We start from the raw sequence: 57,319 nt of genomic DNA on the forward strand, positions 1-57,319 counted from the left end.
CACCACCAGGCGCCTGAGCCGCAGGAGCCGCACCCGGGTAAGCGGCGTCTTCGGCCCCCGCGGGCCGCTCAGGGCCCGCCTCATCCACACCACCAGGCGCCTGAGCCGCAGGAGCCGCACCCGGGTAAGCGGCGTCTTCGGCCCCCGCGGGCCGCTCAGGGCCCGCCTCATCCACACCACCAGGTACCTGAGCCGCAGGAGCCGCACCCGGAACCGCGGGGTCCACAGCCCCCGCCGGCCGCTCAGGGCCCGCGTCGGCCGCCGGGCCGGCTGCCCCGTGCGGGGCGGGCAGATGCCAGTCGCCGTCGTCCGCGGCGCCCCCGGCATCAGGTCGGGGGCGGCTCCACCACTTGGCCTTTGTGGGCTTGCCCTCGTCCATGTCCCGCCGCTCTCCCGCCACCTGGCCCTCGGCACCGCGCCGAGGACTTCCGCGCGCGCTCCGGGTCCGGTCCGGGACCGGTCCTCACGCGCGCCGTCTCACCTGGATTCAACCAGGTTCGGCACCCCGGGCGCAGGGGGCGTCAGCGGACCGAGAACGACCGGGAGGGCAGAGCCGGCGCGGACGCCGATGCCGATGCCGATGCCGATGCCGAAGCGGATGCTGAGGCAGGCGCGTAGGCCGACGCCGTGGCGGGACCGGTCGGCGGCGCGTCCGGGCCGGACGTCTCCGCGACCACATGCGGCTCCAGGGCCACGGCGACCAGGGGGGACGGCAGAACCGGTCGTATCAGCGGCGACATCCGGGCCGCCCCGGAGAGCAACGGGGTCGCGAAGGGGTAGCTCGCACTGTCCGCGTGCCCCCCGCCCGGCAGCAGCGGCGCGCTCGCCCGGACCGACGCGACCGGCGCCGTCAGCGCACCGCCGCCCTGGCCGAGCAGCGGCGACAGTGACCGGCGGCGCTGCGCCTCAGGGGTGGACGCGGCGCCGGCGGCCTGGCTGCGCAGCGGCGTGACGTTGCTGCCGGAGGGGCCGCCGCGGGTGTCGGAGGTGTCCAGCGGGGCGCCCGCCGTGACGCCGCCGAGGGCGATCGCGGCCAGCGACACCGCTCCGGCCGCGGCGAACGCGAAGCGGCGCCCGCGTGAGGCCCGGTCGCTGTCGTGCCGGTCGGGGCGGCCCACTTCGTGGATGCGGAAGCCGCGCTGCTCGCCGGGGAGGACGGCGGCGTGCGCGTCCGAGGGCGCGTACGCGAAGGGCTCGGGCGCTACGGCGAAGACGCCGCCGCCGAGTCCGGGCCCGCCCCCGAGCCGGGGTCCGCTGCCGAAGGCCCGGCCGGTGCCGAAGCCCGCTCCCCCGAACGGTGGTGCACCACCGTCGCCGTCACCTCCGGCGGGCAGGCCCTGGAGGCGCGCGAGGAAACTCTCCGAGGGCGGCGGCGGGGCTGCCTCGGCGAAGACGCTCTTGAGGCGGCGCTGCGCGTCGGCCTCCACCTTGCACTTGGGACAGGTCGCCAGGTGCGCGAGGACGCGCTCCCGGGCGTCATGGTCCAGCTCGCCGTCGACCAGGGCGGCCAGCCGGTCTCCCAGGTGCTGGTCGGTCGCGGTCTGCCGGCGCTCGGCGGGGTTGATACGTGATCCACTCACGCGGTCGCGCCCCCTCCTCCAAGGACGGGGAACCCCCCCGTACTGGCGAGCGTGCGCCGCTCGGCGCGGGCCTCGGGCGAACGGTGCTGCAACGCCTTGCGCAGCTGTGAGCGGCCACGGTGGATGCGGCTGCGGACCGTGCCCAGCTTCACGCCCAGGGTCGCCGCGATCTCCTCGTACGACAGGCCCTCGATGTCGCAGAGCACGACGGCGGCACGGAACTCGGGCGCGAGGGTGTCCAGCGCCTGCTGGACGTCGGCGTCGAAGTGCGCGTCGTTCAGCACCTGCTGCGGCGACGGCTCGCGGCTGGGCAGCCGCTCGGCGGCGTCGTCCCCGAGGGCGTCGAAGCGGATGCGCTGCTTGCGGCGGACCATGTCCAGGAAGAGGTTCGTGGTGATGCGGTGCAGCCAGCCCTCGAAGGTGCCGGGCGTGTACGTCGACAGCGAGCGGAAGACACGGACGAAGACCTCCTGCGTGAGGTCCTCGGCATCGTGCTGATTGCCCGTCAGGCGGTAGGCGAGGCGGTAGACGCGGCCGCTGTGCGTGCTGACGATCTCCTCCCAGGTGGGCGGAGTCCACGCCTGGGATTCCGCGTCAGCGGCAAAGGTCGCGGTCTGCTGCGCGGAGTCAACGGTGCGGAATCGGTCAGCGGTGTCGGTCACGGATTTCGGCTCACCCGACGACCTGAGAAGGCGCCGCAGCACCCCGCCCCGATCCACGGGCGCAGCCGCACCTCCCCTGTCAGCTCTGGTGGTGTCCAGTGGAGCCCCTACCATAGCCACCTCGCCCGTTAGCTCCGGATAAGCGTTTTTACTCAGATTTGCCGGTCGGCTCTCAGCCGTCCGCTCCGTCGCCGTCACTGTCACGCTGACCCCCGCTTCCACCCGCGCTCTCCCCCTGCCTCTCTAAACGCCCGGTCCCATCTGCGAGTTCCCGGCGCCAACGGATAAAGTCACGCGCAGGCAACCGCGGGGACAGGAGAGGGCCATTACCGGCAACCGGCAGACGAGCTGGGCGTTCGCCGACGCCTTTGTCGCCGAGGACGACGCTGTGCGCTGGGCCCGGGACCGGGCCCGCGAGGCAGGGTTGCGCTCGGTGTCCCCCGGCGCGGGCGCCGCGCTGCGGTTGCTCGCCGCCGCGGTCGGGGCCAAGGCCGTCGCCGAGATCGGGACCGGCACCGGGGTGTCCGGAATCCATCTGTTGCACGGGATGCGCCCCGACGGGGTCCTGACCACGGTCGATCCCGAGCCGGAGCAGCAGCAGTTCGCCCGGCAGGCGTTCCGGGCGGCGGGCTTCGCGAGCAACCGCGCCCGGTTCATCCCCGGCCGCGCCCTGGACGTGCTGCCCCGGCTCGCGGACAGCGGGTACGACCTGGTCTTCTGCGACGGCGACCGGATGGAGAGCCTCGACTACCTCGCTGAATCGTTGCGGCTGCTGCGCCCGGGCGGCCTGGTCTGCTTCGAGGGCGTCTTCGCCGACGGGCGGACCGTGGACTCGGGGCCGCAGCCGGTCGAGGTGGTGCGGCTGCGCGAGCTGCTGCGGGCGGTGCGGGAGAGCCCGGAGCTGCTGCCGACGCTGCTGCCGGTCGGCGACGGGCTGCTCTGCGCCGTCAAGCGCTGACGGGGCCGCTCCCCCGTGGCCCGGACCTGTGCACGTACGTCTGCCCCGGCACCGAATGTGTGCCGGGGCAGACGAAAAGGTAGGGTCGCTTCCGCGTCAGCAGACCTTCTTCAGGGCGTCGCCGAGGGCATCGGCCTCGTCCGGCGTCAGCTCGACCACGAGCCGACCGCCGCCTTCGAGCGGAACGCGCATGACGATGCCCCGCCCCTCCTTTGTCACCTCGAGCGGGCCGTCACCCGTCCGCGGCTTCATGGCCGCCATGCTCGTTCCCCTTCCTGAAACCAGCTCATCGTCATCAGCCGACGGCCCTCTGGACGGGCACACGTCACCGGCATCGAACACATTGCTTCCAGGCCATTATCCCGCATCGCGGGACCCGATGACCAACATCGGTCGGCATCGCTTGCGCAACGCGCTTGAGCAAAACCACTCAATTCGGGGAGGTGACTGCGATACTGCGCCGCCCGCGGCCGACTTCCGATGCGGAATTGTTTGACGCAGGTCACATACCGGAGGCGCTCCGGACGCCGTGATCTCCGTCATGCTGAGCACGGACGCTGAGCAAACGCATAGGAGGAGTCCCATGGCCGACACCGTGCTCTACGAGGTGAACGACGGGCTCGCGACGATCACGCTGAACCGCCCCGAGGCGATGAACGCGATGAACACCGAGGCCAAGGTCGCCCTCCGCGACGCCGCGCAGGCCGCCGCCGCCGACGAGTCGGTGCGAGCCGTGCTGCTGACCGCGGCCGGGGACCGCGCGTTCTGCGTCGGGCAGGACCTCAAGGAGCACGTCGGGACGCTGGTGGCGGACCGGAAGGCCGGCTCGGGGCAGACCATGAGCACCGTGCACGAGCACTACAACCCGATCGTGCGGGCGCTGACCGGGATGAAGAAGCCCCTGGTGGCCGCGGTGAACGGCGTGGCGGCTGGGGCGGGCCTCGGCTTCGCCCTCTGCGCCGACTACCGGATCGTGGCGGACACGGCGTCCTTCAACACCTCGTTCGCCGGGGTCGCCCTCACCGCGGACTCCGGGGTCTCCTGGACGCTGCCCCGGCTCATCGGCCCGGGGCGCGCGCTCGACCTGCTGCTCTTCCCGCGGACCATCTCCGCCCAGGAGGCGTTCGAGCTCGGTGCGGTGCACCGCATCGTGCCCGCCGACGAACTCGCGGAGACCGCCCGCAAGCTGGCGCTCATGCTCGCCACGGGACCGACCGTCGCCTACGCCGCGCTGAAGGAGTCCGTCGCCTACGCCGCGGACCACTCCCTGGACGAGGCGCTGGAGAAGGAGGACGAGCTCCAGTCGCGGGCCGGCGCCTCCGAGGACCACGCCATCGCGGTACAGGCCTTCATCGCCAAGGAGAAGCCCGAGTACCTGGGGCGCTGAGCGGGGCTCAGGCCGACGCCCGGGCCACGCAGTCCCGCAGGTGGTCGTCGACCAGGCCGCACGCCTGCATCAGCGCGTACGCCGTCGTGGGCCCGACGAAGCGCAGGCCGCGCTTCTTGAGGGCCTTGGACAGCGCCGTGGACTCCTCGGTGATCGCCGGTACGTCGCTCAGGGTCCTGGGCGCCGGCCGGTCCGCGGCGTCGGGGGCGTGCGACCAGATCAGCGCGTCGAGCTCGCCGGGGGACCAGTCGGCGAGCACGCGCGCGTTGGCGAGCGTGGCGTCGACCTTGGCGCGGTTGCGGATGATGCCGGGGTCGGCGAGGAGCCGCTCGCGGTCGGCGTCCGTGAAGGCGGCCACGTCCGCGATCTTGAAGTGGGCGAACGCGGCACGGAAGGTCTCGCGGCGCCGCAGGATCGTGATCCAGGACAGGCCGGACTGGAAGGCCTCCAGGGACAGCCGCTCGAAGAGCGCGTCGTCGCCGTGGACCGGGCGGCCCCACTCCCCGTCGTGGTACGCGACGTAGTCCGGGGTGGACAGGCCCCAGGGGCAGCGCAGCCTGCCGTCCGGGCCGGGGACGGCTCCGCCCAGGGGCGTGCTCACCGGAAGTCCTCCCCCGGCTCGGCCCCGTACCCGCCGGGCGGCGCGTACCCCCGGTCGGACGCGTGGTCGACGGGACCACGGGCGCGCGCGTGTGCCGTGGCCAGGGCCGACTCCAGCTCCGCGATGCGCGCGTCGCGCTCGGCCAGCTCCGCCCCGAGCCGGTTCAGCGCGTCGTCGACCTCCGCCATGCGGTAGCCGCGCACGGCCGTGGGCAGGCGCAGCTCCTCGACGTCCCCGCGGGCGACCGGGCGGTCCTGGGGCAGCGGTTCCGCGTAGAACTGGGCCGGCTCGTCCCGCAGGGCGCCGCCGTCACCGCCGCCGAGGACCGCGAGCGTCACCGCCGCGACCACCACGACGAGCGCGGCGACCAGAAACAAGAACATGACCATCGCTGCCGTCCCCTGGGCTCTACCGGGCCGGTACCTGCGTACACGGGCGTCCCGAAACCGTCCGACACCGATCGTGCCATGCCGCACCGACAGTTAAGGTCGCAGGCGACCGTTGAAGTGGGATCCAGAGGAGAGTCACAGGGATGCTCAGCCTTGGCGGGCGCGAGTTCGGCGCGCACGAGCCGGTGATCATGGCGATCGTGAACCGGACCCCGGACTCCTTCTACGACCAGGGCGCCACCTTCCAGGACGAGCCCGCGCTGGCCCGGGTCGAGCAGGCGGTGGCCGAGGGCGCCGCGATCGTCGACATCGGCGGCGTGAAGGCCGGCCCCGGCGAGGAGGTCGACGCCGAGGAGGAGGCGCGGCGGACCGTCGGGTTCGTCGCCGAGGTACGGCGCCGCTTCCCGTCCGTGATCATCAGCGTGGACACCTGGCGGCACGAGGTCGGCGAGGCCGTCTGCGAGGCGGGCGCCGATCTGCTGAACGACGCGTGGGGCGGGGTCGACCCCAGGCTCGCCGAGGTCGCGGCCCGCCACCGGGTGGGCATCGTCTGCACGCACGCGGGCGGCGCCGAGCCGCGTACGCGCCCGCACCGGGCCACGTACGACGACGTGATGGCGGACATCCTGGACGTGACGGTCTCCTACGCCGAGCGGGCCGTCGCGCTCGGGGTGCCGCGCGAGTCCGTGCTGATCGACCCGGGGCACGACTTCGGGAAGAACACGCGGCACTCCCTGGAGGCGACGCGGCGGCTGCCGGAGATGGTGGCGACCGGCTGGCCGGTGCTCGTCTCGCTCTCCAACAAGGACTTCGTCGGCGAGACGCTCGACCGGCCCGTCAAGGAGCGGGTGATCGGGACGCTGGCGACCACGGCGGTCTCGGCGTGGCTCGGGGCGCAGGTCTACCGGGTGCACGAGGTCGCCGAGACCCGGCAGGTCCTCGACATGGTCGCGTCCATCGCGGGCCACCGGCCCCCGGCGGTCGCCCGCCGGGGACTGGCCTGAGCCGTCAGTTCCCGGTCTCCTTGGTGACCAGGGAGATCGCCTCCTCCACGTCGTCCGTGACGTGGAACAGGAGCAGGTCGACCTCGCTCGCCTTGCCCTGCGCGATGACCGTGTTCTTCAGCCAGTCGACCAGGCCGCTCCAGTACTGCGTACCGAAGAGGACGATCGGGAAGCGGGTCACCTTCGTGGTCTGCACGAGGGTGAGCGCCTCGAAGAGCTCGTCCAGGGTGCCGAGCCCGCCGGGCAGCACCACGAAGCCCTGGGCGTACTTCACGAACATGGTCTTCCGTACGAAGAAGTAGCGGAAGTTCAGGCCCAGGTCGACGTACTGGTTGAGGCCCTGCTCGAAGGGCAGCTCGATGCCGAGGCCGACCGAGATGCCCTTGGCCTCCACCGCGCCCTGGTTCGCGGCCTGCATGGCGCCGGGCCCGCCGCCGGTGATGACCGCGAAACCGGCCTCCACCAGGGCTCTGCCGATCTCGACGCCGGCCGCGTACTCCGGTGAGTCCACCGGGGTGCGGGCGGAGCCGAACACGCTGATCGCGGGCGGCAGTTCGGCCAGGGTGCCGAAGCCCTCGATGAACTCCGACTGGATGCGCAGGACCCGCCAGGGGTCGGTGTGCACCCAGCCCGAGGGGCCCTCTGTGTCGAGCAGACGCTGGTCACTCGTCCCGGGCTGCACCTGGTCGCGGCGACGGATCACCGGCCCCGTCCGCTGCTCCTTGGGATGCCGCTTGCCCTCCGGGTTGCTCATGGTCCGCTCCCTCCATGCGCAGGTATCGCGCGCTTACGTAGAGCAAGGGTAGGTCTACGCGGGTTACGGACGCGGGACCTCGGAGTATCAGGAAGCGGTGAGCCAGGAGGCGAGCCGCTTCTCCGCCTCCAGGATGAGTGCCGTGTCGACGCGCTCGTCGATCTTGTGGGCGAGGAGCGGGTTGCCGGGGCCGTAGTTCACCGCCGGGACGCCGAGCGCGCTGAAGCGCGACACGTCCGTCCAGCCGAACTTGGGGCGTGCCTCGCCGCCCACGGCGGCCAGGAAGGCGGCCGCGGCGGGGTGGGTGAGGCCGGGCCGGGCGCCGCCCGTGTGGTCGTCCACGACGAACTCGTCGACCGGGCAGTCGGCGAAGAAGTCCCGGACGAACTGCTCGGCCTCGGCCATCGACCGGTCGGGCGCGTAGCGGAAGTTGACCGTGACGGCGCACGCGTCGGGGATGACGTTCGTGGCGACGAAGCCCTCGACGCGGACCGCGTTCAGGCCCTCGTGGAACTCCAGGCCGTCGACGACCGGCTTGCGCGGCTCGTAGGCGGCCAGCTTCTCCAGGATCGGGGCCGCGGCATGGATGGCGTTCTTCCCCATCCACGCGCGCGCGGAGTGGGCGCGCTCGCCCTTCACCTTCAGGATGACGCGCAGCGTGCCCTGGCAGCCGCCCTCGACCAGGGACTCGGTGGGCTCCAGAAGGACCGCGAAGTCGCCCGCCAGCCAGTCCGGGTGGGCCTCGGCCACGTGCCCGAGGCCGTTGAGGTGCGCGGCGACCTCTTCGTTGTCGTAGAAGACGAAGGTGAGGTCGCGGTTGGGTGCCGTGACCGTCTGCGCGATCCGCAGCTGGACGGCGACGCCCGACTTCATGTCGCTCGTCCCGCAGCCCCACAGGGTGCCGTCCGCGTCGAGCCGGGAGGGCACGTTGCCGGCGATCGGGACGGTGTCGAGGTGGCCGGCGAGGACGACCCGCTCGGCGCGGCCCAGGTTCGTGCGCGCCACGACGTTGTTGCCGTACCGGTCGACCGTCAGGTGCGGCAGCGGGCGCAGGGCCGCCTCGACGGCGTCGGCGAGCTCTTTCTCGCTGCCGCTGGGCGAGGGGAAGTCGACCAGCTGAGCGGTGAGCAGAGCGGCGTCCTGCGTGAGGTCGAGTGAGGTGCGGTCCATGCCGCCGACCCTATCGCCCGGGATGTGACGCGTCGGTAACCCCCGGGGCCGCCCTCCAGTACCTTGGACGCGTGTCAGAGCCCTCCTCCCCCGTCCTGCGCGGCCGTCCGGCGCGCGTCGGCGCGGCCGTGGTCGTGCTGCTCGCCGTGGCCGCCTATGTGGCCGTGCAGTACGCCACCGGAGGCCGGCCCGCACCGCGCTGCGTGGTCGTCTCGGCGGCGCACGGACAGGGCGCCGGGGCGCGTTACACGTTCACCGCCGAGCAGGCGGCGAACGCGGCGACCATCTCCGCGGTCGGCACCTCCCGCGGCATGCCCGAGCGCGCCGTCACCATCGCGCTCGCGACCGCGCTCCAGGAGTCGGGGCTGCGCAACATCCACCGTGGCGACCGCGATTCGCTCGGCCTGTTCCAGCAGCGTCCCTCGGAGGGCTGGGGCCGCGCGGAGCAGATCATGGACCCGGTCTACGCGGCGGAGCGCTTCTACGCGCACCTGGACAAGATCCCGGGCTACTCGCGGCTGCCCCTGACGGTGGCCGCGCAGCGCGTGCAGCGCAGCGGGTACCCGCAGGCGTACGCCAAGCACGAGCCGGACGCCACACTGCTGTCCGCGTCGCTGACCGGGCGGGCCCCGGCCACCCTGACCTGCGAGGGCCGCGACGGCGGCGAGCGTGGCGGGAGCGCGGGCCGGGTGCGGGCCGCGCTCGTACGGGACTTCGGGCGGGACGTGGCACCGGCCGCGGGCCGGGACGCCCGCTCCGTGCGGGTGCCGGTGCCCGCATCGGTCGCGTCGGCGCAGGGCGGCGAGGAGCAGCGCGGCTGGGAGCTGGCGCAGTGGGCCGTGGCCAACTCGTCCGCGTTGCGCATCGAACGCGTCTCCTACGCGGGCCGGGAGTGGACCGCGCGGGAGACGGGGAACGGATGGCGGAAGACGCCCGCGGCGGCGGGCGCGGGAAGCGCGGCGGCCGCGGCGCCGTCCGTCGACGAGGTCCGTATCGTCACCGGTCAGTAGTGCGGACGATCACCCGATCGAGGGGTGGCCGCCCTCGCCGGGAGAGTGCCGCCCGGGTCCTCCGGGCGTCGCGCGGCCGGGCCCGCGGCGCCCTTGTCGGCACAGGGACGTAAGGGTTTTTCAGCGGCGCGGGACCGATGGCGTTTGCCCGTTTTTATCCGGAGCTGATTATGCGACGCATTGCCAACCCTTTACGTCACGGACCCGCAACCTTCCTGGGCCCTGGGGCTGTTGTCACGGCGTCCGACCGCCGAACGGCAGCCGGACGACCGAGACTCTCTCCCGTCTAAGGAGCACCATGTCCCTCCCCCTGACCCGCCGGATCGCCCGCGTCGCGCTGCTCGTAGCGGCGGGTGCGGCTCCCGTGGTCGGTGCGGCCGGCTCCGCGAGCGCTGCCGAGCTTCCGGCCACGCCCGACCTCGGTGGTGTGACCGCGCTGGACGGCGCGAACGTGGGCAACACCGTCGACGGCGCGTCCCGCAACGTGAGCGGCCTCGCGGGCGACACCGGCGGCAAGGCCGTCAAGACGGCCGTCCCCGCCGCGGGCAAGACGGTCGGCAAGGCCGCCAAGACCGCCACCCCGGCGGCGCAGAAGGCCGCGGGCGACCTGGCGGGCAGCGCGGGTGACGTGGTCGGCGAGACGGCCGGCACGGCGACGGACGGCGGCCTGCCCACCGACTCGCTCACCAAGAAGGGCCTGCCGGTCGGCGGCGGGCTCCCCACCGACCAGCTGCCGGTCAAGCAGCTGCCGCTCGGCTGAGCGCCGTACGACCGGTGACACGGGGGTGCGGGGAGCGATTCGCCCCCGCACCCCCGTTCTCGCTGCCGGCGGCCCGTCAGGACAGGCGGGCCGCCGCCGCCTTGACGCGCTCGTCCGTCGCGGTCAGCGCGACGCGGACGAACCGCTCGCCCGCCTCGCCGTAGAAGTCGCCCGGCGCCACCAGGATGCCGAGCTCCGCGAGGTGGGCGACGGTCTCCCAGCAGGACTCGTCCCGCGTCGCCCACAGGTACAGGCTCGCCTCGCTGTGCTCGATGCGGAAGCCGTGTCCGGTGAGCGCCTCGCGCAGCAGTTCGCGGCGTGCCGCGTACCGGGCGCGCTGCTCCTGGACGTGGGTCTCGTCGCCGAGCGCCGCGACGACCGCCGCCTGGGTCGGCGCCGAGGTCATCATGCCGCCGTGCTTGCGGATCTGGAGCAGGTCGCCGAGGACGGCGGCGTCCCCGGCGAGGAACGCGGCCCGGTACCCGGCCAGGTTCGAGCGCTTGGAGAGCGAGTGGACCGTGACCAGGCCCTCGTGCGAGCCGCCGTTCACGTCCGGGTGCAGGACCGAGACCGGGTCGGCCTCCCAGCCCAGTTCGATGTAGCACTCGTCGGAGAAGACCAGGATGCCGTGGTCGCGGGCCCAGGCCACGATGCGGGTCAGCTCGTCCTTGGCGAGGACCCGCCCGGTCGGGTTCGACGGGGAGTTGAGCCAGAGCAGCTTGACGCCGGCCGGGTCGAGCTCGGTCGGGTCGTCGTACGCGACGTGCCCGGCGCGGGCCAGCCGGGCGCCCACCTCGTAGGTGGGGTAGGCGAGGCGCGGGTAGGCCACCGTGTCGCCCGGGCCGAGGCCCAGCTGCGTCGGCAGCCAGGCCACCAGCTCCTTGGAGCCGACGACCGGCAGGACGTTCGGGTGGCCGAGACCGCGGGCGCCGAGCCGCCGTTCGCACCAGGAGACGAGCGCGTCGCGCAGTTCGGGGGTGCCCCACACCGTCGGGTAACCGGGCGAGTCCGCGGCATCCGTCAGCGCCTTCTGGACCAGCCCGGGCACCGGGTCGACCGGCGTGCCGACGGAGAGGTCGACGAGGCCGTCCGGATGCGCCGCGGCCGTCTTCTTGTACGGCTCCAGCTTGTCCCAGGGGAAGGTGGGGAGGCGGTCGACGGGGGCGGGGACTGCGGACACCTGGTCAGCTCACTTCTCTTGCGTAGGACCCTCGTGCGGTTCTCGTGAGGGGGGACAAATGCCTCGGCCCCGTACGGCAGTGGAACGCCGTACGGGGCCGGGGCTGCGCCTGTGCGTACCGCTGAGCGCAGTTACTGGTTCTGCGGCGGCAGCGCGGCGATGAACGGGTGGTCCTTCTCGATGAGGCCCATCTTCGAGGCACCACCGGGCGATCCGAGCTCGTCGAAGAACTCGACGTTCGCCTTGTAGTAGTCCTTCCACTCCTCCGGAGTGTCGTCCTCGTAGAAGATCGCCTCGACCGGGCAGACCGGCTCACAGGCACCACAGTCGACGCATTCGTCCGGGTGGATGTACAAGGACCGGGAGCCCTCGTAGATGCAGTCGACCGGGCACTCCTCGATGCACGCCTTGTCCTTGACGTCGACACAAGGCTGCGCGATGACGTAGGTCACGCTGTCGTTCCTCCTCGATAGGGCGCTGGCGGGCCTCCGCAGGCTCCGCCGCCTGGCGCGCGGGAGCGCGGCGTCGTCGATGCCCGCCCCTAGTATCTCCGTTCCTGGCCATGATCCGAACAGGAGGGGTGGACCGAGCTGTGGAATTCACTGCGAGCGGACGGCTTGAGGTTCGCCTGACCCGTGCTGACGTGGGAAAACGCGTATCGGTGCGACGGGTGAGCGAGGAGGGGCCCGCGGGTCGGAAGTTCACCGACACGGTCGGCGTTCTCACATCGTGGAACGACGATGTGCTGCTCATCACACGAAAGACCGGGGAGCGCGTGACGGTCGACGCGGCGACCCTGGTCGCGGGCAAGGTCGTCCCCGCCGAACCGGCCCGGCGCCGCGGCCCCGCCGCCACCTACCCGGAGCTGGCGCGCGTCGCCGCCCGCGGCTGGCAGCCGACCGAGAGCGAGCGGCTCGGCGAGTGGGAGCTGCGGGCCGCCGCGGGCTTCACCCGGCGGGCCAACTCCGTGCTGCCGACCGGCGATCCGGGGCTGCCGCTCGACGCGGCGCTGGAGCGCGTACGGGACTGGTACGGGGCGCGCGGGCTGCCCGGCTACGTGCAGGCGGCGACCGGCGCGGCCGGGACGCAGGAGCTGCTCTGCGCCGAACTGGAGGCGCGGGGCTGGCGGCGGGAGGTCAGCGCGGAGCTGCGGACCGCCGCGCTCGCGCCACTCGGTGACGCCCCCGACGACCCGCGGGTGGAGCTGAGCCGGACGCCGGGAGCGGCCTGGCTGGGCCGCTACCAGCGCAAGGGGGTGAGCGAGGTCGCGCTGCGGGTGCTGTGCGCCGGCCCCTCGGTGTGGTTCGCGACGGTGCACGGCGACGGCGACGTGCCCGCGGCGATCGGGCGGTGCGTGGTCGACGGGCGGTGGGCCGGGTTCGCCGCCGTCGAGGTCGACCCCGCCCGCCGGCGGCAGGGGCTCGCCTCGGCCGTGATGACGGCGCTCGCGCGGCGGGCGCTGGACGAGGGCGCGTCGGCGGCCTGGCTCCAGGTCGAGGAGGGCAACGCCGGGTCGCACGCGCTCTACGAGCGGCTGGGTTTCGCCACGCACCACGCGTATCACCACTACCGTGCTCCGGAGCGCGACAGCCGGTGACCCGCTGCCGTGCGCGCCATCGATCGGTCTGAGAGGGCACGAACCACGTATGTCCCCCCACTTGTCCCCACGTTCCACGGAGCTGCGGCGCCGGTTCGCCGAGGAGGCCCGGTCCGAGCGGCCTGATCTGGCGCGGCTGTGCCTGCTGCTCGCCGCGCAGGCGGACGACACGCTCGACGACGCCGGCATGGACGGGGTGGAGATCGAACTGGACGACATGGCCGGGCAGTTGCCTTTCCGTCCGGGTGGGCCCCGCTCGTGGGCCACCGCGCTCGGCGAACTGCTCGGCGAGCGGCTCGGTTTCCACGGGGTCGCCGCCGACTACCAGCGGCTGGAGTCGTCACTGCTGCACGAGGTCGTGCGGCGCAGGCGCGGGCTGCCGATCCTGCTGTCGGTGGTGTGGATGGAGGTCGCCCGGCGGGCCGGTGCGCCGGTCTACGGGGTGGCGCTGCCGGGCCACTTCGTCGTCGGCTTCGGCGAGCCGGACGAACAGGTGCTCGCCGATCCGTTCGGTTCGGGACGGGTGCTGGCCGGGGCCGACGCCGAGCTGCTGGTGACGAGCGCGACGGGAGCGCGGCTCGACGCGTCGATGCTGCGGCCGGCCGGCCCGCTGGAGGTCGTGCTGCGGATCCTGAACAACATCCGGGCCTGGGTGGCGACCCGGCCGGAGCACTCGGACGTGGCGCTGTGGGCGATGGACCTCTCGCTGCTGCTGCCCTCGCATCCGGCGCGGCTGCGCTACGAGCGGGCCCAGCTGCTGGTGCAGCGGGGCGAGTTCGTCACGGGCGCGGTGGAGCTGGAGTCGTACGCGGAGGTCGTCAAGGCGGTGGACGCGGACGCCGCGGAGCGCGTGCTGGGGCAGGCACGCGCGGCCCGCGCCATGCTGAACTGAGCGCCGCGGCGCACGGAGGGGCCCGTACGACGCGTGTCGTACGGGCCCCTCCGTGCGCGGGCCCCAGAGCCCTGCGGGGCTGGGGCCTGTCCTAGCCCGCGTCGGTCCCGATCGTGGCCGTGCGCTCGGCGGGCGTCTTGCCCAGCAGGGCCTTGCCCATGGCCGAGGCCACGTCGGTCGGCTGGACCGGGGTCTGCTTGCCGTTGCCCCGGGTGATCAGGACGCCGTCGAAGACGTTGCCGTACAGGCTCTTGAGCGCCGGGAGGTCGAACGTCTCGACGAGCTTGCCGTCGACCGCCTTCATCCCGAGGATCTTCGGCAGCGACCTGTCCGGGCCGAACTGGATGGAGGCGGCGCCCGCCTTGATCGTGACCAGGCCGGACATGGCGGGCTCGGCGAACTGCTGCATCTTCCGGTCGACCTCGGCGTCCGAGATGGTCGGCTGCCGGGTCGTGGTCGCCACCGGCACCGGCGTCGACGCGCCCGTCTCGACCTGGGCCTGGTACGCCTGCTCGACGGCGGCGGTCGACTTGTCGACGTCGATGCCCTTGCCCGGCTTGCCGTACACGGCGACGGCCTTGCCCTGGACGAACTTGATCGTGCCGTCGCCGGACGCGGCGGCGCCGCCCGCGGCCTGCTCCAGAGCGGCGTGCAGCTTCTCCTCGTCGACCGGCATGACCGGGTCGACGACCCGCTGGTTGCCGAAGAGCGAGCCGATGACGGAGACCGGGTTGTAGTCGCTGCCCGCGGCGGCGGAGACGGTGGCGGCGCTGTCCAGGGACAGGCCCGCCTGGTCCGGCTTGAGGGCGACGGTCCTGCCGTCGACCTGGAGCTTCAGCGCCTGTCCTGTGCGCTTGCCGAGCGCCGCGTCGAGCTTGGCGGCGGCCTCGTCGCGGGTGCCGCCGCCGATGTCCACGCCGAGGACCGTGGTGCCCTTCGGCACGTCCGAGTGGTTCATCAACAGGCCCGCGCCGTACGCCACTCCGGCCACGCCGACGACGCCCGCGCCGAGCAGCACCAGCTTGCTGCGGCCCTTTTTCTTCTTCGCGGGGGCGGGGGCCGCCGCGACCGGGTCGGGCAGCTTCGGCGGGGTGTGCGGGGACGGCGCCGTGGCGGCGGGCGCGAACGGCGAGCCCGCGCCCTTGTCGCCCGGCGGCACCACCGGGATGCCGCTGGTCAGCGTGGAGCCTGAGACATGGCCGCCGGGCGGCTCGGGCGCCGGCTTCTGCGGGGTGAGGATCGCGGTGTCGTCGCTCATCCGCGGCGGCTGCTGCCCGCCCTGGGCCGGGCGGACCGCCGGGTCGGGCACGAGCGGCGTGACCATCGGGCCGTCGCCGGTCGCGGGGCCCGTGGTGGGCCCGGACGGACCGCCGCGGGACGCACCCGGGTCGGGGGCGCCCGGACCGCCGGGGCCACCGGAGAAGTAGGGCAGGCCGTCCCGGTCGCCCGGGCCGGAGGGGGCGGGGCCGCCGAGCGGGCCGGTCGCCAGGGCGCCGGTCGCGTCGAAGCCGCCGGAGGTACCGGGCGGGGCGGTGCGGGTCGCGTCGAAGCCACCGGACGTGCCGGACGGAGCGGTGCCGTTCGCGTCGAAGCCACCGGACGTGCCGGACGGAGCGGTGCCGTTCGCGGCCGGGCCGGACGCCGCGGCGCCCGCGCCGTTCGCACCCGCACCGGTGCCGGGCTTTCCGGCGCCCTTGCGCGGCGCGAACCAGTCGCTGGTCTTCTCCTCGCGCGGCGCCTCGCCCGGGCCGGCGGCGGGCGCGGACCCGGCGCCCGGAGCGGAGCCCGTCTCGGCGCTGCCGGTGGTGTACCCGGCGAGCGCGGAGGGGCGGCCCGCGGCGGTGTCGGGCTCGGCGGGCCCGGGCGGCGCATCGGCGCCGTCCCGCGGCCCGCCGTCGACGTCGCTCATCGGCGTCCGCATGACGACCGGCGGGATGGGACGCGAGCCCGGGATGTTGATCCGGATGCGCGTGGTCAGCGTCGTCTCGGTCCTCGGGGTGTCCGGGGTGCCCGGCTCGGCCGGGGGCACCTGGCCCAGCGGGTCGGCGTCGCCGGACGCCGCGCCCTGGGCGGACGTGCCGTACGGAGGCGTCCCCGACGGGTAGGCGGCAGCGCCGCGCCCCTGGGGCCCGGAGGACGAACTGTCAGTTTCACGACTCAAAGCAGGTTCTCCCGGTTGGCTCCGCCGCCCGTTCGACCTCACGCGGGCTGCTCGGCGGCGCGCACCACCATACTGGCCGCGGCCGGGCGGCACGGTGGGACGGACGGTGAATCACACGCGGGGCACGGCACGTACTGGTCGCAAGTGCGACGTCACTTCCCAAGTCGGGCGGTGGAGGCGGGCGGTTGCTGTGAAAGCCCGAGCGTGGCACACATCACAGCGACGGCCATACCACCGAGGAGGAAGAGGTAGGAGCCGACTCCCGCGCCGAACACGAAGTCGCCCTCGGGGCGGCTCGTGGTGAGCAGGATGACCGCGACGAGCCAGCCCGCGGCGGGCGCGAGCGCCCCGGACCGGGCGCCGGTGAGCCGCGCCCCGCCGTGGAAGAGTCCGGCCGCGGCGAGGAGCGCGAGCAGCAACCCGCCCGGGAACCAGCCGCCTTGGAGCAGGGCGCCCGCGACCCCGACGAGGGCGCCGAGCAGGAACAGCACGACGAGCACGACCACCCGGGCCGGGGTCGCGGACAGGGTGAAGGGGACTTCGACGCCGCTGACGCCGCCGACGCCGCGCGCCGGTGCCGTGCCGGTGCTCTTGCTGCTGCTCATCGGGCGGTCGCTCCCTCGGTGCCGGTGGTGCCGTCGTCGGCCGGGACGCCGTCGAACAGGTCGTTCTCGTAGGCCGATCCGGGGGCGCCCCGCACCAACTCGTAGTACTCGACGTCGAACAGCGGCTGCGCGAGCCCGTTCGACAGGGCGAAGACCCGCAGGCCGTCGACGGGATCGGCGACGGCGACCTGGGTGGCGTGCGCGGCCATCGCGGCCGCCTTGCGGCCGGCCCGGTCCCGGCCGTCGATCGCGGCGGTGACGCGGGCGTCGTCGACGACGCCGGGGACGTCGTCCAGGGCGGCCGCGGTCGTGAAGGGGGTGCGGTCGAGGACGTCCGCGAGCGCATGGAACCTTTCCTCCGCGACCGTGCGGGGCACACGGTTCCAGTAGATCTTGCGGATCGTGTGCGGATCTCCGAGGTCGCGCCGGAAGGCCGGTTCGGCGGCGAGGTCGGCGGCGCGCATGGCCACGCGGTGCGCCTGGATGTGGTCCGGGTGGCCGTACCCGCCGTCCGGGTCGTACGTGACGAGGACCTGCGGGCGGATCTCGCGGACGACGGCGACGAGGTGGGCCGCCGCCTCGTCGAGGCCGGCCGACCAGAAGGCGCCGGGGCGCTCGTTCTGCGCGGCGCCCATCATGCCGGAGTCGCGGTAGCGGCCGGGGCCGCCGAGGAAGCGGTGGTCGACGACGCCCAGCTCTTTCATCGCGGCGGCGAGTTCGCCGATGCGGTGCGGGCCGAGCAGGTTCTCCCGGTCCGGGGCGAGATGGGCGAGTTCGTCCGGAATGACCTCGCCCTCTTCGCCGAGCGTGCACGTCACGAGGGTGACGTGGGCACCGCCGGCGGCGTACGCGGCCATCGTGGCGCCGTTGTTGATCGACTCGTCGTCGGGGTGCGCGTGCACGAGGAGCAGACGCCGAGCGGGCAGTTCCGTCATACCCCCAGCCTAGGACCCCACCGCCGCGGCTAGAACTTGATCCCGCCGATCATGCCCGCCACGTTCGTCGTCAGTTCCTGGATCGTGGGGGCGATGGAGGAGCTCGCCAGGTAGAAGCCGAGAAGCACACAGACCACCGCGTGTCCGGCCTTCAGGCCCGACTTCTTGACCAGGATGAAGACGATGATCGCGAACAGCACCACGGCCGAGATCGAGAGTGCCACAGCGGTCCCTCCTCCAAAGTGATCGGACGCCGGCGGATGTCCCCTGCTGGATACCCACGCAGCGCAACGAATCATAACTATCCGTCGTGCCGCATGAGTCAGGGCGAGGGAGCACTGGGGGCGGGCTGGAGCGCGTGGGGGCGCATGGCCGACACGAGCCCTAGGCTTCGGGGATGACCATCGAGAACGGCGACGGAGCCGGGCCCGCGACCGCACCGGGCAGCGGGGACGAGACGTATTCCTTCCCACGTCAGCACGCGCGCACGCAGCGCTTCACCTCGGGTGCGCCGCGCGCCTTCACGGTGGCACCGGACGGCGGGCGCGTCGCGTTCCTGCGCTCCCCGGCCGGTACGGACCGGGCGAACGCGCTGTGGGTCCTGGACGTGACGAGCGGTCAGGAGCGGATCGCCGCCGACCCGGTGGCGCTGCTCGGCGGGGGCGCGGAGCGGCTGTCGGCCGAGGAGCGGGCCCGGCGCGAACGCAGCCGCGAGGGCGGCGCCGGCATCGTGGGGTACGCCACCGACGCCGCCGTGGAACTGGCCGCGTTCGCCCTGTCCGGCCGCCTGTTCACGGCCGAGCTGCGCGCGGGCACCGTCCGCGAACTCCCGGCGGCGGGACCGGTGCTGGACCCGCGCCCGAGCCCCGACGGCCGGCACGTCGCGTACGTCGCGCGGGGTGCCCTGCGGGTGGTCGGCGCGGAGGGCGAGGACGACCGGGCGCTGGCCGCCCCCGAGTCCGCGACGGTCACCTACGGGCTCGCGGAGTTCATCGCCGCCGAGGAGATGGGCCGCTCCCGCGGCTTCTGGTGGTCGCCCGCCTCGGACCGGCTGCTGGTGGCCCGCGCCGACGACGCGGACGTGCGGCGCTGGTGGATCGCCGACCCCGCGCACCCGGACCGCGAGCCGGCCCGGGTCGCCTACCCGGCGGCCGGCACCTCCAACGCCGAGGTCCGGCTCTTCGCGTACGGCCTCGACGGCGCCCGCACGGAGATCAACTGGAACCGCTCCGCCTACCCGTACCTGGCCCGCGTCCACTGGTCGGCGGACGGCGCTCCGCTCATCCTCGTGCAGGCCCGCGACCAGCTCAGCGCGGTCTACCTGGCCGTGGACCCGGCGGACGGCTCCACCCGGATGGTCCACGCCGACGAGGACGACCAGTGGCTGGAGCTGTTCCCCGGCGTGCCGTGCTGGTCGCCGAGCGGGCAGCTCGTGCGGATCGCCGACGAGGGCGGCGCGCGGGTCCTCGCGGTCGGGGAACGGCTGCTGACGGGGGCCCAGCTGCACGTGCGGGCCGTCCTGGACGTCGGCGCGGGCGACGTGCTCCTGTCGGCCTCGGCGGGGGCCGACGCGGCCGACCCGGAGATTGGGCAGGTGCACGTCTACCGCGTCAACGAGCTGGGCGTGCAGCGCGTCTCGGCCGGGCCCGGCGTCCACACCGCCGTGCGCGCCGGCGCGGTCACCGTGCTGGTCTCCGCCACCCCGGACTCCCCCGGCGCCCGGGTGCGCGTGGAGCGCGACGGCAAGCACGTCGCGGAGATCGCCTCGTACGCCGAGCGCCCCCTGCTCTCCCCGCGCGTGACCCTGACGGAGGCGGAGGGCATCCCGTGCGCCGTCCTGCTCCCTTCGTCGTACGCGGACGGGGACGGCCCGCTGCCGGTGCTGCTCGACCCGTACGGCGGCCCGCACGGGCAGCGGGTGTACGCGGCGCACAACCCGTACCTGACCTCCCAGTGGTTCGCCGACCAGGGGTTCGCGGTGATCGTCGCCGACGGCCGGGGCACGCCGGGCTTCTCCCCGGGCCGCGAGAAGGCGGTCCGCGGCGACTTCACGCGGACGCTCGACGACCAGGTGAGCGCCCTGCACGCGCTGGCCGGCCGCTTCCCCCTCGACCTGTCCCGGGTGGCGATGCGCGGCTGGAGCTACGGCGGCTACCTCTCCGCGCTTGCCGTGCTGAAGCGGCCCGACGTCTTCCACGCGGGCATCGCGGGCGCCCCGGTGACGGACTGGCGGCTGTACGACACGCACTACACGGAGCGGTACCTGGGCGATCCCGCCGCGTCCCCCGAGACGTACGCGGCCAGTTCTCTGGTGACGGACGACGGGCTGTCGGACCCCGCGGAGCAGCACCGGCCGCTGCTCATCGTGCACGGGCTCGCCGACGACAACGTGGTGGTCGCGCACGCCCTGCGGCTCAGCTCCGCCCTGCTCGCCGACGGGCGCCCGCACGAGGTGCTGCCGCTGTCCGGGGTGACGCACATGACGCCGCAGGAGCAGGTCGCGGAGAATCTGCTGCTGCTCCAGGTCGACTTCCTGAAGCGGTCGCTGGGGCCGGCCTGAGCCGCGGGCGACCGGGGCCGCAGCGAGAGGCTGCGACCCCGGCCCACGGCACCCGCACGGCCGTACCCGTAGAGCGTGCCGCGGCTGTGTGGCGGTGGTGGGTCGGCCGCGTTGCGCGGGTGTGACTACTCGTGCCTACTCGGTGGGGACGACCTGTTTCTCCTCGGCGAAGTGGCAGGCCGAGGGGTGCTGGGCGGGGCCCGCGCCGGCGGCGGCGAAGACGGCGGGGACGGCCAGCAGCGGCACCTCGTCGGCGCAGCGCTGCTGCGCCTTCCAGCAGCGGGTGCGGAAGCGGCAGCCGGAGGGCGGGTTGGCGGGCGAGGGCACGTCGCCGCTGAGGATGATGCGCTCGCGGTGTTCGCGGGCCCGCGGGTCGGGCACCGGCACGGCCGACAGGAGCGCCTGCGTGTAGGGGTGCGTCGGGTGCTCGTAGATCTCCGCGTCGGAGCCGATCTCCACGATGCGGCCCAGGTACATCACGCCGACCCGGTCGGAGATGTGCCGCACGATCGAGAGGTCGTGGGCGATGAAGACGTACGAGAGGTCGAACTCGTTCTGGAGCCGGTCGAGCAGGTTGATCACCTGGGCCTGCACCGACACGTCGAGCGCGGAGACCGGCTCGTCGGCGACGATGATCTCCGGGCGCAGCGCGAGGCCGCGGGCGATGCCGATGCGCTGGCGCTGGCCGCCGGAGAACTGGTGCGGGTAGCGGTTGATGTACTCGGGGTTGAGCCCGACCACGTCGAGCAGGTCCTGCACCCGCTTGCGGCGGTCCCCCTTGGGCGCGACCTCGGGGTGGATCTCGTAGGGCTCCCCGATGATGTCGCCGACCGTCATCCGGGGGTTGAGCGAGGTGTACGGGTCCTGGAAGACCATCTGGATGTTGCGGCGCACGGCCTTCAGGGCCCGGCCGGACAGGCGGGTGATGTCCTCGCCCTTGTACTTGATGACGCCCGCGGTCGGGTGCTCCAGGTTCACCAGCATCTTGGCGACGGTGGACTTGCCGCAGCCGGACTCGCCCACGATGCCCAGGGTCTCGCCGTGGCCGAGGTCGAAGTCGACGCCGTCGACGGCCTTGACCGCGCCGACGTGCTTCTTGATGACGATGCCCCGGGTCAGGGGGTAGTGCTTGACCAGGCCGCGTACTTCGAGGAGGGGTTCGTGCCCGGAGGCCGAGCCGTTCTTGGCGTAGGCGGACTGCGCCTGCGACTTGTGCAGGAGGTGTTCGGCGATCTCGCCCTCGCGCTTGAGGTCGCCCTTGCTGACGTGTGAGCCGCCCTCAGCGTGAGGCATCGACCGTCTCCTTCCAGAAGTGGCAGGCGCTGCGGCGCTCGTCGGAGACCACGTACAGCGGCGGGACGTCCGTGCGGCACACGTCCTGGGCCATCGGGCAGCGCGGGTGGAAGGCGCAGCCGGGCGGGATGTGCATCAGGTTCGGTGGCAGGCCCTTGATCGCGAAGAGCTCCTGGCCCTTCTGGTCGAGGCGCGGGATCGACTCCAGCAGGCCCTTGGTGTACGGGTGGGCGGGCGCCCGGTAGATCTCGTGGACGGGGGCGTGCTCGACGATGCGGCCCGCGTACATCACGGCGATCTTGTCGGCGACGTCGGCGACGACGCCGAGGTCGTGGGTGATGAGGATGAGCCCCATGTTGAGTTCGCGCTGCAACTCGGCGAGCAGGTCCATGACCTGGGCCTGCACGGTCACGTCGAGGGCGGTGGTCGGCTCGTCCGCGATGATCAGGTCCGGTTCCAGGGCGAGCGCCATCGCGATCATGATGCGCTGGCGCATGCCGCCGGAGAACTGGTGCGGGTACTGCCCGACCCGCTCCTTGGCGGCCGGGATGCGGACCCGGTCCATCAGCTCGACGGCCTTGGCCTTGGCGTCCTTGCGGGACATCCCGCGGTGCACGGTGAACAGCTCGCCGATCTGGTCGCCGACCGAGAGCACCGGGTTGAGCGAGCTGAGCGCGTCCTGGAAGATCATCGCCATCTCGGCGCCGCGGACCTTCCTGCGCTCCTCCTCCTTCAGCTTGAGCAGGTCCCGGCCCTTGAAGAGGACCTCGCCGCCGGCGATCCGGCCGGGCGGCACGTCGAGGATGCCCATGATCGCCTGCGCGGTGACCGACTTGCCGGAGCCCGACTCGCCGAGCACCGCGAGCGTCTCGCCCGCGTCGACGGTGTAGTCCACGCCGTTGACGGCCTTCGCGACGCCGTCCCGGGTGCGGAACTCGACGTGCAGATCGCGTACTTCGAGCAACGGCATGGGCGCTACCTCAGCTTCGGGTCGAGGGCGTCGCGCACCGCGTCGCCGAGCATGATGAACGCGAGGACCGTGAGGGCGAGCGCGCCGGCCGGCCACAGCAGCATGTGCGGCGCGTTGCGGATGTACCCGGAGGCGGCCGAGATGTCGATGCCCCAGCTGACCGCGGGCGGCTTCAGACCGACGCCGAGGTACGAGAGGGTCGCCTCCAGGGCGATGTACGTACCGAGGGCGATGGTCGCCACGACGATGACGGGCGCGACCGCGTTCGGCGCGATGTGGCGCAGCAGCATCCGGGAGTTGGAGGCGCCGAGCGCACGGGCCGCCTGCACGTAGTCGTTCTGCTTGGCGGTGATGACCGAGCCGCGGGCGATGCGGGAGATCTGCGGCCAGCCGAGCAGCACCATGAAGCCGACGACCGGCCAGACGGTGTTGCTGGTGACGACCGACAGCAGGACCAGGCCGCCGAGGACGACGGGGATCGCGAAGAAGATGTCGGTGATCCGGGAGAGGATCGCGTCCCAGAACCCGCCGAAGAACCCGGCGAGGCCGCCGAGGACCGAGCCGAGCAGCGCGACGCCGAGGGTGGCGCAGACGCCGACGGTGATGGAGTTGCGCGCGCCGTACACGGTACGGGTGTAGACGTCGCAGCCCTGGCCGTCGAAGCCGAAGGGGTGGCCCGGCTGGGAGCCCTGCTGGCGTTTGGACAGGTCGCAGGAGAGCGGGTTGCCGGAGGCGATCAGCTGCGGCCAGATGGAGATGACCACCAGAAAGAGGATGACCAGGGCCGAGATGATGAAGACGGGGTTGCGCCGCAGGTCGCGCCAGGCGTCGGACCACAGGCTGCGGGGCTTGCCGGCGGGGCCGCCGGCGCCGACGGCGGGGCCCTCGACGAGCGCGCCCTCGCTGGTGGCGAGGTCCATCGCGCCGCCCATGCCGGTCGCGGCGATGGCGCCGTCCTCGGGCGCGCGGCCGCCGCCGGTGGCTCCCGGCCGTCCGGAGGGGGGCTCGGGCGCTTGCGGTTCAGGCATAGCGGATCCTCGGGTCGAGTACGGCGTACAGGAGGTCGACGATCAGGTTCACCGCGAGGAAGACCAGCACGAGGATCGTCACGAAGCCGACCACGGTCTGGGTGTTCTGGCGCAGGATGCCCTGGTAGAGCTGGAAGCCGACGCCGTGGATGTTGAAGATGCGCTCGGTGACGATGGCGCCGCCCATCAGCGCGCCGACGTCGGCGCCGATGAAGGTGACGACGGGGATGAGCGAGTTGCGCAGCAGGTGCCGGGTGATGACGCGGCGCCGGGGCAGCCCCTTGGCGATGGCCGTGCGCACGTAGTCGGCCCGCTTGTTCTCGGCGATGGAGGTGCGCGTCAGGCGGGTGACGTAGGCGAGGGAGACGGAGGCGAGGACAAGGCCCGGCACAATCAGCTCGCCGAAGGTGGCCTCCGTGGAGACCGCCGGGTTGATCCAGCCCCACTCCACCCCGAGCAGCAGTTGCAGCAGCAGACCGGTGACGAACGTCGGCACGGAGATGACGACGAGGGTCAGCAGCAGCACGGTGGTGTCGATGGGACGGCCCCGGCGCAGGCCCGTGAGGACGCCGAGGGTGATGCCGACGACGATCTCGAAGAGGATCGCCACGATCGTCAGCCGGATGGTGACCGGGAACGCGGTCGACATCAGCTCGGTGACCTTCTGGCCGTTGAACGCGGTGCCGAAGTCGCCGGTGAAGACGTTCCCCATGTACGTCAGGTATTGCTGCCAGACCGGCTTGTCGAGGCCGAACTCCTTGGAGAGCTGGGCCTTGGTGGCGGGGTCGCAGGCCTTGTCGCCGCACAGCCCGGCGATGGGGTCGCCCATCACGTTGACCATGAGGAAGATCAGCAGGGTCGCCCCGATGAAGACCGGGATCATCTGCAGCAGCCGGCGGATCACGTACCGTCCCATGAGGGCTCCGCTCCTGGCGTCAGTTGACCTTGATCTCGTTGTAGACGGGGACGCTGAACGGGTTGAGCGCCACGTCGGAGACCTTGTCCGAGTAGCCGGCGCTGCCGTTCTGGTACCAGAGCGGGATGGCCGCCATGTTGTCCCGGACGACCTCCTGGGCCTGCTGGAACGTCTTGACCGCGGCTCCCTGGTCCGCCTCGCCGTTCGCCTTGTCGACGAGGGAGTCGAACTCCTTGTTGGACCAGTGGCCGTCGTTGGACGAGGCGTTGGTGTAGTACAGCGGCTGGAGGAAGTTCTGGATGAGCGGGTAGTCCATCTGCCAGCCGGCCCGGAAGGGGCCCGTCATCTTCTTGTCGGTGATCTTGTTGCGGAAGTCGGCGAAGGTGCCGGTGGGGCTGCCGACGCAGGCCTTGTCGTTGTCGAGGGCGTTGTTGATGGAGTTGCAGACCGCGTCGACCCACTCCTTGTGGCTGCCGGTGTCGGCGTTGTAGCCGATCCTCACCTGGCCGCCGGGGATGCCGCCGCCCTCCTTGACCAGCTTCTTCGCCTCGTCCGGCTTGTAGTCGCAGAACTCCCCGCAGAGCCCGGCCTTGTAGCCGCCGTCCTTGCCGAGGACCGGGGAGGTCCAGTCGGTGGCGGGGGTGCGGGTCTTCTCGAAGATCGACTCGGTGATCTGCTTGCGGTTGATCGCCATGGACAGGCCCTTGCGGACCTTGTCGCTGTCCGGCTTGTTCCAGGCGGAGTCGTAGAACGGGAAGGCGAGGGTCTGGATGATGCCGGCCGGGGTGTTGATGTAGCGCCCGTTCAGGTCGCTGTCGGCGTTGCTGAGCTGCGAGGCGGGCACGTCGTCGACGAGGTCGAGGTTGCCCGCGGTCAGGTCGGTGTAGGCGGTGTTGTTGTCCGTGTAGACCTTGAGGTCCACGCCGCCGTTCTGCGCCTTGTCGCTGCCCGGGTACTTGTCCCACTTGCGCAGGGACATCTGGGAGCCCTTCTGGTACGACTCCACGGTGTACGGCCCGTTGCCGACGGGCTTGCTCACGTACGCGTCGTGGTCGCTGAAGAACGTCTTGGGCAGCGGTGCGAAGGCGGCGTAGCCGAGGGTGTCGGGCCAGGTCGAGAACTTCTGGTTCAGCTTGACCGTGAAGGTGCGGTCACCGGTGACCTTCAGGCCGGACAGCTTGTCCGCGGACTGGCTGCCGGAGTCCGGGTGCACCTTGTCGTAGCCGTCGATCTGGCCGAAGAAGTACGCGTTCTTCTGGTTGTTCTTCAGGCTCGCGCCGTAGTTCCAGGCGTCCACGAAGGACTTCGCGGTGACCTTCTCGCCGTTGGAGAAGGTCCAGCCGTCCTTGACCGTGATGGTGAAGTTGGTCTGGTCGGACGTCTCGATCTTCTCCGCCAGCATGTCCTTGGCGGCGCCCGTCTTGGGGTCGTACCGCTTCAGGCCACGGAAGATCATGTCCAGGACCTTGCCACCCTGCACCTCGTTGGTGTTCGCGGGCTCCAGCGGGTTCTGCGGGTCGCCCCAGGAGGACCGGACGACGCCGGAGCCGTCGCCTCCGCCTCCGCCACCGCCGCCGCCGCTGTCGCCGCCGCCGCAGGCCGTCGCCGTCAGCGCTACGACGGCCGCGGTCGCGGCCCACTTGGCGTGCGTGGCTCCACGCATAGGGTGCCTCCCTCTACCAGTCCCAGGTCACGTACGCCTAAATATCGGGGCGAAGGGGACATTGCGCACGTTGGGGACACCCTTATGAGATGCAGCCGCGGGCCCGGTGGGGCTTCTCGCGCAGTTCCCCGCGCCCCTGAGATGCGCACTGCGTGCGCCATCTCATCGGGGCCCTGAGGCAGCGGCGAAGCCGCATGCCTTCAGGGGCGCGGGGAACTGCGCGACCAGCCCCCACCGGCCGGCTGCCGGGGTACGACGCGAAAACACCAGGGCCCGGGCTGGAGAAGAATCCAGCCCGGGCCCTGGTACCGCTCGACCGACGGAGTCAGCTGTCGGACTCCAGCGCCACCAGCGCCGGATCCATCACGATGTCCTCCGCCCGCGCCTCGATCGTCGGCTCCTCCGGAAAGTGGCAGGCAGTGAGATGCCCCGGCTTGCTGCCGGCGATCTGCACCAGCGGCGGCTCCTGCGTGGCGCACTTGTCCTGCGCCTTCCAGCACCGGGTGCGGAAGCGGCAGCCCGACGGCGGCGCGATCGGCGAGGGGACGTCGCCCTCCAGGCGGATCCGCTCCTTCTTCTCCACGTCGAGGTCCGCCTCCGGCACGGCCGACATCAGCGCGTGCGTGTACGGGTGGCGGGGCCGGGCGTAGAGCGAGTCGCGGTCGGCGATCTCCATGATCTTGCCGAGGTACATCACCGCGACGCGCTGCGAGAAGTGCCGCACGATCGCCAGGTCGTGCGCGATGAAGACGAACGCGATGCCCATCTCGCGCTGCACCTTCTGGAGCAGGTTGATGACCTGGGCCTGGATGGAGACGTCGAGCGCCGAGACCGGCTCGTCCGCGACGATCAGCTTCGGCTCCAGCGCCACCGCGCGGGCCACCCCGATGCGCTGGCGCTGACCGCCGGAGAACTCGTGCGGGAAGCGGTTGTAGTGCTCCGGGTTGAGACCGACGATCTCCAGCAGCTCCCGCACCCGCGCCTCACGGCCGCCGGGCGGGTTGATGCCGTTGATCTCCATCGGGCCGGAGATGATCGCGCCGACCGTCTGGCGCGGGTTCAGCGACGCGTACGGGTCCTGGAAGATCATCTGGATCTCGGACCTGATGGGCGCCAGCTGCCTGCGGCTCGCGTGGCTGATGTCCTGGCCGTTGTACGTGACGGTGCCCGCGGTGGGCTCGTACAGGCGGGTCAGCAGTCGGCCCGTCGTCGACTTGCCGCAGCCGGACTCGCCGACGAGGCCGAGGCTCTCGCCCGGGTAGACCTCGAAGTCGACGCCGTCGACGGCCTTGACCGCGCCGACGGTGCGCCGGATCGGGAAGCCGCCCTTGATCGGGAAGTGCTTCTGCAGCCCCTCGACCTTCAGCAGCGGGGCGGCGTCGCCGTCGCGCTGGCCGGGGATCGCGTCGGCGACCGCCGTGGTGCTGTTCTTGTTGTCGCTCATGGTTCTGCCCCAGTCGCCGGTCTCTGCTCAGCCCAGCCGGGGCTGAATCGTCTCGATGTACACCTGCTGCTTCTGGTCCGCCGTCAGGTGGCAGGCGGCGCCCCGCCCGGCCGGGAGCAGCGGCCGCTCGCCCGAGCAGCGGTCGCCGGTCACCAGGTCGGTGAAGGCGCAGCGCGGGTGGAACGGGCAGCCCGAAGGCGGGTTGAGCAGCGAGGGCGGTGAGCCGGGGATCGGCATCAGCGGCTCGTTGACGTCCGAGGACAGCCGCGGCATCGAGCCGAGCAGGCCCCAGGTGTAGGGGTGTTCGGGCGACTTGAGCACCTCGCGGGTGGAGCCCCGCTCGACCGCCCGGCCCGCGTACATCACGAGGATGTCGTCGGCCATGTTCGCGACCACGCCCAGGTCGTGGGTGATCATGATGATCGCGGAGCCGAACTCCTGCTGGAGGTCCTTGAGCAGGTCGAGGATCTGCGCCTGGACCGTCACGTCGAGCGCGGTGGTCGGCTCGTCCGCGATGAGCAGCTCGGGGTTGCAGGCCAGCGACATGGCGATCATGGCGCGCTGGCGCATACCGCCGGAGAACTGGTGCGGGAAGTCGTCGACGCGCTGCTTGGGGTGCGGGATGCCGACCTTGCCGAGCATCTCGATGGCCCGGTCGCGCCCCTCCTTCTTGCTGGCGCCGGTGTGCTTGCGGAACGGCTCGGCGATCTGCCGGCCCACCGTGTAGTACGGCGAGAGCGCGGTCAGCGAGTCCTGGAAGATCATCGCCATCTTGTTGCCGCGGAGCTTCTCCAGCTCGGACTCCGTGGCGGTGAGCAGCTCCTGACCGTCCAGAAGGATCTCACCGTCGATGGTGGTGTTCTTCTTGGGGTGCAGCCCCAGCACGGTCAGGTTGGTGACCGACTTGCCGGAGCCCGACTCGCCGACGATGCCGAGCGTCTTGCCGCGCTCCAGGTCGAAGGAGAGTCCGTCGACCGCCTTGACGGCGCCGTCCTCGGTGGAGAACTGGACCTTCAGGTCGCGCACCGACAGGAACGCGTCGGAACCGGTAGGAGCCGGAGCGCCTTCGGGCTTGGTGAGTGTGGTCACGGTCGTTCTCCTAGGACAGCCGCACGCGCGGATCGATGACGGCGTACAGGGCGTCCACGATGACATTGAAGATGATGATGAAGGCGGCGCTGACCAGCATGACGCCCATGAGGACCGGGAGGTCCTTGTTGGTCACGGACTCGATCGCCAGGCGGCCGAAGCCGGCCAGGTTGAAGGTCAGCTCGGTGACCATGCCGCCGCTGAGCAGGGCGGCGATGTCCATGCCGATGATGGTGACGATCGGGATGAGCGAGCCGCGCCAGGCGTACCGGAAGAAGACGTAGCGGCTGCTCATGCCCTTGGCCTTGGCGGCGCGCACGTGCTCCTCCTGGAGCTGCTCGATCATCGAGGACCGGGCCATGCGCGTGTAGTTGGCCGTGAAGATCGTCGCCATGACGACCCAGGGGATCAGCAGCCCCATGAACCAGGCGCCCGGGTTCTCCGTGAACGGCACGTACTTGGGCCGCTTCAGCCAGCCGGTGCTGTAGACGAAGATGCCCATCACGATCGGGCCGAGCAGGTAGATCTGGAAGGAGCTGGTCACCAGCGAGGCGCCCGAGAAGAGCTTGTCGATCCAGGTGCCGCGGAACTTGGCGGCGAGCAGACCGGCGCCGAGACCGGCGGTGAGGAAGACGACCAGGCCACCGATGGTCAGCGAGACCGTCAGCGGGAGGCGGTCCATCATCGTGTCCCAGACCATCTGGTTGTTGCGGAACGAGACGCCGAAGCAGGGCGCGTCACAGTGCCCGACGGCGAAGTCCCGGCCCACGAAGATGCCCTTGAGGAAGTCCCAGTACTGCACCGGGATCGGCGAGTCGAGGCCGAGGTTCTTGTGGATGATGGCCAGCGCGTCCGGGGTGCAGTTCTTGCCACACGCGAGCAGCGCCGGGTCCTGTGGGATGGCGAAGTACATGAAGAACGTGAAGGCGCTGATCAGCAGGAGGATGAGTGCTGCGCCAGACGTCCGGCGTATCAGAAATCGAAGCATGGCAGGAAGCTGCTCTCAGGACGGCGGCGGTGGGAGGCCAGGAGAGGGGGGGTGGTCCGGCGGCCCGGTGGTGAGAGCTCCGCCGCGCTCTCACCACCGGGAACTGCCTGGTGCTGACTACTTCTTGAGGTAGATCGCGGTCGGGTCGGTGTAGCTCGTCACCGTCGAGTACCGCAGGCCACCGACGTTGGAGCCGGCGATCTGGAACACCTTGGTGTAGTAGATCGGGGCGGCCGGGTTGATCTCCTTCGAGATGTAGTCCGACAGCTTCGCGTACTCCTTGGCGCGCTCGGCGGCGTCCGCGATGAGCTGGATGCGGGCGATCTCCGAGTTCACGTGCTTGTCGTTCACGTGGGAGTAGTTCGAGCCGCCGTCCTGGATGGCGCTGCCGTCGTAGGACGGCGGGAAGACGGTGTTGCCGTCGGCCCAGTCCTGGCCCCAGCCGGTCATGTAGAGGTCGAGGCCGTTCTTGACCTTGCCCATCTGCTCGTACCAGGTCGCGGCGTCGATGTCCTTCTTCTGGATGTCGAGGCCGATCTTCTCCAGGTTGTTGATGATCAGGTTCGCCTGGGTGACGCGGACGTCGGTCTGGGCGTAGCCGTAGGTGAGCTTCATGCCCTTGGCGCCGGCCTCGTCGATGAGCTTCTTCGCCGCGGCGATGTCACCGTTGGGCTTCTTGGCCCGGTTGAACGGGTCGGACGACTTGTCGTAGCCCGGGGTGGCCGGCGAGATCAGCGAGTTGGCCGGGTCACCGCCGTAGGCGCCGCCGTCGGCGTGCGCGGCCGCGGTGGCCGGGATGGCCAGGGCGATGGCGTCACGGATCTTCTTGTTCTTGACGCGGTCCATGTTCATGTTCAGCTGCCACACGTACGGGGCGTAGCCCTGGACGGTGCGCTTCATCACGGCCTTGTCGCTCGTGATCTTCTGCAGCTGGGTGGCGTCGATCTGGCCGGAGAACATGATGGCGTTCTTGGCGTCACCGCGGTCGGCCAGGATCGTCTTGGTCTGGTCGGCCTTGGAGACGTTGAAGTCGATGTTCCAGCCGTCCACGTAGGCGTGGCGGGCCGGGTCCGTCTTCGCGTCCCACTGGTCGTTGCGGACCAGCGAGAGGTTCTTGCCCGGCTTGTACGAGGAGATCTTGTACGGGCCGGTGGCGACCGGTGCCTGGTCGTACTTCTGCTTGGTGTCCGTCTTCTCCGGCACGACGCCGTACGCGGCCATGGCGAGCGCCTGCGGCACGTCGGTGTGGGGCGCGAGGAAGTGGAAGACGATGGTCTTGTCGTCCGGCGTGGCCAGGACGGAGTCCGGCAGGTGCTTGCCCTTGTAGGGGCCCGCGTACGCCTTGCGGTACTTGGTGCCCGAGCCGGACAGCCAGGTCTGGATGTAGGTCGGACCGTCCGTCAGGAACGGGTCGTAGAGCCGCTCTATGGAGTGACGGATGTCGGCCGACGTGATGACGTGGCCGTTCTGGTCCTTGATCCCGTCCTTCAGCTTGAAGGTCCAGGTCTTGCCGTCGTCGGTCATCTTGCCCGCGTCGGTGGCGAGGTCGCCGACGACCGTCTGGTTGCCCTTGGCGTCCTCGGTGTACGTGGTCAGGCCACGGTAGAGGAGCTTGGCGAGGTCACCGGCGTCGGAGACGTAGATCTGCCCCGGGTCCAGGTGCGAGAAGTCCGTCTCCTGGTAGACCTGGGCGATGCCGCCCTTGCGGGCGCCCGGGACCTCCTTGGCGGGGCCGACGGAGTCCTGGGCGGTGCCCATGGCGACCGGCTTGGCCTGCGCCGCCGCGTCCTCGTGGGTCTTGCCGACCGGCTTGTTGCTGCTGCCGCTGCCGCTGCTGCAACCGGTGAGCGCCAGGGCGCCGACAGCCGCCGCGGCGACCGTTGCCTGCGCCGTGCGCGATCGAAGGATGCTCATGGAGTCGAGTCCACCTGCCTGTGAGTAGTGATCCTTTGGTGCTGCCTGGCGCATCCGGATGATCCCCCCGGTGCCCGGGTGGCAGCGTCCCCCTGGGTGACGCGGGTCAGCGCGCGGACTTGGGATCGAACGCGTCCCGCACCGAGTCACCGAGAAGGTTGAACGCCACGAAGAAGACGACCATGGCGACACCCGGGAAGTACAAGTAGGTCGGGTCCACCTCGTAGATCCGGGCGGCGGTGGCGAACATCAGGCCCCAGTCGGGAGTGGGGTCCTGGTAGCCGACGCCGACGAACGAGAGGAAGGCGACCGAGAGGATGGTGCTGGGAAGGAGGTACGTGCCCTGGACGATGATCGGCGTCACCAGGTTGGGCAGCAGCTCCTTGCGGATGATGCGCCACGGGGAGGCACCGGCGACCTTGGCCGCCTCGACGAACTCCCGGTCGCGCAGCGACAGCGTCACGGCCCGCACCAGGCGGGACAGGCTCATCCAGGTGAGCAGCCACATGATGCCGGTGATGGCGAAGAAGCGGACGGAGACGGGGGTCTCCTCGTCCGGGGCCACGAAGACCGTGACGATGACGGGCATGGCCGCGACCATGAACAGCTGGTTGGGCAGCGCCATCATGAAGTCGGTGAGCCGGCCCAGCCAGTAGTCGATCTTCCCGCCGAAGTACCCCGCGGCCAGGCCGATCACGACGCCCAGGAGCACCATGCCGATGGTGGCGCACAGCGCGGTGTACAGCGAGGTGCGCATGCCGTAGAGCAGGTACGCGAAGACGTCGCGTCCGTAGTTCGGGTCGATGCCGAACCAGTGCTCGGGCGACATGCCGCCGTTGGGCCCGGCCGGCAGGTTGAACTCGTTGAGCAGCGTGGGGTCGTCCTGGCCGTAGAAGGTGTACGGGTCCTTGCCGTACAGCTTCGTGATGACCGGGGCGAGCGCGGCTATCAGGAAGAACAGCAGCACGATGACGGCCGAGACGACACCCGTCTTGTCCCGCTTGAAGCGGCGCCACATGAGCTGACCGGGGCTGCGCCCCGCCAGCTTCTTGGGCTCCGTCGCGTCACCCTGCGGCGCGCTCTCTTTGTCCAAGGCGGAAGAGGTCTCGGCGCCCTCAATCTCGATTGGACTCGTCATGATTCGTCCATTTCACAGGTGTTGGAGGTCGTCGGCCGGGTAACCGGGTACCGACGGCCATCGCACGGCGTACGTCATTCGAAGCGCGCGAGGGGGAAACAGCGACTGGGGGACTGGGGGGACTCGGGTGAGCCCACCCCTGAGGAACCCAGGACCGTGGCCGGCGGCTGCCGGCCTGCGGGCCGAGCCGTCAAGAGCGTTCGCGACGCTGGATCGTTATCTCGTCCACCACGGGGACGGGACGGGACGTGCCCGCGGGACCTACACCTGCCATCGGGGACGACGCGACCCATATGGCGCTTGTGGCACCTCGCATGGGTTCCTCCTCATGAGTCCACTTTGTTCACTACAAGTGGGGGCACAAGTCACCCAGCCGACACCCCTGACGGCGAGAGTGCAGTGCCCCAGTGTGCTCGCGAGTCGGCGCTCCCCACAGCGCGTGACCCATTGACCCGAGCTCTACGCCGTCAACTATTAGCCACGCGGCCTCCGTCGACCACACCCTTTTGGTCTCGGTTCGATCACACCTGATGCGTACAATGCCCAAAATCCGGACAAACGGATCCGAGATAGAGGGACACGAAACGGACGTGTTACATATCTATCGACCATGGGTGCCCGGATATCGGACACCAGGGTGGACTTAATCACTTGCGTCCGGACGGATTTTGACCCGTTGTTGGGGAAGCCCGGGGGCCGCCGTTGTCAATCCGCGTAGACACCGGCAGATTAGCGGCAACACGAAGCGCCCGGCACCCCCTCGGGGGGACCGGGCGCTCGCGTCAACTACAGGTGCGTCAGCCGTGCTTGGCGCGCGAGGCGGAGCGGCCGCGCTCCTTCTGGTCCAGGACGACCTTGCGGATGCGCACGGCCTCCGGGGTCACCTCGACGCACTCGTCGTCGCGGCAGAACTCCAGGGACTGCTCCAGGGAGAGCTTGCGCGGCGGCACGATCGCCTCGAAGGAGTCGGCGGAGGCGGAGCGCATGTTGGTGAGCTTCTTCTCCTTGGTGATGTTCACGTCCATGTCGTCGGCGCGCGAGTTCTCGCCGACGATCATGCCCTCGTACACCTCGGTACCGGGCTCGGTGAACAGCACGCCGCGCTCCTGGAGGTTCGTCATGGCGAACCCGGTGACGGCGCCGGCCCGGTCCGCGACGAGCGAGCCGTTGTTGCGGGTCTTCAGCTCGCCGAACCAGGGCTCGTGGCCCTCGTGGATGGAGTGGGCGATACCGGTGCCGCGGGTGCTCGTCAGGAACTCCGTACGGAAGCCGATGAGGCCGCGCGAGGGCACCACGAACTCCATGCGGACCCAGCCGGAGCCGTGGTTCGACATGTTGTCCATGCGGCCCTTGCGGACGCCCATGAGCTGCGTGACGGCGCCCATGTGCTCCTCGGGCACGTCGACCGTGAGGCGCTCGACGGGCTCGTGCGTCTTGCCGTCGACCTCCTTGGTGACGACCTGCGGCTTGCCGATGGTCAGCTCGAAGCCCTCGCGGCGCATCTGCTCGACCAGGATGGCCAGCGCCAGCTCACCGCGGCCCTGCACCTCCCAGGCGTCGGGGCGCTCGGTGTCCAGCACGCGCAGCGACACGTTACCGATCAGCTCGCGGTCGAGGCGGTCCTTGACCTGGCGGGCGGTGACCTTGCGGTCCTTGACCGCGGACTTCGCCTGCGCGCCCTTGCCGGTGCCGCCCCGGCCGACCAGCGGCGAGGTGTTGGTGCCGATGGTCATGGAGATGGCGGGCTGGTCGACCGTGATCAGCGGCAGCGCGACCGGGTTCTCCGGGTCGGCCAGGGTCTCGCCGATCATGATGTCGGGGATGCCCGCGACGGCGCAGATGTCGCCGGGTCCTGCGACCTCGGCGGGCTTGCGGGTGAGCGCCTCGGTCATGAGCAGCTCGGTGATGCGCACGTTCGAGATCGTGCCGTCGCGCTTGATCCAGGCGACCGTCTGGCCCTTGCGCAGCTCGCCCTGCTCGACGCGCAGGAGGGCGATGCGGCCGAGGAAGTTGTCGGCGTCCAGGTTGGTCACGTGCGCCTGGAGGGGGGCCGACTCGTCGTACGTCGGGGCCGGGACGTGCTCCAGGATGGTGGAGAAGAACGGCTCCAGGTTGGTGGAGTCCGCCGGGACCGTGCCGTTCTCCGGCTTGGTCAGCGACGCGATGCCGTCACGGCCGCACGCGTAGACGATCGGGAACTCGATCTGCTCCTCGTCCGCGTCCAGGTCGAGGAAGAGGTCGTACGTCTCGTTGACGACCTCGTCGATCCGCGAGTCGGGGCGGTCCGTCTTGTTGATGCACAGGATGACGGGCAGCCGCTGCTGGAGCGCCTTGCGCAGCACGAAGCGGGTCTGCGGGAGCGGGCCCTCGGAGGCGTCCACCAGCAGCACGACCGCGTCCACCATCGACAGACCGCGCTCGACCTCGCCACCGAAGTCGGCGTGGCCGGGGGTGTCGATGATGTTGATCGTGATGACCTCGCCGCCATCCTTGGGGTGGTACTTCACCGCCGTGTTCTTGGCGAGGATCGTGATGCCCTTCTCACGCTCCAGGTCATTCGAGTCCATCATGCGATCGTCGAGGGACTCGGCGGCGTGCGCGGCGAACGAACCCGCCTGCTTGAGCATGGCGTCGACGATGGTCGTCTTGCCGTGGTCGACGTGGGCGACGATAGCGACGTTTCGGATGTCGTGGCGCGTGGCCATATTGCGGCGTACTCCCGGAATAGGTGACGGCTGCGCGTACATCAGTGATACGCGCGCCCTGCCGGGCTGGACACGCCACGGCCTCACCCCATGGTACGTGGCTCGACGGGCGGGGGCGCTTCCGGCCCTGGAGGGGAGGGCCGGGGAGAACGGTGGAGCGGGGAAAAGTGCAGGTCAATGGGTGATACGAACCTTGCCCGCAGGGCGGTCCCGCGGGCAAGGGAGTTGAGCACGATCTGAGGTTCGGCGCGCGGCCTGGCGTCAGTCCTTCGCGTGCTCCGCGTGCTCTGCGTGCTTCGAGTGCTTTGTGTGCCTGCCGGGCTTCGCGGCTCCCCCGGCCGGCTCCGGCCCCTTCTTCAGGTAGCCGATGTCCTCGTAGCTCGGCTCCTGGAAGCCGAACGCGCCGGCGTTGGCGAGGCTCGCGCGGGCCGCCACCAGCTGGGGGCGCTGGTAGAGGGGAATCGATCCTGCGGCGGCCCAGATCTGGGCGTCGGCCTGCTTGACCAGGGCGCGCTCCTCGTCGGCGTCGAGTTCGCCGATGGCCTGGTCGAAGAGCTGGTCGATGTGGTCGGTGCCGACCCGCGTGTAGTTCTGCTCCACGGTGAGCGAGCCGTCGGCGGCCGGGACCGGCTTGGCGTAGATCGGGCGCGCGTCGGTGGCCGGGTAGGCCGAGGCGGGCCAGGAGTAGAGCGCCAGGTCGTAGTCGCCGGAGGCGATGTGGTCCTTGAAGTAGCTCTCGTCACCGACCTTCATGACGTCCGTGCGCACGCCGATCTTCCCGAGCATCTGCGTGATCCGGTCCGCGACGGCGCGCAGCGGCTCCGCGTCCTGGCCCGAGGGGAGGACGAAGCGCAGCGTCAGCGGCTTGCCGTCCTTGGCCAGCGCGCCCGCGGCGGCGCCGCCCGGGGCGGGGGTGCCCTTGGGGGCGTACGCGCCCGACGCCGCGTGGTCGCTGTGCGCGTGCTTCTGGCCCTGGGAGCCCGCGGCGTCCTTGGCGCTCTTGGAGTCCTTCGAGTCCGCGGAGTCCCTCGCGCCCTTCGAGTCCTTGGATTCCTTGGAGTCCTTGGTGTCCTTGCCGTGGTCCTCGGCCTTGCCGCCCGCCGTCTTGGGCTTCTCCTTCTTCTCCTCCGCGCCACCGGGCACCCAGCCCGCCTCGGTGAGCAGGGCCTGCGCCTCGGCGGTGTCCTGGTCGCCGAGGGCGCTGCTGTTGTCGGAGTAGGCGGGCTGACCGGCCAGGGCGAGGTGATTGCCGACGGTGTGCACCGGCAGGCCGAGCGGCTTCAGCGCCACCTCGGCGAGCTGGGTGCGGTCCAGGGCGCGGGCCACGGCGCGGCGCACGCGCTCGTCGGCGAGCGGCCCCTCGGCGCCGTTCAGGGCGAGCTGGGTGTAGGCCGGTTCGAGCGACTTGCGCAGCCGGAAGCCGTCCAGGTTCGCCTGCTCCCTGGCGTACTTCTTGGCGGCCTTGCGGGCCTTGGCACGGGCGGTCATCTCCTCGTCCGCCGCCTCCACGTCCTCACCGTGCGCGATCGCCCAGGACCGCAGCGCCTGGGCGGGGGTGCGCGCGGAGCCCGGGCCGTGCGAGAGCGGGCCGGAGGCGCCCTTGTCGCGGGCGGCGTGGGCGAGGCGCTCGGCGCCGCCCGCGTCGACGTCCGCGAGGTCGAGCCGGCCCGCGGCGAGGGCCGTGGCCCGCTCGGCGCGCGGCACCGCCGTGAAAACGATCTTGTTCAGCTTCGTGGTCCTGCCCCACCAGCGCGGGTTGCGCTCCAGGGTGACCTTCTCGGCGTCCCGGTCGACCGAGCCGACCTGGAAGGGGCCCGCGGTGACCTTCAGCGCCCGGCGGGCGTCCTCGTTGAAGCTGTCCGGCTTCCCCATGACGTCCTTGGGGTACAGCGGCGAGAACAGGGAGCGCCAGTCCGCGTACGGCTTGGCGAAGGTGACCCGCACCTCCAGGTCGTCGGCGCCGCGCTCGATCTTCTCGATGCGGTCGTAGCCCGCGTTGTGCGCGGTCCAGAACGCGCTGTCCCTGCCGGCCAGGGCGCGCCACTGCGCGGCGAAGTCGGGGGCGCCGATCTCGCGGCCGTCGCTCCAGACCGCCTTCTGGTTGAGCTTGTACTGCACGACCTGCTTCGGCTCGGTCTCGATGACCTCGGCCTTCTCCAGGTAGTCGGCGTCGGGCTGCGGCCGGCCCTGCGCGTCGAGCCGGAACATCGACGGCAGGACGGCGCCCGCGACCCGGCCGGTGGCCGCGTCGGCGTCCGCCTGGAAGGAGTTCAGGGTCTCGGGCACGGCGTCGATCGCCCAGCGCAGGCTGCCGCCGTCCCTGATCCGGTCGCGGGCGGCGGGCGCGATGTCCTGGCCGGCGGTGGGGGTGCTCGCCTCGTCGTCGGAGCCGCATCCCGCGAGGGCGGTCACGGCGAGCGCGCCGCTCACGAGGAACGCGGCCGAGCGGATGGCTGCGCCTGGGCGCCTGGGTCGGTGATGCATCTCGGCGTCTACCTCCGGTGCGGGCCGGTTGATCACGTTTGGCGGTATATGTGGTTGATCACATCTATCGGGTCACTGAAGTGGATGGGGGGCCGTGGGGTGGGCGACACGGCGACGCTTCGCCGCAAGCCCACCCGTGCGGCCCAATCGGGCGCCCGCATGGGGTGCCCCGTGCTGTTCCGTCCGCGGCCGCGGGCCGGTGGGGGCTGGTCGCGCAGTTCCCCGCGCCCCCGGAGATGCGCACTGCGTGCGCAACCTCCAGGGGAGGCTGCGGCGAAGCCGCACGCCTCAGGGGCGCGGGGAACTGCGCGAGAAGCCCCACCGGCCCGCGGTCGCCCACGCGCGCGAAGAACCCCTCCCCGCCGGCGGAGCCCACCGCAGCGGCCCCGTACAAACAACCGCCCCGCACAAACAACCGCCCCGCACAATCCGTCCGCGGCCTTCACAAACCGTGATGTGACGCGCGACACTCGCAGGCGCATGAGCATCTCCGCCGCACCAGCGGAAGCGAGGCACGTCATGTCCCTGCACGACGAACTGACGACCATTCAGCGCTGCGTCGACGATCTCGCCCGCGCCGTCGCCCGCCTCCAGTCCCCGCCGGACGGCCCGGACCTGCGCCGGGTCCGCGCCGACACCGAGCACCTGCGCGAGAGCGTCGCCCTGCTGCGCGCGTCGGCCCTGACCCCGGCCCCGATGCAGGCCGATGCCCAGCAGGCCCCGCTCCGCCCGCAGGGCCTCGTACCGATCCCCGACACCCCGTACGACAGCACCCTGTGGACCGATTCGGACGACGAGGGGCTCGGCGCCCGGAACCGGCACGCACCCTGACCGCTCCACCCCGTCCCTTCGAGCGGAGGCTTCGTTGGCCACCGGCACGGAACCCAGCACCGACCCCCATACCAAGAGCGGCACCGGCGTCCGCGGCCGGACGCGTGCCGCGATCGCCGCGCCCCACCTGCGCACGGACCGCTGGTGGCTGGCGCCGGCCGCGACCGCGGCGGGCCTGTTCGCCTTCGTCGTCTACTCGACGTGGCGGGCCTTCGCCGACGCGGACTACTACGCGGCCCCGTACGTCTCGCCGTTCTACTCGCCCTGCGTCGCCGAGAACTGCGCGCCGATGCGGCACGGCCCCAACTGGGAGCTGTTCGGCGGCTGGTGGGGCCTGTCCCCCGCCCTGCTCATCCTGATCTTCCCGCTCGGCTTCCGGCTGACCTGCTACTACTACCGCAAGGCCTACTACCGCGGCTTCTGGGCGTCACCGCCGGCCTGCGCCGTGGCCGAGCCGCACAAGAAGTACACCGGCGAGACCCGCTTCCCGCTGATCCTGCAGAACATCCACCGGTACTTCTTCTACGCGGCCGTGCTCGTCGCCTGCGTCCTGACCTACGACACCGTGCTCACCTTCCGCGACGAGCACTACGCGTGGGGCCACATGGGCCTGGGCACCCTGGTGTTCCTGCTGAACACCGTGCTGATCTGGGCGTACACGCTCTCCTGCCACTCCTGCCGGCACATCGTCGGCGGCCGCCTCAAGCACTTCTCGAAGCACCCCGTGCGCTACCGGCTGTGGGGCTGGGTCGGCAAGCTGAACACCCGTCACATGGGCCTCGCCTGGGCCTCGTTGGTGAGCGTCGCGCTCGCCGACTTCTACGTGTACCTGGTCGCGTCCGGTGTCTTCGACGATCCGCGGTTCTTCTGATGGTGGGGGCGAGACGATGAGCGTGGTGGAGCCGCAGCAGTGGGACGTGGTCGTGGTGGGCGCCGGCGGCGCCGGACTGCGCGCCGCGATCGAGGCCCGGGAGCGCGGCGCGCGGACCGCGGTGATCTGCAAGTCCCTCTTCGGCAAGGCCCACACGGTGATGGCCGAGGGCGGCATCGCGGCCGCCATGGGCAACGTCAACTCCGGCGACGACTGGCAGGTGCACTTCCGCGACACGATGCGCGGCGGCAAGTTCCTCAACCAGTGGCGGATGGCGGAGCTGCACGCGCAGGAGGCGCCCGACCGCGTCTGGGAGCTGGAGACATGGGGCGCGCTGTTCGACCGCACCCGCGACGGCCGCATCTCGCAGCGCAACTTCGGCGGACACGAGTACCCGCGCCTCGCCCACGTCGGCGACCGCACGGGACTGGAGCTGATCCGCACCCTCCAGCAGAAGATCGTCCAGCTCCAGCAGCAGGACAAGGCGGAGTTCGGGGACTACGAGGCGCGCCTGAAGGTCTTCCAGGAGTGCACCGTCACCCGGGTGCTGAAGGACGACTCCGCGGACTCCGCAGACCCCGGGGGCGGCGACGGGACCGGGAAGGTCGCCGGCGTCTTCTGCTACGAGCGCGAGAGCGGGCGCTTCTTCGTGCTGGAGGCCCCCAGCGTGGTCCTCGCCACCGGCGGCATCGGCAAGTCCTTCAAGGTGACGTCCAACTCCTGGGAGTACACCGGCGACGGCCACGCCCTCGCGCTGCTCGCGGGCGCGCCGCTGCTCAACATGGAGTTCGTCCAGTTCCACCCCACCGGGATGGTCTGGCCGCCCTCGGTCAAGGGCATCCTCGTCACCGAGTCGGTCCGCGGCGACGGCGGCGTCCTGCGCAACTCCGAGGGCAAGCGCTTCATGTTCGACTACGTCCCGGACGTCTTCAAGGAGAAGTACGCCGAGTCCGAGGCGGAGGGCGACCGCTGGTACGAGGACCCGGACCACAACCGCCGCCCGCCCGAACTGCTCCCCCGCGACGAGGTGGCCCGCGCCATCAACGCTGAGGTCAAGGCGGGCCGCGGCTCCCCGCACGGCGGCGTCTTCCTCGACGTCTCGACCCGGATGCCCGCCGAGGTGATCCGGCGCCGGCTGCCCTCCATGTACCACCAGTTCAAGGAGCTGGCGGACGTCGACATCACCGCGGAGGCGATGGAGGTCGGGCCGACCTGCCACTACGTGATGGGCGGGGTCGCCGTCGACTCGGACACGGCCGCCGCCCGGGGCGTCCCCGGTCTCTTCGCGGCCGGCGAGGTGGCCGGCGGCATGCACGGCTCGAACCGGCTCGGCGGCAACTCGCTCTCCGACCTGCTCGTCTTCGGCCGTCGCGCGGGCCTGCACGCGGCCGCGTACGCCCAGGGCCTCGCCGCGCGTCCTGTCGTGGACGAGCTGCAGCTGGACGCGGCCGCCGCCGAGGCCCTGCGGCCGTTCTCCGCCGAGGGCCCGCAGGACGGCGGCGTCCCGGAGAACCCGTACACCCTGCACCAGGAGCTCCAGCAGACGATGAACGACCTGGTCGGCATCATCCGCCGCGAGCCGGAGATGGAGCAGGCCCTGCGCGCCCTCGCCGCGCTGCGGGTGCGGGCCCGCCGGGCCGGGGTCGAGGGGCACCGGCAGTTCAACCCGGGCTGGCACCTCGCCCTGGACCTGCGGAACATGCTGCTGGTCAGCGAGTGCGTGGCCCGGGCCGCCCTGGAGCGCACCGAGTCGCGCGGCGGCCACACCCGCGAGGACCGTCCCGCGATGGACCGGGAGTGGCGGCCGGTGAACCTGCTGTGCCGGCTCCGCGATCCGAGCGGGGAGCTCGCCGCCACCGATCCGGTGCGCGGGCAGATCAGCCTCGTCCGGGAGCGCACCGAACCCGTCCGTCCCGACCTGCTGGCCCTCTTCGAGAAAGAGGAGCTGGTCAAGTACCTGGCCGAAGAGGAGCTGTACGAGTGAGCGCGTATGAGGCCCGCTTCAAGGTGTGGCGCGGGGACACCGGGGGCGGTGGTCTGGAGGACTTCACCGTCGAGGTGAACGACGGTGAGGTCGTCCTCGACATCATCCACCGGCTCCAGGCGACCCAGGCCCCCGACCTGGCCGTGCGGTGGAACTGCAAGGCCGGCAAGTGCGGTTCGTGCTCCGCCGAGATCAACGGACGGCCACGGCTGCTGTGCATGACACGGATGTCGGTCTTCGGACGGGACGACGTGATCACGGTGACGCCGCTGCGCGCGTTCCCGGTGATCCGGGACCTGGTGACCGACGTCGGTTTCAACTACGCCAAGGCCCGCGAGGTGCCCGCCTTCGTGCCGCCGGCCGGGGTCGGGCCCGGCGAGTACCGGATGATGCAGGAGGACGTCGACCGCTCGCAGGAGTTCCGCAAGTGCATCGAGTGCTTCCTGTGCCAGGACACCTGCCACGTGGTGCGCGACCACGAGGAGAACAAGACGGCCTTCGCCGGTCCCCGCTTCCTGATGCGGGTCGCCGAGCTCGACATGCATCCGCTGGACGAGGCCGACGCCGGCGGGCTCGACCGCAAGCGGACCGCGCAGGACGAGCACGGGCTCGGCTACTGCAACATCACCAAGTGCTGCACGGAGGTGTGCCCCGAGGGCATCAAGATCACCGACAACGCGCTGATCCCGCTCAAGGAGCGGGCCGCCGACCGCAAGTACGACCCGGTGGTGTGGCTCGGCGACAAGATCCGGCGGCGGTCGGCGCCCTGAGCCCGCGCCCCGCGGGGCGGCCGGGCGGCGGCGGAGCCCCGGTCGCGGCGGCCCACATCCGGACATACGCTCCGAAATGTGTCCTCGTCCGAGAGTCGCCCGCGCCCGGTGCCGATAGCCGCGCGGGCCGGGGCCCTCGCGCTCCTCGTGCTGTGCTGGCTGCTGCCCGCCGCCCCCGCCCCCGCCGACGACCCGGTCACCCTCGCGCGCACCGGGCAGATCACCGACACGGTGGGCGCCCTCGGGGACCGCGAGGGCGCCGTCACCACCGCGCTCGCCCGCCTCGACGAGACGCACGGCACCCAGCTGTTCGTGGTCTACGTGCGCGGCTTCTCCGGCCGCTCCGCCCAGGACTGGGCCGACGCCACCGCGCAGCGCAACGGACTCGGCCTGGACGACGTCCTGCTCGCCGTCGCCACGCACGACCGGCAGTACGCCCTCTCCGTCGACCAGGACTCCCCGCTCACCGACGCCCGGATCCGCGCCGTGACGCGGAGCGGGATCGAGCCGGCCCTGCGGCAGAACGACTGGGCGGGCGCCGCGATCGGCGCCGCCGACGGGATCGGCGCGGCGCTCGCGGGGCAGCCGGTGCCCACCCCGCAGGTCACCCCGGGCGAGGCCGACCCCGGTCGCGACACCGGTGGCGGCGCCGCCGGCCTCGTCCTGCCCGTCATCGCCGTCGGCGCGGTGGCGGCCGTGGCCGCGTTCGCCTACACCCGGCGCAAGCGGCGGACGCGGGAGCGCACCACCACACCGGGCGGCGGGCGCACGGCGGGCGCCGCAGGGTGGGGGAAGACGCCGGTCGTCTCCCTCGCCGAGCTGGACCGGCAGGCCCGCCACCTGCTGGTCGAGACCGACGACGCGGTCCGCACCAGTACCGAGGAGCTCGGCTTCGCCGCGGCCCAGTTCGGGGACGGGGCGGTCGCGCCGTTCCAGCAGGCGCTCACGTACGCGCAGTCGGAGCTGACCGCGGCGTTCCGCCTGCGCCAGCAGCTCGACGACGCGTTCCCCGAGGACGACGCGGCCAGGCGGCGGATGCTCGACGAGATCGTCAGCCGCTGCACCGCCGCCGGGCGCCGGCTCGACGAGGAGTCCGAGGACTTCGACCGGCTGCGCTCCCTGGAGCGGACGGCGCCCGAGGCACTGGACCACGCGGGGCAGGCGGCCGGTGAGGTGGCGGCCCGCATCGAGCGTGCCGGGGCGACGCTGACCGAGCTGGGCGCCCAGTACGCGGCCTCCGCCGCCGCCCCCGTCGCGGGCCATGTCGAGCAGGCCCGGGACCGGCTGGAGTTCGCCACCGCGCAGCTGGAGCAGGCCCGCGCGGCCGTCGGCGCCGGTGACAACGGCCGGGCCGCCGTCTTCCTGCGGGCCGCCGAGGGCGCCCTCGACCAGGCCGGCACCTTCGTGGCCGCCGTCGAGCGGCTCGCCGGGGAGCTGGCCGCCGCCCGGAACGCGCTGCCCGGTGCGCTCAGCGAGTCCGAGGCCGACCTCGCGGACGCGCGCGGCCTGCTCGACGGCACCGCGCAGGGGGTTTCCACCGCCGATCTGCGGGGCCGCATCGCCCGCGCCGAGTCCGTCGCCGCCGACGTGCGCGGGGAGCTGGCCGCGGGCCGCCACGACCCGGTCGACGCGCTGCGGCGGGTGGAGGAGGCGGACGCGGCGCTCGACGAGGCGCTCACGGCAGCCCGGGAGCGGGAGGCAGGCACCACCCGGGCCCGCTCGCTGCTCGGCCAGGCCCTGCTCGCGGCGGGCAGCAGCACCGGCGCCGCCGCGGACTTCGTCACCACGCACCGCGGCGCCGTCGGCAGCGAGGCCCGTACCCGCCTCGCGGAGGCCCAGCGGCATCTGGCGAACGCCCACAGCGCCCAGGACGGCGATCCGGCGGCGGCGCTCGGCGAGGCACAGCAGGCCGACGCACTGGCCCGGCAGGCGCAGGCGCTCGCCGAGCGGGACGTACGCGCGTACGGCAATCCGTACGGGGGCGGCGGGCGCGGCGGTGGCGGCTCGGGCGGCGCCGTGCTCGGCGGGATCCTGCTCGGCCAGCTGCTCGGCGGCGGCGGGCGCCGGGGCGGCGGCATGCGGGGCGGCGGGTTCGGGGGCGGGCTCGGCGGCGGTCCCGGCAGTTTCGGAGGTGGCGGCACCCGTGGCCGCCGGGGCGGCGGCGGCCGCTTCTGACACACCGGCCCGTGCCCTGCGCGGGCCCCTCACCCGTAGGCCCACTACTTCCCGAAGGACCTGATCATGACCAAGCAGACCATTTTCAGCCGGGTCGCCACCCTCGCGAAGGCGAACATCAACGCGCTGCTCGACAGCGCCGAGGACCCGCAGAAGATGCTCGACCAGCTCATCCGCGACTACACGAACAACATCCGGGAGGCCGAGGACGCCGTGTCCACCACCATCGGCAATCTGCGGCTGCTGGAGCAGGACCACAAGGAGGACGTGGACGCGGCGGCCGAGTGGGGCGTCAAGGCACTCGCCGCGAGCAAGAAGGCCGACGAGCTGCGGGCCGCCGGGACGGCGGCGGAGGCCGACCGGTTCGACGGGCTCGCCAAGGTCGCCCTGGGACGGCAGTTGCACTCCGAGAAGGAGGCCAGGGACGCCGAGCCGACGATCGCCGCGCAGAACGAGGTGGTCGGGAAGTTGAAGTCCGGCCTGGACCAGATGAAGACCAAGCTCGGTGAGCTCCAGGCCAAGCGGGACCAGCTGGTGGCCCGGGCCAGGACGGCGCAGGCGCAGAACCAGATGATGGACGCGGCGCAGAACATCGACGTCCTCGACCCGACCAGCGAGCTGAGCCGCTTCGAGGAGAAGGTGCGCCGCGAGGAGGCGCGGGCGCTCGGCAAGCAGGAGCTGGCCGCGTCCTCGCTGGACGCGCAGTTCGAGCAGCTGGACGCGCTGGGCGACGACGCCGAGATCGAGGCCCGGCTCGCCGCTCTCAAGGGCGCCTGACGCCCCCGGCCCGGGTGCGGGTCAGAAGAGGCTGAGCAGCGCCTCCGTCGGATCCACCATGCCCGTCCCCCCGTTCGGCAGCGCCAGTTCGAACCAGACCGTCTTGCCCCGCGGGGTGCGGCGCGAGCCCCAGGCCGCGCTGAGCAGGCCGACGAGCTGCAGGCCCCGGCCGCCCTCGTCGGTGTCCCGGGCGCGGCGGCGGCGCGGCTGCACGAGCCCCGCGTCCCACACCTCGCAGACCAGCGTGCGGTCGAGCAGCAGCCGGAGCCTGATCTCGCCCTCGCCGTACCGCAGGGCGTTGGTGACCAGCTCGCTGACGAGCAGCTCGGTGGTGTCGGCGAGGGGTTCGAGCTCCCAGGCGGTCAGCTGTTCGCGGGCCAGCTCCCGGGCCCGGCCGACCGATTTGGGCTCGCGCGGCAGCGTCCAGTCCCCCACGTTCTCGCTGGGCAGGCCCTCGACGCGGGCCAGGAGCAGGGCGATGTCGTCCTCCCCGTGGTGCGTATCGAGGGTGGACAGGACGTGGTCGCAGACGTCCTCCAGGGAATCGGAAGGGGTCCGGGCGTGGCCCGGTCGTTGCTGGGTGGCGGCCTGGTGACGGGTGGGCGGGTCGTCGAGCACGGCGCGGAACGCGGAGAGCCCCTCGTCCAGCGGGTGGTCGCGGGACTCGACGAGCCCGTCGGTGTAGAGGGCGAGGAGCGAGCCCTCGGGCAGCTCGACCTCCACCTCCTCGAAGGGTTCGCCGCCGACGCCGAGCGGCATCCCGGGCGGCACGTCGAGCATCAGGGCGCCGTCGCCGGGTTCGACGAGCACGGGCGGCAGGTGGCCCGCGTTGGCGAAGGTGCAGCGGCGGGTGACGGCGTCGTAGACCGCGTAGACACAGGTGGCGAGGTAGACCTCGGACAGGTCGGCGTCGGAGGGCTTGCTGCGGGCCGAGCGCGTCGCCTGCTGGACGCCGCCGGGCGTGCCGAGCCCGCGGGCGATCTCGTCGAGCGCGCTGAGCACCTCGGCCGGTTCGAGGTCGAGCAGGGCCAGCGTGCGCACGGCGGTGCGCAGTTCGCCCATGGCGACGGCGGCGCGCAGGCCGCGCCCCATGACGTCGCCGATGACCAGCGCGGTGCGGTGGCCGGGCAGTTCGATGACGTCGAACCAGTCGCCGCCGACCTCCGTCGCCGCGTTCCCCGGGAGGTAGCGGCAGGCGATGTCGAGGCCGGACGCCTCGGGGTCGTCGGGCGGCAGCAGGGAGCGCTGCAGGATCAGGGCGCGCTCGTGCTCGCGGCGGTACAGGCGTGCGTTGTCGATGCAGACCGCGGCGCGGGCGGCCAGCTCCACGGCGAGCGAGCGGTCCCGGTCGTTGAAGGGTTCGCTGCCCTTGGTCCGGGAGAACTGCACGAGCCCGACGACGGTGTCGTGGGCGACCATCGGCACCGCGAGGGTGGACTGGACGAGGCCGCCCGGCTCGGCGGGCAGCAGCTGGGGCCTGGCGGTGCGCAGGGCGTCCGCGCAGGCCGAGTTGAACGGGTAGCGGTGCACCGCGCCGACGCCGACCGGCTCCTCGCCGCCGAGGCCGAGGAAGGGCACGTCCGCGACGGCGCTGGCGGCGGCGACCCGGCGCAGCTCGGCGCTGCCGTCGGCGAGGCCCTGGCTGCCGAGCGCCGCCTCGTCGCCCGCGAGCAGCCCCTGGTACAGGTCGACGGAGGCCAGGTCGCAGAAGCCGGGGACGACCACGTCGAGCAGCTCGCGGGAGGTGGTCTCCAGGTCGAGCGAGTTGCCGATGCGGGCGCCCGCCTCGTTCAGGAGCGCGAGGTTGCGGCGGGCGTGCGCGGCCTCGCGGGCGGCGGCGTGCCGCCGGGTGACGTCGGTGGAGAGCCCGGCGATGCCGATGGGCCGGCCCGAACCGCTGTGCACGCGGTAGAGGTTGATCGACCAGTGGCGGCGCTCGGACGAGCCCGGGACGGTCCCCACCAGCTGCATGTCGGTGACGGAATCGCCGGTCTCCAGGACGCGGCGCAGCGCGCCCTGCACCCGGTCGGCCTCGTGCCGCGGCAGGTAGTCGTGGACGGTGCGGCCGCGGTGGTCGTCGGTCTTGCCACCGAAGACCGAGGTGAACGTGCGGTTGGTGCGCCGCACCTTGAGATCGGTGTCGAACAGCAGGAAACCGAAAGGAGATTGGCCGAAAATCGCCTGCGAGGCGGCGAGATCCGTCTCGATCCGGCGCAGGGTCCGCACGTCCACGACGATGCAGACGGCGGCGCGCTCGCCGGACTCCGTGGTGGTCGGCATCACGTAGACCTCGGCGCGGCCCGTGGGCCGGTCCGCCGACGCCTCGGCGCCCTCCGTGCCCACCGCGCCCGCCGTGCCTTCAGGGGGTGGCAGCCGGAACGGGACGCTGCCCGTCCACTCCCGGCCGTCCAGGATCTCCGCCATCTTGCGGTGGCTGCGCTCGCGGAGATCTGCGGGGACGAAGGCCTCGATCGGGTCCCGGCCCACGGCGTCCTCGGCCGGGACGCCGAAGACCTGCGCGGCCCGCAGACTCCACTGGTCGATCAGCCCGTCGGGCCCGATGGAGAAGGAGGCGACCTTGATGTAGTCGTAAATCGACCCGGGCGGGCTCGACTGCCAGCCGTCGGGCGCGGGCGCCCCGCTGCCGTCCTGCGGCGTGCGGTCCGCATCCCGCGCCGACGCCGTGCCCGAGCGCTCCTCGGACATCTTGGCCTTCGCTGGTATCTCGCTCACGCGAACCGTCCCCTCCAGCTCACCACGTCCGGCACCGGTCACCGGGGCGGCTGCCCGCAGTATCCAGCACTACGGAGCCGCGCAACACGGTGTTCACGATCACACCACGCTCCCGACCCTTTTTGGCCCGTCGGGACCGACTCTTTGCGTACCCAGAGTGGCGGTGCGCCCACACACGACGCCCCGCACCACTCGTCCGGTCTTCGTCTAACCGGGCAGGGCCAGCTCGAACCACACCGTTTTGCCACCCGTCCGGGGGTCTCCCGGTCTCGTGCCCCAGCGCCGGGACGCTCCCGCGACCAGCTGGAGGCCCCGGCCGCCCTCGTCGTCGGCGGTGGCGGCGCGGGCCCGGGGCGGGTCGGGCAGCGGATCGGAGACCTCCACCAGGAGGGTGCCCCGGGCGTCGCGGGGCCGGTCGGGACGGAAGAGCCGCACCCCGATGGGGCCGGCCGCGTGCCGCAGCGCGTTGGTGACCAGCTCGCTGACCAGCAGTGTCGTAACGTCGTCGAGCGCGTCGAGGTCCCAGGCGGCCAGCTGCGCCCGGACCGCCGAGCGGGCCCTGCGGACCGCTGTCGGGTCGGCGGGGAAGGCCCACTCGGCGTAGTCACCTTCGGTGTGGAGCACGCCGATCACTTCCCTGGCCCGCGTAGAGCGCTGTCCGGTTTCAGAGGGTTAATCGGCATATACCCGGGTGGAGCGCGGTGCTATCGCGTCAGGGGGTGTGTGGTGGCACGGACGGCGTACGCATGGAATGCCACCGGCGCACGAAAGCACGGTCCGCGCGCCGGTCGGAGGTCAGCACGGGCCCCGGCCGGACACCTCGCGCACCGCGGGCACGTCCTGTTCCAGCCAGTCGACCGACCAGATCTCGTCCGGTGCCAGCCAGCGGAGGTCGTCGTGGTCCTGGAGCGGCGCCGGGGTGCCGGAGAGCAGGCGGGTGCGCCAGACCCGCAGGACATAGCCGGGTTTCAGGGGCCACTCGCCCGGGACCCGGTCGACGGGCTCGGCGGCGACGCCCAGCTCCTCGCGCAGTTCGCGCGTCAGGGCGTGCTCGGGGGTCTCGCCGGGCTCCACCTTGCCGCCGGGCAGTTCCCAGCGGCCCGCGAGGTCGGCCGGCGCACTCCGGCGCGCGGCGAGCAGGCGGCCCTCGTCGTCGTAGAGGGCGGCGGCGACCACGAGGGTCGGGTGCTGTGCGGCGGATGCAGTGGGCATGCGCCGGAGCCTACGGTCCGCTCAGCGTCCCGTGCCGTTCTGCTCCGGGCCCGGCTTGCGGGCGGCGAGGCGCTCGACACAGTAGATCTGCTGGTGCTCGCGGTCGCCGAGGCTGTCGGCGGTGCGCTGGGCCTCGGCCCTGGTGGCGAACCTGCCGACGCGGTAGCGGTTCCCGTTGTCGTCCTCCCGGACGACCAGCCACGGAAGTGTGGTCGTGCCGTCACCCATCGCGCCCCTCCACTCCCCGACTCCAGCCCGCATGCCCGCCCCCTGGGACTCCTGAGGAAACCTCACTCCGCATATGCCCGAGCCTACGCCTGACCTTTACGGAGCGGATACGGATTGGCACAAAGAGGTACGCAACAAGCCATCCCGAGCGCCCGCGCGAACGCGCCGGGGAGGCGCATCCGCGTGGATGCGCCTCCCCTTCCTCCCTCGGGGCCGCTCAGCCCAGGCGCACCGTCGGCATCGGCAGGGACACCGGCTGCCCGGTGGGCCGCTTCGTGCAGACGTCGCCGCACGTCGCGTCGAGCGAGCAGCACAGCGAGCAGATCGGACCGGCCTGCGCGGGGCAGTCGGCGATGTCGGGGAGTTCGTACGCCGTGGCGCAGACCCCGCACACGTGGGTGGCGGTGATGTCGGGGACGGCGACCCCGGGGCCGTTCACCGGGTTCGGGCGGGCCAGGTAGTACCTGCCCTTCGTCGCCCAGGCGATCAGCGGGCACAGGGTGAGCGCGAGGCCGGCGGCGATGAAGGTCGAGAACGCCTCGGCGTACGCCCCGAACAGCCCGAAGAAGGCGAGGATCGAGACGACGGAGGCGATCACCATCGCGCCGAACCCGGCCGGGTTCACGGCGTACAGGTAGGCGCGCTTGAACTCGATGTACGGCGGGCTCCAGCCCGCCCGCTTGTTGATGACGAGGTCGGCGGCGACGGCCGCGATCCAGGCGATGCCCACGTTCGAGTAGAAGCCGAGCAGCTTGTTGAGCGCGGCGAACATGTCCATCTCCATCAGCGTCAGCGCGATGGCGAGGTTGAGGAAGATGTACCAGACCCGGCCGGGGTGACGGTGCGTCACCCGGGAGAAGAAGTTCGACCAGGACAGCGAGCCGCTGTAGGCGTTCGTCACGTTGATCTTGATCTGGGAGACCACGACGAAGAGCGCGGCGGCGGGCAGCGCCACCGAGCCGAACCAGGGCTTGAGCGCCTCCACCTGCGGGGCGATCGGTTCGAGCGCGTGCGTCGTGCCGACCGCGGTCAGCGCCGCGAAGGCGAGCAGCGCGCCGCCGAGCTGTTTGGCGGCCCCGATGACGACCCAGCCGGGGCCCGCGGCGAGAACGGCCAGATTCCACCGCTTGCGGTTCGCCTCCGTCCTGGCCGGCATGAACCGCAGGTAGTCCGCCTGTTCACCGATCTGTGCGATGAGGGAGAGCGCCACGCCGGTGCCGAGCCCGAAGCCGAGCCAGTCGAAGCCGCTGCCCGCGCCCTCGGTACCGGCGAAGTGCGTGAAGTCGCCGAAGGTGTCCGGCGCGTGGAAGAGCAGGACCAGGAACGGCAGGACGAGACCGAGCAGCCAGACCGGCTGCGTCCACGCCTGCACCTTGGCCAGCGCGCCCATCCCGCGGAACACGATCGGGATGACGATGAGCGTGGTCAGCACGTATCCGACGGGCAGTGGCACGCCGGCGACCTCGTGCAGTGCCTGCGCCATGATCGAGCCTTCGAGCGCGAAGAAGATGAAGGTGAACGAGGCGTAGATCAGCGAGGTCAGCGTCGAGCCGAAGTAGCCGAAGCCGGCGCCGCGGGTGATGAGGTCCATGTCCAGGCCGTACTTGGCGCAGGCCCGGGCGATCGGGATGCCGGTCAGGAAGATGATCGTCGCCGCGCAGAGGATCGAGGCGAGACCGCTGGTGAATCCGTACGTGAACACGATCGACGCGCCGATGGCGAAGTCCGCGAGGTAGGCGATGCCGCCGAGCGCGGTGGAGGCGACCATCGTCGGCGACCAGCGCCGGTAGGAGTGCGGGGCGTAGCGCAGCGAGAAGTCCTCGCGGGACTCGTCGGCCGCGAGCTTGGCGTAACTGCGCCGGGGCGCAGGCGGTGTGCTCCCACCGGAGGGGTCGGGGGCCGCCGGTCCGGCGGCGGGCAGGGCGGTGTCGGTCATCGGCGGCGTCCGTTCGTCCATCCGTCAGCGGAATACCGGTACGCGGAGGGAAGGTAGGAGCCGGACATGACAACGCGGGGCGGGGCGGGGTTGCGGCCGGGTTACGGGGTGCGGGTGGGGGTTAAGTCCGTGTCACGGGAGGTGGGTGGGGGCGCCGGCCGGGGCATGTGGTGCGGCTCGGTGCGGCGGGGCCGACGGGGTTGACGGGGTTGACGGCGCTGACGGCGTCACTTGACCGGCAGGTGGTAGGCGATGCGGTACCGGTCCGCGGGCACCACGATGTCGGCGGTCTCCACCGGCCGGCCCGAGGCGTAGAACGTGCGGTGGATGACGAGCACGACATGCCCGGGCACCCCGCCGAGCGCGCTCAACTCCTCGGCGAGGCCGGGGCGGGCGGCGACCTCCTCCGTCACGTTGTCCACGATCACGTCGATCGCCGCCATGCGCTCGACGACGCCGCAGCCGCCCAGCGGTCCTTCCTCGGGGAGCATCACCGGGGTGCGGCCGGTGACGGCGAGCGGCTCCCAGGAGGTCGCCAGCATCACCGTCTCGCCCGCGTCCCGGTACACGTACCGCGTGCACATCACACGGTCGCCGACGCGGACCCCGAGCCGCTCGGCGACATCCGCGTCCGCGTCGGCCTGCTCGCTGCGCGACTCCCAGGTGCCGCGGGCCGCGGGATCGGCCTGCTCCTGCCGGAACGGGGTGGAGCCGCCGCCCGCCCGGTACCCGGAGCGGGCCACGCGGCGCGGCACGGGCCGCTCCCGCACGTACGTCCCCGAACCGGAGCGGCCCTCGACGAGCCCCTCGGCCATGAGGACCTTGCGCGCCTCCAGAGCGACCGTGTCCGAGACCCCGTACTCCTCGCGGATCCTGGCCTGGGAGGGGAGCCTGGTGAGCGGCGGCAGCGAGCCGTTGACGATCTTCCTGCGCAGATCTCCCGCAACGCGCAGGTACGCCGGCTGCTCACCGAATGTCACTGGTTCTTCCCCTCGCATCCCCGTCAGGTTGACAGACAGCAACAGCCTGGCAACCGTGGGTTGAGCGGTGCAAGCAAAGGCCACGGAATCACTCGAAGTGATGACATGCAGGCCCTGAGGACTTTACGCAGGGACTTTCTCCAGGTAGTGCAGTTTTCACACATCAACGGTGGAGATCGAATGACCACCGGGGTCAGACGTGGGCGGGATCGGCGACGCCCGTCTTCAGCCCGGCGCCGCAGAGGGGCACGACGGCGGCGCGCCCGTTCAGGATGGAGCCGAGGGGACCGCCCTCGCGGGTCGCGGCCCAGCAGGCGACGCCGGTCGACTCCACGAACAGTCCGCGCGAGGCCAGATCCAGCTGGGCGTGGCGGATCTGGTCCTCGCTCACCGTGTGGAAGGCCCCGCCGGACTCCCGTACGGCCCGCAGGATCTGCCGGGCCCGGGGCGGCCGCGCGATGGCGATGCCCTCCGCGAACGTCGGCGCCGCGGCCACCGGCTCCCCGGCCAGGTCGTCCGCCCCGGCCTGCCACGCGGCGGCCAGCGGGGCGACGGCCGCGGCCTGCACCGCGTGCAGCGCGGGCCGCCGGTCGATCAGCCCCGCGGTGTGCAGTTCGGCGACGGCGAGCGCGGCGCCGAGCAGCAGCGTCCCGTTACCGACGGGCAGCACCAGGATGTCGGGCAGGCGCCCGCCGAGGTCCTCCCACAGTTCGTGCACGTAGGTCTTCGTGCCGTGCAGGAAGTACGGGTTGTAGACGTGGCTGGCGTAGAAGACGCCCTCGCCGTCCGCCGCCGTACGAGCGGCCCGCGCCGTCGCCTCACGGTCCCCGGCGACCACTTCGAGGCGCGCGCCGTGCGCCCCGATCTGCTCCATCTTCTTGGTGGACGTCCCCTCGGGAACGAACACGGAGCAGGGCAGCCGGGCCCGGGCGCAGTACGCCGCGACCGCCGTCCCCGCGTTGCCGCTGCTGTCGGCGACGACCCGCTCCGGGCCGAGACGGGTGGCGAGCGCGGCGAGCATGACGGCGCCGCGGTCCTTGAAGGACAAGGTCGGCATGAGGAAGTCCAGCTTCGCCGACACGTTGTCCGTCAGCGCGACCACGGGGGTGCGCCCCTCCCCCAGGCTGCACTCCGCCCCCGGGATCGGCAGGCACTCCGCATACCGCCACAGCGAATTGACCCGCCCGGCCAGGGACTTGAGCGGCGCGGGGGTCGGCGAGTAGTCCAGGTCGAGCGGCCCGCGACAGGCCGGACAGCACCAGTCGAGCGATCCGGAGGGCACACGGGTCCCGTCGAGCGGGCAGTAACAGCCGGGGAGGACAGTCATGACAGCACCCTAGGCAGCCCGGCCACCCGACGGCGTCCGGCTTTCCGGATGCCGCCGGGTGACCGGGCCCTGCTCAGACCACGGCGAGCCGGTCCACCACCAGCTCCAGCCGCTGCGCGGCGCCCTCCGGCGGCAACCGGCCCGCCCGCGTCAGCGTCGCGAGGCCGTGCAGGGACGCCCAGAACACCTCGGTGAACATACCCGGGTGGACGCCCTCCCCGGCGACCTCGCCCAGGCTCTCCAGCAGCGCGGCGAAGGCGTCCTTCAGCGGTTCGGGGGTGTCCTCCCGCGCGTACGGCAGGCCGCCGTCGAGCTGGAACAGGGCGTCGTAGACCGCGGGGTTGCCGGCGGCGAAGTCGAGGTAGGCGCGGGCGAGGGCGGCGACCCGGGCCCGTGGACCGTCCGCGGCGGAGGTCGCGGCCCGCACCGCGGCGGCCAGCTCCGCGGCGCCCTCCAGGGCGACGGCGCCGATGATCTCCCGCTTGCCGCGGAAGTGGCTGTAGAGGACGGGCTGGCTGTACTCGATGCGCTCGGCGAGCCGGCGGGTGGTGACCGCGTCCCAGCCCTGCTGCTCGGCGAGTTCGCGGGCCGTCGCCACGATGAGGCGCTCGCGCTCCGCCCGTTCGCGCTGCTTGCGTTCCTGTACCGACATGACATGAATCCTAGCACCGCTAGACAATCAAGCGTCAGTAGTACTAGCGTTGCCACATCAGCTAGCAACGCTAGATCCCAGGAGGGGTCCTCATGCTCAACGCACTCCAGGTCGTCACCACCGTGCTCGTCGGCCTGATGGTGGGGGTGGAGTTCTCCGTCGCCTTCGTCATGAACCGGATCTTCAACGCGCTCCCCGAGGACAGCGACCAGCTCGCCCGAGCCCACGGTGGCCGAATGCTCGGCCGCCTCATGCCGTTCTGGTACATCGGCTCACTCGTCCTCAGCGCGATCTGGGCCGTCGCCGCCTGGGACCGCTCCGGCGCCGGACTCGTCGTCATCGCCGGCGCGCTGCTGATCGTGAGCGTGCTGATGTCGGTCCTGCTGCTCGTCCCGATCAACAACCGGAGCAAGACGTGGACCCCGGAGAACCGTCCCGCGGACTGGAAGCAGCAGTCGAACCGCTGGGACCGCTACCACTACGCCCGCGTAGCGGTCATCGTCGCCGCCTTCACCTTCCTGGCGGCGGCACTCGTCTGAGGCGGCGGGCGGGGGGCTCGCCTGGGACGTTCGTGCCGTCTGCGCGCGGACGTTCGCCGCCGCTGGGGCAAGGATGCGACTGCCACTAGGCTCGCCGGATGTCTGGGAGTTCTGGGATGTCCTCTGCCGTCGCCCTTGCGCAGTGGCTGGCCGGCCTCGCGCCCGAGCAGCTGACGACCTTGCTGGAGGAGCGCGAGCTGCCGCGGGCCGCGGGCTACGAAAGAATCACCGGCTTCGGCGTGCTCGCCACGCATCTGCTCACCGATCCGTCGGTCGCGGCCGGGATGCTGACCCTCGACGCGGCCCACTGGGATCTCCTCGCGGCCGTCGGCACGCGCGCCATGGAACGGTACGGACCGCCCCTCAGCTCGCCCGCGCAGCACACCTATGGCCCGATGAACACGTATCCGCGGTTCGACGACGACGGCGACGGCGACGGGCGAAGCGGCGGCATCGATCCGTACGACCGCCTCGTCCCCGAGAGCGACCTGCTCAACTGGCTACGGGCGGGTGGGACTTCCTCGTCCTGGGTGGAGTCGGGGCTCGCCCGGCTGCGGGGGCACGCCCTGCTGCTGCCCGCCCCGGACGGGCAACTCGCGGTACCTGCACACGTACACCGGCTCGCCGCGCGCCAGGTGCACGGGCGTCGCGTGGATGAACTGCTCACCGTCGCCTTCAACGCCCCCGAGGTACGGCGCATCGCGGCCGCGCTCGGCCTCGGCGACAAACTCTCACGCGGCTCCGCGCAGGAAGGCATCACCGCCGTTCTGGGGGATCCGCACCGGGTCCGCGCCTTGGTCGAGCAGGCCCCCCAGGAAGCGCACGATCTCTTGGCGCACCTTGTGCCGGGACCGCCCCTGATGCACACCCATTGCTTCGCCTCCCGAAACGAGACGATGGGCGCCACGGGTACCGCCTCGTACGCCTACGGCGGCTCTCAGCAGTGGCATCCCGGTGACAAGTTCACCTTCCGTGACGGCGGCAGCGGCGACGCGGGCACGGACTGGCTCGCCGCGCGCGGCATGGTCGTACCGGTCGGCCCCGACCTCGTCGAACTCTGCTACGAAGTGGGACACGCCCTGCGCGGTCCGCAGCCGCCTCCCGCCGTGCGGACCACTCCGCCGCCTCTGACCGCGACGTTCCCCACGCCCGCTTCCTGGCAGGACGAGGGCGGCATCGCCGCCGGGGCCGCCGCCTGGCGCGCCGAACTCGTCCTGCGCGAACTGGCGACGGCCCCCGTCGCCATCCGCAAGGCAGGCGGTATCGCCGTACGGGAGACGCGGCGCCTGGCGAAGGCGGGGGGCGCGAGCGAGGCCGACACCAGGCTCTGGCTCGACCTCGCGCTCAACGCGGGCCTCGCCGCCCCCAAGGCCGACGAGGAGGCACCCGCGGCACGCCGCGGCGGCGGCCGCGCCCCCTCCCGCACGAAACCGTCCGGCCGGCTGCTGCCGACACGCGCGTACGACAGGTGGGCACGCGCCACACCCGCCGGGAAACTGCTGCCCCTGGTGGCCGCCTGGGCGGTGGTCCCGGAGGTCCTGACCTGCTGGCCGGACGCGGACGAGCCGCCCGTCGCCCTCATCTCCCCGAACGACGGCTACGCCGTACCGCTGCGTCACGGTCTCCTCGCCGCCCTCGCCACCCTCCCCGACGGCCACGGGACGCAGGCCACGGATGAGGCACTGCGTGCGCTCCTTGAGCGCGCGGCCTGGTTCCAGCCCGCTCTGTACGACCTCATGACAGCGCCGGACGAGCCCGGCACACAGCACGCGGACGGCCGGTACGACGCCGGTGACCTGCTCGCCGACCTGACGGACCCGCAGGTGCTGGAGCAACTCGCCCTGCGCGCCGACGAGAACGGAGTGCCGCTCGGCGATCTCGCCGAGTTCCTGGAACTCGCGCAGGAGCGCTTCATCGGCGACGGGCAAGGTGACACACCTGCGGTCGCGGGCGCTGAAGAGCACTCGCCCCTGGAGCAGCTGATCACCCTCGCGAAGACGTCCGGCCTGGGCACGGTCGCCGACCTCCTCGCGGGCGTCGACCTCGACCACGTCGCATACGAGGACACCGGAGACGACCACGACGGGACCGATGCCCTCCTGCTGCGGCTGCGCGCCACCCTCGACGAGGCCGGACTGCTCGGCCTCGTAGCGCACGGAGCACTCACCGACGCGGGCCGCGCCGTACACGCGCTCCTCGAAGCGGGAGCCCACCGGCACTACCCGGCCGTCCCCGGTGCGCACGCCGACCCCGCGGGCGAAGGTACCGGCGCCGCGGCCGTCGGCGCCGACCTGGCCGACCATCCCCGCCTGGCCGCGGCCGTGGCGGGCCTCCGTGACAGCCTGCGCGCGACGCTGCCCGAGCCCAGCACCACCGCCCACTTCCAGGCCGACTCCACCGCGACCGTCACCGGAGCGCCCGCCACCGAACTGGCCGAACTCCTCACCGCCGTCGGCGACATCGAGTC

Annotated in this window: 49 protein-coding genes (1 of these 49 only partly in view); 16 read left to right on the forward strand and 33 right to left on the reverse strand. The window is 71.9% G+C overall.

Features of this window, described 5'->3' with window-relative positions; translation table 11 throughout:
* Window positions 1-521: 521 nt before the first annotated feature.
* Window positions 522-1,580: an anti-sigma factor family protein gene (locus tag ACIBW6_RS11210; protein ID WP_399058978.1), complete on the reverse strand. Its 1,059-nt coding sequence runs from the start codon at window positions 1,578-1,580 to the stop codon at window positions 522-524.
* On the reverse strand, window positions 1,577-2,356 hold the full coding sequence (sigE, locus tag ACIBW6_RS11215; RefSeq protein ID WP_399058979.1) for an RNA polymerase sigma factor SigE: 780 nt from the start codon (window positions 2,354-2,356) through the stop codon (window positions 1,577-1,579). Before sigE ends, ACIBW6_RS11210 begins: the two co-directional genes overlap by 4 nt.
* Before the next feature lie 145 nt (window positions 2,357-2,501).
* Between sigE and ACIBW6_RS11220 the strand changes: the two genes are divergently transcribed.
* Complete coding sequence (locus ACIBW6_RS11220) at window positions 2,502-3,200, forward strand: O-methyltransferase (RefSeq protein WP_399059280.1); 699 nt, start codon at window positions 2,502-2,504, stop codon at window positions 3,198-3,200.
* A gap of 96 nt (window positions 3,201-3,296) precedes the next feature.
* On the opposite strand, the gene ACIBW6_RS11225 is transcribed toward ACIBW6_RS11220, so the two are convergent.
* A complete protein-coding gene (locus tag ACIBW6_RS11225; RefSeq protein ID WP_356492308.1) occupies window positions 3,297-3,461 on the reverse strand; it encodes a DUF3117 domain-containing protein in 165 nt (54 codons plus the stop codon).
* Between the two features lie 322 nt (window positions 3,462-3,783).
* Between ACIBW6_RS11225 and ACIBW6_RS11230 the strand changes: the two genes are divergently transcribed.
* Window positions 3,784-4,587, forward strand: a complete 804-nt coding sequence (locus ACIBW6_RS11230) for an enoyl-CoA hydratase/isomerase family protein (RefSeq protein WP_399058980.1) — start codon at window positions 3,784-3,786, stop codon at window positions 4,585-4,587.
* 7 nt (window positions 4,588-4,594) lie between these two features.
* Here the strand turns inward: ACIBW6_RS11230 and ACIBW6_RS11235 are convergent, their stop codons facing one another.
* Window positions 4,595-5,188, reverse strand: coding sequence for a DNA-3-methyladenine glycosylase I (locus tag ACIBW6_RS11235; protein WP_399058981.1), 594 nt, complete (start codon window positions 5,186-5,188; stop codon window positions 4,595-4,597).
* The gene (locus tag ACIBW6_RS11240) at window positions 5,185-5,577 is read right to left on the reverse strand and encodes a DivIVA domain-containing protein (protein WP_399058982.1); all 393 of its coding nucleotides are present in this window, start codon (window positions 5,575-5,577) and stop codon (window positions 5,185-5,187) included. The genes ACIBW6_RS11235 and ACIBW6_RS11240 overlap by 4 nt, the downstream gene beginning before the upstream one ends.
* 143 nt (window positions 5,578-5,720) lie before the next feature.
* Between ACIBW6_RS11240 and folP the strand changes: the two genes are divergently transcribed.
* Complete coding sequence (gene folP, locus ACIBW6_RS11245; protein WP_399058983.1) at window positions 5,721-6,581, forward strand: dihydropteroate synthase; 861 nt, start codon at window positions 5,721-5,723, stop codon at window positions 6,579-6,581.
* Between the two features lie 4 nt (window positions 6,582-6,585).
* Here folP and ACIBW6_RS11250 read toward each other — a convergent pair whose 3' ends face one another.
* Both ACIBW6_RS11250 and dapE read right to left on the reverse strand, forming a co-directional pair.
* Window positions 6,586-7,335, reverse strand: coding sequence for a TIGR00730 family Rossman fold protein (locus ACIBW6_RS11250; RefSeq protein WP_399058984.1), 750 nt, complete (start codon window positions 7,333-7,335; stop codon window positions 6,586-6,588).
* Window positions 7,336-7,422: 87 nt separating this feature from the next.
* On the reverse strand, window positions 7,423-8,505 hold the full coding sequence (gene dapE / locus ACIBW6_RS11255) for a succinyl-diaminopimelate desuccinylase (RefSeq protein ID WP_399058985.1): 1,083 nt from the start codon (window positions 8,503-8,505) through the stop codon (window positions 7,423-7,425).
* 71 nt (window positions 8,506-8,576) lie between these two features.
* Here dapE and ACIBW6_RS11260 point away from each other — a divergent pair, with 71 nt between their 5' ends.
* Window positions 8,577-9,515, forward strand: coding sequence for a heavy metal transporter (locus ACIBW6_RS11260; protein ID WP_399058986.1), 939 nt, complete (start codon window positions 8,577-8,579; stop codon window positions 9,513-9,515).
* Window positions 9,516-9,813: 298 nt separating this feature from the next.
* Window positions 9,814-10,275, forward strand: coding sequence for an ATP-binding protein (locus ACIBW6_RS11265; RefSeq protein ID WP_399058987.1), 462 nt, complete (start codon window positions 9,814-9,816; stop codon window positions 10,273-10,275).
* Between the two features lie 76 nt (window positions 10,276-10,351).
* Here ACIBW6_RS11265 and ACIBW6_RS11270 read toward each other — a convergent pair whose 3' ends face one another.
* Entirely contained in the window at window positions 10,352-11,455 is a 1,104-nt protein-coding gene (locus tag ACIBW6_RS11270; RefSeq protein WP_399058988.1) for a bifunctional succinyldiaminopimelate transaminase/glutamate-prephenate aminotransferase, read from the reverse strand.
* A 131-nt stretch (window positions 11,456-11,586) separates the two neighbouring features.
* Window positions 11,587-11,907 (reverse strand): ferredoxin, encoded by a 321-nt coding sequence (fdxA, locus tag ACIBW6_RS11275; RefSeq protein WP_111666449.1) that lies wholly within the window; start codon window positions 11,905-11,907, stop codon window positions 11,587-11,589.
* A 140-nt stretch (window positions 11,908-12,047) separates the two neighbouring features.
* Between fdxA and ACIBW6_RS11280 the strand changes: the two genes are divergently transcribed.
* A complete protein-coding gene (locus ACIBW6_RS11280) occupies window positions 12,048-13,052 on the forward strand; it encodes a GNAT family N-acetyltransferase (RefSeq protein ID WP_399058989.1) in 1,005 nt (334 codons plus the stop codon).
* A gap of 49 nt (window positions 13,053-13,101) precedes the next feature.
* Window positions 13,102-13,944 (forward strand): transglutaminase-like domain-containing protein, encoded by an 843-nt coding sequence (locus tag ACIBW6_RS11285; RefSeq protein WP_399058990.1) that lies wholly within the window; start codon window positions 13,102-13,104, stop codon window positions 13,942-13,944.
* A 91-nt stretch (window positions 13,945-14,035) separates the two neighbouring features.
* Here ACIBW6_RS11285 and ACIBW6_RS11290 read toward each other — a convergent pair whose 3' ends face one another.
* From ACIBW6_RS11290 to ACIBW6_RS11305, 4 genes are all read right to left on the reverse strand, one after another.
* A complete protein-coding gene (locus ACIBW6_RS11290; protein WP_399058991.1) occupies window positions 14,036-16,105 on the reverse strand; it encodes a peptidoglycan binding domain-containing protein in 2,070 nt (689 codons plus the stop codon).
* A 152-nt stretch (window positions 16,106-16,257) separates the two neighbouring features.
* The gene (locus ACIBW6_RS11295) at window positions 16,258-16,710 is read right to left on the reverse strand and encodes a DUF6113 family protein (RefSeq protein ID WP_399058992.1); all 453 of its coding nucleotides are present in this window, start codon (window positions 16,708-16,710) and stop codon (window positions 16,258-16,260) included.
* Window positions 16,707-17,645 (reverse strand): N-acetyl-1-D-myo-inositol-2-amino-2-deoxy-alpha-D-glucopyranoside deacetylase, encoded by a 939-nt coding sequence (gene mshB, locus ACIBW6_RS11300; RefSeq protein WP_399058993.1) that lies wholly within the window; start codon window positions 17,643-17,645, stop codon window positions 16,707-16,709. Before mshB ends, ACIBW6_RS11295 begins: the two co-directional genes overlap by 4 nt.
* A 29-nt stretch (window positions 17,646-17,674) precedes the next feature.
* Window positions 17,675-17,869, reverse strand: coding sequence for a hypothetical protein (locus ACIBW6_RS11305; RefSeq protein WP_356492322.1), 195 nt, complete (start codon window positions 17,867-17,869; stop codon window positions 17,675-17,677).
* 173 nt (window positions 17,870-18,042) lie between these two features.
* Between ACIBW6_RS11305 and ACIBW6_RS11310 the strand changes: the two genes are divergently transcribed.
* The gene (locus tag ACIBW6_RS11310) at window positions 18,043-20,205 is read left to right on the forward strand and encodes a prolyl oligopeptidase family serine peptidase (RefSeq protein ID WP_399058994.1); all 2,163 of its coding nucleotides are present in this window, start codon (window positions 18,043-18,045) and stop codon (window positions 20,203-20,205) included.
* Between the two features lie 135 nt (window positions 20,206-20,340).
* Here the strand turns inward: ACIBW6_RS11310 and ACIBW6_RS11315 are convergent, their stop codons facing one another.
* The 12 genes from ACIBW6_RS11315 to ACIBW6_RS11370 form a co-directional block, all read right to left on the reverse strand.
* Window positions 20,341-21,498: an ABC transporter ATP-binding protein gene (locus ACIBW6_RS11315; RefSeq protein ID WP_399058995.1), complete on the reverse strand. Its 1,158-nt coding sequence runs from the start codon at window positions 21,496-21,498 to the stop codon at window positions 20,341-20,343.
* Window positions 21,485-22,468 (reverse strand): ABC transporter ATP-binding protein, encoded by a 984-nt coding sequence (locus ACIBW6_RS11320; protein ID WP_399058996.1) that lies wholly within the window; start codon window positions 22,466-22,468, stop codon window positions 21,485-21,487. Before ACIBW6_RS11320 ends, ACIBW6_RS11315 begins: the two co-directional genes overlap by 14 nt.
* Window positions 22,469-22,473: 5 nt before the next feature.
* Window positions 22,474-23,496: an ABC transporter permease gene (locus ACIBW6_RS11325; protein ID WP_399058997.1), complete on the reverse strand. Its 1,023-nt coding sequence runs from the start codon at window positions 23,494-23,496 to the stop codon at window positions 22,474-22,476.
* Window positions 23,489-24,412, reverse strand: a complete 924-nt coding sequence (locus tag ACIBW6_RS11330; protein ID WP_399058998.1) for an ABC transporter permease — start codon at window positions 24,410-24,412, stop codon at window positions 23,489-23,491. Before ACIBW6_RS11330 ends, ACIBW6_RS11325 begins: the two co-directional genes overlap by 8 nt.
* Window positions 24,413-24,431: 19 nt before the next feature.
* Entirely contained in the window at window positions 24,432-26,075 is a 1,644-nt protein-coding gene (locus ACIBW6_RS11335; RefSeq protein ID WP_399058999.1) for an ABC transporter substrate-binding protein, read from the reverse strand.
* Between the two features lie 325 nt (window positions 26,076-26,400).
* Entirely contained in the window at window positions 26,401-27,519 is a 1,119-nt protein-coding gene (locus ACIBW6_RS11340) for an ABC transporter ATP-binding protein (protein WP_399059000.1), read from the reverse strand.
* Between the two features lie 27 nt (window positions 27,520-27,546).
* The gene (locus ACIBW6_RS11345; RefSeq protein WP_399059001.1) at window positions 27,547-28,608 is read right to left on the reverse strand and encodes an ABC transporter ATP-binding protein; all 1,062 of its coding nucleotides are present in this window, start codon (window positions 28,606-28,608) and stop codon (window positions 27,547-27,549) included.
* Window positions 28,609-28,618: 10 nt separating this feature from the next.
* Window positions 28,619-29,596: an ABC transporter permease gene (locus ACIBW6_RS11350; protein ID WP_399059002.1), complete on the reverse strand. Its 978-nt coding sequence runs from the start codon at window positions 29,594-29,596 to the stop codon at window positions 28,619-28,621.
* A 117-nt stretch (window positions 29,597-29,713) separates the two neighbouring features.
* A complete protein-coding gene (locus ACIBW6_RS11355; RefSeq protein ID WP_399059003.1) occupies window positions 29,714-31,510 on the reverse strand; it encodes an ABC transporter substrate-binding protein in 1,797 nt (598 codons plus the stop codon).
* 106 nt (window positions 31,511-31,616) lie between these two features.
* Window positions 31,617-32,648 carry an ABC transporter permease gene (locus ACIBW6_RS11360; protein WP_399059004.1) on the reverse strand — a complete coding sequence of 344 codons (1,032 nt, stop codon included), beginning with the start codon at window positions 32,646-32,648 and terminating at the stop codon, window positions 31,617-31,619.
* Between the two features lie 797 nt (window positions 32,649-33,445).
* Window positions 33,446-35,353: a translational GTPase TypA gene (typA, locus tag ACIBW6_RS11365; RefSeq protein WP_399059005.1), complete on the reverse strand. Its 1,908-nt coding sequence runs from the start codon at window positions 35,351-35,353 to the stop codon at window positions 33,446-33,448.
* Window positions 35,354-35,614: 261 nt separating this feature from the next.
* On the reverse strand, window positions 35,615-37,837 hold the full coding sequence (locus ACIBW6_RS11370; protein ID WP_399059006.1) for an ABC transporter family substrate-binding protein: 2,223 nt from the start codon (window positions 37,835-37,837) through the stop codon (window positions 35,615-35,617).
* Window positions 37,838-38,356: 519 nt separating this feature from the next.
* Here ACIBW6_RS11370 and ACIBW6_RS11375 point away from each other — a divergent pair.
* The 6 genes from ACIBW6_RS11375 (at window position 38,357) to ACIBW6_RS11400 (ending at window position 45,245) form a co-directional block, all read left to right on the forward strand.
* A complete protein-coding gene (locus ACIBW6_RS11375) occupies window positions 38,357-38,668 on the forward strand; it encodes a hypothetical protein (RefSeq protein ID WP_399059281.1) in 312 nt (103 codons plus the stop codon).
* A 34-nt stretch (window positions 38,669-38,702) separates the two neighbouring features.
* Complete coding sequence (locus ACIBW6_RS11380) at window positions 38,703-39,539, forward strand: hypothetical protein (RefSeq protein WP_399059007.1); 837 nt, start codon at window positions 38,703-38,705, stop codon at window positions 39,537-39,539.
* Window positions 39,540-39,555: 16 nt separating this feature from the next.
* The gene (locus ACIBW6_RS11385; RefSeq protein WP_399059008.1) at window positions 39,556-41,523 is read left to right on the forward strand and encodes a fumarate reductase/succinate dehydrogenase flavoprotein subunit; all 1,968 of its coding nucleotides are present in this window, start codon (window positions 39,556-39,558) and stop codon (window positions 41,521-41,523) included.
* Entirely contained in the window at window positions 41,520-42,293 is a 774-nt protein-coding gene (locus ACIBW6_RS11390; RefSeq protein WP_399059009.1) for a succinate dehydrogenase/fumarate reductase iron-sulfur subunit, read from the forward strand. Before ACIBW6_RS11385 ends, ACIBW6_RS11390 begins: the two co-directional genes overlap by 4 nt.
* Window positions 42,294-42,371: 78 nt before the next feature.
* Window positions 42,372-44,468 (forward strand): TPM domain-containing protein, encoded by a 2,097-nt coding sequence (locus ACIBW6_RS11395; RefSeq protein ID WP_399059010.1) that lies wholly within the window; start codon window positions 42,372-42,374, stop codon window positions 44,466-44,468.
* Between the two features lie 66 nt (window positions 44,469-44,534).
* Window positions 44,535-45,245: a PspA/IM30 family protein gene (locus tag ACIBW6_RS11400; RefSeq protein WP_399059011.1), complete on the forward strand. Its 711-nt coding sequence runs from the start codon at window positions 44,535-44,537 to the stop codon at window positions 45,243-45,245.
* A gap of 21 nt (window positions 45,246-45,266) precedes the next feature.
* Here the strand turns inward: ACIBW6_RS11400 and ACIBW6_RS11405 are convergent, their stop codons facing one another.
* From ACIBW6_RS11405 to ACIBW6_RS11440, 8 genes are all read right to left on the reverse strand, one after another.
* Entirely contained in the window at window positions 45,267-47,978 is a 2,712-nt protein-coding gene (locus ACIBW6_RS11405) for a SpoIIE family protein phosphatase (protein WP_399059012.1), read from the reverse strand.
* Window positions 47,979-48,185: 207 nt separating this feature from the next.
* Window positions 48,186-48,602 (reverse strand): ATP-binding protein, encoded by a 417-nt coding sequence (locus ACIBW6_RS11410; RefSeq protein WP_399059013.1) that lies wholly within the window; start codon window positions 48,600-48,602, stop codon window positions 48,186-48,188.
* Window positions 48,603-48,773: 171 nt separating this feature from the next.
* A complete protein-coding gene (locus tag ACIBW6_RS11415; RefSeq protein WP_399059014.1) occupies window positions 48,774-49,190 on the reverse strand; it encodes a (deoxy)nucleoside triphosphate pyrophosphohydrolase in 417 nt (138 codons plus the stop codon).
* Between the two features lie 21 nt (window positions 49,191-49,211).
* Window positions 49,212-49,418, reverse strand: coding sequence for an SPOR domain-containing protein (locus tag ACIBW6_RS11420; RefSeq protein ID WP_399059015.1), 207 nt, complete (start codon window positions 49,416-49,418; stop codon window positions 49,212-49,214).
* Between the two features lie 217 nt (window positions 49,419-49,635).
* A complete protein-coding gene (locus ACIBW6_RS11425) occupies window positions 49,636-51,354 on the reverse strand; it encodes a purine-cytosine permease family protein (RefSeq protein WP_399059016.1) in 1,719 nt (572 codons plus the stop codon).
* A 227-nt stretch (window positions 51,355-51,581) separates the two neighbouring features.
* Window positions 51,582-52,334, reverse strand: a complete 753-nt coding sequence (locus ACIBW6_RS11430) for a GntR family transcriptional regulator (protein WP_399059017.1) — start codon at window positions 52,332-52,334, stop codon at window positions 51,582-51,584.
* Between the two features lie 193 nt (window positions 52,335-52,527).
* Window positions 52,528-53,661 (reverse strand): pyridoxal-phosphate dependent enzyme, encoded by a 1,134-nt coding sequence (locus ACIBW6_RS11435; RefSeq protein ID WP_399059018.1) that lies wholly within the window; start codon window positions 53,659-53,661, stop codon window positions 52,528-52,530.
* 73 nt (window positions 53,662-53,734) lie between these two features.
* Window positions 53,735-54,313 (reverse strand): TetR/AcrR family transcriptional regulator, encoded by a 579-nt coding sequence (locus tag ACIBW6_RS11440; RefSeq protein ID WP_399059019.1) that lies wholly within the window; start codon window positions 54,311-54,313, stop codon window positions 53,735-53,737.
* 92 nt (window positions 54,314-54,405) lie between these two features.
* Between ACIBW6_RS11440 and ACIBW6_RS11445 the strand changes: the two genes are divergently transcribed.
* A complete protein-coding gene (locus ACIBW6_RS11445) occupies window positions 54,406-54,852 on the forward strand; it encodes an anthrone oxygenase family protein (RefSeq protein WP_399059020.1) in 447 nt (148 codons plus the stop codon).
* Between the two features lie 116 nt (window positions 54,853-54,968).
* On the forward strand, window positions 54,969-57,319 hold the 5' portion of the coding sequence (locus tag ACIBW6_RS11450; protein ID WP_399059021.1) for a helicase-associated domain-containing protein. The gene runs 532 nt beyond the window's last position; the window shows 2,351 of its 2,883 coding nt (coding positions 1-2,351); the start codon lies at window positions 54,969-54,971; the stop codon falls past the right edge of the window.

The organism is Streptomyces sp. NPDC049813, assembly GCF_044465085.1.
Lineage (GTDB): Bacteria > Actinomycetota > Actinomycetes > Streptomycetales > Streptomycetaceae > Streptomyces.

Bases quoted from the DNA above. Each gene is read 5' to 3' on its own strand.
- sigE (WP_399058979.1), bottom strand. From the start codon at position 2,356: ATGGTAGGGGCTCCACTGGACACCACCAGAGCTGACAGGGGAGGTGCG.
- ACIBW6_RS11225 (WP_356492308.1), bottom strand. From the start codon at position 3,461: ATGGCGGCCATGAAGCCGCGGACGGGTGACGGCCCGCTCGAGGTGACA.
- ACIBW6_RS11230 (WP_399058980.1), top strand. From the start codon at position 3,784: ATGGCCGACACCGTGCTCTACGAGGTGAACGACGGGCTCGCGACGATC.
- ACIBW6_RS11240 (WP_399058982.1), bottom strand. From the start codon at position 5,577: ATGGTCATGTTCTTGTTTCTGGTCGCCGCGCTCGTCGTGGTGGTCGCG.
- folP (WP_399058983.1), top strand. From the start codon at position 5,721: ATGCTCAGCCTTGGCGGGCGCGAGTTCGGCGCGCACGAGCCGGTGATC.
- ACIBW6_RS11250 (WP_399058984.1), bottom strand. From the start codon at position 7,335: ATGAGCAACCCGGAGGGCAAGCGGCATCCCAAGGAGCAGCGGACGGGG.
- dapE (WP_399058985.1), bottom strand. From the start codon at position 8,505: ATGGACCGCACCTCACTCGACCTCACGCAGGACGCCGCTCTGCTCACC.
- ACIBW6_RS11265 (WP_399058987.1), top strand. From the start codon at position 9,814: ATGTCCCTCCCCCTGACCCGCCGGATCGCCCGCGTCGCGCTGCTCGTA.
- ACIBW6_RS11285 (WP_399058990.1), top strand. From the start codon at position 13,102: ATGTCCCCCCACTTGTCCCCACGTTCCACGGAGCTGCGGCGCCGGTTC.
- ACIBW6_RS11295 (WP_399058992.1), bottom strand. From the start codon at position 16,710: ATGAGCAGCAGCAAGAGCACCGGCACGGCACCGGCGCGCGGCGTCGGC.
- mshB (WP_399058993.1), bottom strand. From the start codon at position 17,645: ATGACGGAACTGCCCGCTCGGCGTCTGCTCCTCGTGCACGCGCACCCC.
- ACIBW6_RS11310 (WP_399058994.1), top strand. From the start codon at position 18,043: ATGACCATCGAGAACGGCGACGGAGCCGGGCCCGCGACCGCACCGGGC.
- ACIBW6_RS11315 (WP_399058995.1), bottom strand. From the start codon at position 21,498: ATGCCTCACGCTGAGGGCGGCTCACACGTCAGCAAGGGCGACCTCAAG.
- ACIBW6_RS11320 (WP_399058996.1), bottom strand. From the start codon at position 22,468: ATGCCGTTGCTCGAAGTACGCGATCTGCACGTCGAGTTCCGCACCCGG.
- ACIBW6_RS11325 (WP_399058997.1), bottom strand. From the start codon at position 23,496: ATGCCTGAACCGCAAGCGCCCGAGCCCCCCTCCGGACGGCCGGGAGCC.
- ACIBW6_RS11330 (WP_399058998.1), bottom strand. From the start codon at position 24,412: ATGGGACGGTACGTGATCCGCCGGCTGCTGCAGATGATCCCGGTCTTC.
- ACIBW6_RS11335 (WP_399058999.1), bottom strand. From the start codon at position 26,075: ATGCGTGGAGCCACGCACGCCAAGTGGGCCGCGACCGCGGCCGTCGTA.
- ACIBW6_RS11340 (WP_399059000.1), bottom strand. From the start codon at position 27,519: ATGAGCGACAACAAGAACAGCACCACGGCGGTCGCCGACGCGATCCCC.
- ACIBW6_RS11350 (WP_399059002.1), bottom strand. From the start codon at position 29,596: ATGCTTCGATTTCTGATACGCCGGACGTCTGGCGCAGCACTCATCCTC.
- ACIBW6_RS11355 (WP_399059003.1), bottom strand. From the start codon at position 31,510: ATGAGCATCCTTCGATCGCGCACGGCGCAGGCAACGGTCGCCGCGGCG.
- ACIBW6_RS11360 (WP_399059004.1), bottom strand. From the start codon at position 32,648: ATGACGAGTCCAATCGAGATTGAGGGCGCCGAGACCTCTTCCGCCTTG.
- typA (WP_399059005.1), bottom strand. From the start codon at position 35,353: ATGGCCACGCGCCACGACATCCGAAACGTCGCTATCGTCGCCCACGTC.
- ACIBW6_RS11370 (WP_399059006.1), bottom strand. From the start codon at position 37,837: ATGCATCACCGACCCAGGCGCCCAGGCGCAGCCATCCGCTCGGCCGCG.
- ACIBW6_RS11375 (WP_399059281.1), top strand. From the start codon at position 38,357: ATGTCCCTGCACGACGAACTGACGACCATTCAGCGCTGCGTCGACGAT.
- ACIBW6_RS11385 (WP_399059008.1), top strand. From the start codon at position 39,556: ATGAGCGTGGTGGAGCCGCAGCAGTGGGACGTGGTCGTGGTGGGCGCC.
- ACIBW6_RS11400 (WP_399059011.1), top strand. From the start codon at position 44,535: ATGACCAAGCAGACCATTTTCAGCCGGGTCGCCACCCTCGCGAAGGCG.
- ACIBW6_RS11415 (WP_399059014.1), bottom strand. From the start codon at position 49,190: ATGCCCACTGCATCCGCCGCACAGCACCCGACCCTCGTGGTCGCCGCC.
- ACIBW6_RS11420 (WP_399059015.1), bottom strand. From the start codon at position 49,418: ATGGGTGACGGCACGACCACACTTCCGTGGCTGGTCGTCCGGGAGGAC.
- ACIBW6_RS11425 (WP_399059016.1), bottom strand. From the start codon at position 51,354: ATGACCGACACCGCCCTGCCCGCCGCCGGACCGGCGGCCCCCGACCCC.
- ACIBW6_RS11435 (WP_399059018.1), bottom strand. From the start codon at position 53,661: ATGACTGTCCTCCCCGGCTGTTACTGCCCGCTCGACGGGACCCGTGTG.
- ACIBW6_RS11440 (WP_399059019.1), bottom strand. From the start codon at position 54,313: ATGTCGGTACAGGAACGCAAGCAGCGCGAACGGGCGGAGCGCGAGCGC.
- ACIBW6_RS11445 (WP_399059020.1), top strand. From the start codon at position 54,406: ATGCTCAACGCACTCCAGGTCGTCACCACCGTGCTCGTCGGCCTGATG.